Origin of the sequence: Spirosoma luteum DSM 19990 (assembly GCF_000374065.1) — a bacterium.
Lineage (GTDB): Bacteria > Bacteroidota > Bacteroidia > Cytophagales > Spirosomataceae > Spirosoma > Spirosoma luteum.
The window spans coordinates 1-56,818 of the sequence record NZ_KB893265.1; the positions used below are offsets into that span (position 1 = coordinate 1).

55 protein-coding genes are annotated in these 56,818 nt (G+C 51.6%); 30 read left to right on the plus strand and 25 right to left on the minus strand.

What is annotated here, in order from left to right:
- The first annotated feature begins 69 nt into the window (after window positions 1-69).
- Entirely contained in the window at window positions 70-501 is a 432-nt protein-coding gene (gene tnpA, locus B156_RS0117085) for an IS200/IS605 family transposase (protein WP_018620982.1), read from the plus strand.
- Between the two features lie 134 nt (window positions 502-635).
- On the opposite strand, the gene pyrE is transcribed toward tnpA, so the two are convergent.
- The 10 genes from pyrE to B156_RS0117135 all read right to left on the minus strand — a co-directional run bounded on the left by pyrE (window position 636) and on the right by B156_RS0117135 (window position 8,425).
- Window positions 636-1,289, minus strand: a complete 654-nt coding sequence (gene pyrE / locus B156_RS0117090) for an orotate phosphoribosyltransferase (RefSeq protein WP_018620983.1) — start codon at window positions 1,287-1,289, stop codon at window positions 636-638.
- Between the two features lie 19 nt (window positions 1,290-1,308).
- Window positions 1,309-2,610, minus strand: a complete 1,302-nt coding sequence (locus B156_RS0117095) for a hemolysin family protein (RefSeq protein ID WP_018620984.1) — start codon at window positions 2,608-2,610, stop codon at window positions 1,309-1,311.
- 103 nt (window positions 2,611-2,713) lie between these two features.
- Entirely contained in the window at window positions 2,714-2,938 is a 225-nt protein-coding gene (locus B156_RS0117100) for a hypothetical protein (protein WP_018620985.1), read from the minus strand.
- A 73-nt stretch (window positions 2,939-3,011) separates the two neighbouring features.
- Window positions 3,012-5,678, minus strand: coding sequence for a cytochrome c biogenesis protein CcsA (gene ccsA / locus B156_RS0117105; protein WP_018620986.1), 2,667 nt, complete (start codon window positions 5,676-5,678; stop codon window positions 3,012-3,014).
- Complete coding sequence (locus tag B156_RS32620) at window positions 5,675-5,941, minus strand: ParE family toxin-like protein (protein ID WP_018620987.1); 267 nt, start codon at window positions 5,939-5,941, stop codon at window positions 5,675-5,677. The genes ccsA (B156_RS0117105) and B156_RS32620 overlap by 4 nt, the downstream gene beginning before the upstream one ends.
- Window positions 5,938-6,135, minus strand: a complete 198-nt coding sequence (locus B156_RS0117115; protein ID WP_018620988.1) for a hypothetical protein — start codon at window positions 6,133-6,135, stop codon at window positions 5,938-5,940. Before B156_RS0117115 ends, B156_RS32620 begins: the two co-directional genes overlap by 4 nt.
- Window positions 6,132-6,572, minus strand: coding sequence for a cytochrome c maturation protein CcmE domain-containing protein (locus B156_RS0117120; RefSeq protein ID WP_018620989.1), 441 nt, complete (start codon window positions 6,570-6,572; stop codon window positions 6,132-6,134). Before B156_RS0117120 ends, B156_RS0117115 begins: the two co-directional genes overlap by 4 nt.
- Before the next feature lie 87 nt (window positions 6,573-6,659).
- Entirely contained in the window at window positions 6,660-6,920 is a 261-nt protein-coding gene (locus B156_RS0117125) for a CcmD family protein (protein WP_018620990.1), read from the minus strand.
- A 67-nt stretch (window positions 6,921-6,987) separates the two neighbouring features.
- Window positions 6,988-7,647, minus strand: coding sequence for a cytochrome c biogenesis protein CcsA (ccsA, locus tag B156_RS0117130; protein WP_018620991.1), 660 nt, complete (start codon window positions 7,645-7,647; stop codon window positions 6,988-6,990).
- Between the two features lie 103 nt (window positions 7,648-7,750).
- Window positions 7,751-8,425: a heme exporter protein CcmB gene (locus B156_RS0117135; protein ID WP_026260882.1), complete on the minus strand. Its 675-nt coding sequence runs from the start codon at window positions 8,423-8,425 to the stop codon at window positions 7,751-7,753.
- Between the two features lie 77 nt (window positions 8,426-8,502).
- Here B156_RS0117135 and B156_RS0117140 point away from each other — a divergent pair, with 77 nt between their 5' ends.
- From B156_RS0117140 to feoB, 3 genes are all read left to right on the plus strand, one after another.
- Window positions 8,503-9,267 (plus strand): sulfite exporter TauE/SafE family protein, encoded by a 765-nt coding sequence (locus B156_RS0117140; protein ID WP_018620993.1) that lies wholly within the window; start codon window positions 8,503-8,505, stop codon window positions 9,265-9,267.
- A 296-nt stretch (window positions 9,268-9,563) separates the two neighbouring features.
- Window positions 9,564-9,791, plus strand: a complete 228-nt coding sequence (locus tag B156_RS0117150) for a FeoA family protein (protein WP_018620995.1) — start codon at window positions 9,564-9,566, stop codon at window positions 9,789-9,791.
- A gap of 65 nt (window positions 9,792-9,856) precedes the next feature.
- Window positions 9,857-11,977: a ferrous iron transport protein B gene (feoB, locus tag B156_RS0117155; protein ID WP_018620996.1), complete on the plus strand. Its 2,121-nt coding sequence runs from the start codon at window positions 9,857-9,859 to the stop codon at window positions 11,975-11,977.
- 79 nt (window positions 11,978-12,056) lie between these two features.
- Here feoB and B156_RS31805 read toward each other — a convergent pair whose 3' ends face one another.
- Both B156_RS31805 and B156_RS0117165 read right to left on the minus strand, forming a co-directional pair.
- Entirely contained in the window at window positions 12,057-12,218 is a 162-nt protein-coding gene (locus B156_RS31805) for a hypothetical protein (RefSeq protein WP_018620997.1), read from the minus strand.
- Between the two features lie 146 nt (window positions 12,219-12,364).
- Window positions 12,365-13,882: a bifunctional ADP-dependent NAD(P)H-hydrate dehydratase/NAD(P)H-hydrate epimerase gene (locus B156_RS0117165; RefSeq protein WP_018620998.1), complete on the minus strand. Its 1,518-nt coding sequence runs from the start codon at window positions 13,880-13,882 to the stop codon at window positions 12,365-12,367.
- 115 nt (window positions 13,883-13,997) lie between these two features.
- Between B156_RS0117165 and rplS the strand changes: the two genes are divergently transcribed.
- The 3 genes from rplS (at window position 13,998) to B156_RS0117180 (ending at window position 16,220) form a co-directional block, all read left to right on the plus strand.
- Window positions 13,998-14,378 (plus strand): 50S ribosomal protein L19, encoded by a 381-nt coding sequence (gene rplS, locus B156_RS0117170; RefSeq protein WP_018620999.1) that lies wholly within the window; start codon window positions 13,998-14,000, stop codon window positions 14,376-14,378.
- 62 nt (window positions 14,379-14,440) lie between these two features.
- On the plus strand, window positions 14,441-15,223 hold the full coding sequence (dapF, locus tag B156_RS0117175; protein ID WP_018621000.1) for a diaminopimelate epimerase: 783 nt from the start codon (window positions 14,441-14,443) through the stop codon (window positions 15,221-15,223).
- 64 nt (window positions 15,224-15,287) lie between these two features.
- Complete coding sequence (locus tag B156_RS0117180; protein ID WP_018621001.1) at window positions 15,288-16,220, plus strand: bestrophin family protein; 933 nt, start codon at window positions 15,288-15,290, stop codon at window positions 16,218-16,220.
- On the opposite strand, the gene B156_RS0117185 is transcribed toward B156_RS0117180, so the two are convergent.
- Together B156_RS0117185 and B156_RS0117190 are read right to left on the minus strand one after the other, a co-directional pair.
- On the minus strand, window positions 16,217-16,525 hold the full coding sequence (locus B156_RS0117185; protein WP_018621002.1) for a rhodanese-like domain-containing protein: 309 nt from the start codon (window positions 16,523-16,525) through the stop codon (window positions 16,217-16,219). The genes B156_RS0117180 and B156_RS0117185 overlap by 4 nt on opposite strands.
- A gap of 41 nt (window positions 16,526-16,566) precedes the next feature.
- Window positions 16,567-16,923: a hypothetical protein gene (locus B156_RS0117190; protein ID WP_018621003.1), complete on the minus strand. Its 357-nt coding sequence runs from the start codon at window positions 16,921-16,923 to the stop codon at window positions 16,567-16,569.
- A 147-nt stretch (window positions 16,924-17,070) separates the two neighbouring features.
- Here B156_RS0117190 and htpG point away from each other — a divergent pair, with 147 nt between their 5' ends.
- Window positions 17,071-18,906, plus strand: a complete 1,836-nt coding sequence (htpG, locus tag B156_RS0117195) for a molecular chaperone HtpG (RefSeq protein ID WP_018621004.1) — start codon at window positions 17,071-17,073, stop codon at window positions 18,904-18,906.
- A gap of 78 nt (window positions 18,907-18,984) precedes the next feature.
- Here the strand turns inward: htpG and B156_RS0117200 are convergent, their stop codons facing one another.
- A complete protein-coding gene (locus B156_RS0117200) occupies window positions 18,985-19,617 on the minus strand; it encodes a DUF4126 domain-containing protein (protein WP_169518263.1) in 633 nt (210 codons plus the stop codon).
- A gap of 115 nt (window positions 19,618-19,732) precedes the next feature.
- A complete protein-coding gene (locus tag B156_RS0117205) occupies window positions 19,733-21,226 on the minus strand; it encodes an ATP-dependent DNA helicase (protein ID WP_018621006.1) in 1,494 nt (497 codons plus the stop codon).
- Between the two features lie 159 nt (window positions 21,227-21,385).
- Here B156_RS0117205 and B156_RS0117210 point away from each other — a divergent pair, with 159 nt between their 5' ends.
- The 4 genes from B156_RS0117210 to coaD all read left to right on the plus strand — a co-directional run bounded on the left by B156_RS0117210 (window position 21,386) and on the right by coaD (window position 23,979).
- Window positions 21,386-21,823, plus strand: a complete 438-nt coding sequence (locus tag B156_RS0117210) for a CBS domain-containing protein (RefSeq protein WP_018621007.1) — start codon at window positions 21,386-21,388, stop codon at window positions 21,821-21,823.
- Window positions 21,824-21,958: 135 nt separating this feature from the next.
- Window positions 21,959-22,462, plus strand: a complete 504-nt coding sequence (locus B156_RS0117215) for an NUDIX domain-containing protein (RefSeq protein WP_018621008.1) — start codon at window positions 21,959-21,961, stop codon at window positions 22,460-22,462.
- Between the two features lie 82 nt (window positions 22,463-22,544).
- Window positions 22,545-23,435: a DUF3822 family protein gene (locus tag B156_RS0117220; RefSeq protein ID WP_245563763.1), complete on the plus strand. Its 891-nt coding sequence runs from the start codon at window positions 22,545-22,547 to the stop codon at window positions 23,433-23,435.
- 67 nt (window positions 23,436-23,502) lie between these two features.
- Window positions 23,503-23,979 carry a pantetheine-phosphate adenylyltransferase gene (gene coaD / locus B156_RS0117225; protein ID WP_018621010.1) on the plus strand — a complete coding sequence of 159 codons (477 nt, stop codon included), beginning with the start codon at window positions 23,503-23,505 and terminating at the stop codon, window positions 23,977-23,979.
- Window positions 23,980-24,018: 39 nt separating this feature from the next.
- Here the strand turns inward: coaD and B156_RS0117230 are convergent, their stop codons facing one another.
- The gene (locus B156_RS0117230; RefSeq protein WP_018621011.1) at window positions 24,019-24,729 is read right to left on the minus strand and encodes an NUDIX hydrolase; all 711 of its coding nucleotides are present in this window, start codon (window positions 24,727-24,729) and stop codon (window positions 24,019-24,021) included.
- A gap of 119 nt (window positions 24,730-24,848) precedes the next feature.
- Between B156_RS0117230 and B156_RS0117235 the strand changes: the two genes are divergently transcribed.
- Window positions 24,849-26,138, plus strand: coding sequence for a hemolysin family protein (locus B156_RS0117235; RefSeq protein WP_084757783.1), 1,290 nt, complete (start codon window positions 24,849-24,851; stop codon window positions 26,136-26,138).
- Window positions 26,139-26,202: 64 nt separating this feature from the next.
- The gene (locus tag B156_RS0117240; protein WP_018621013.1) at window positions 26,203-26,535 is read left to right on the plus strand and encodes a hypothetical protein; all 333 of its coding nucleotides are present in this window, start codon (window positions 26,203-26,205) and stop codon (window positions 26,533-26,535) included.
- 16 nt (window positions 26,536-26,551) lie between these two features.
- On the opposite strand, the gene B156_RS0117245 is transcribed toward B156_RS0117240, so the two are convergent.
- The gene (locus B156_RS0117245) at window positions 26,552-28,303 is read right to left on the minus strand and encodes an ABC transporter ATP-binding protein (protein ID WP_026260884.1); all 1,752 of its coding nucleotides are present in this window, start codon (window positions 28,301-28,303) and stop codon (window positions 26,552-26,554) included.
- Window positions 28,304-28,530: 227 nt separating this feature from the next.
- Between B156_RS0117245 and B156_RS0117250 the strand changes: the two genes are divergently transcribed.
- The gene (locus B156_RS0117250) at window positions 28,531-29,790 is read left to right on the plus strand and encodes a DUF2264 domain-containing protein (protein WP_018621015.1); all 1,260 of its coding nucleotides are present in this window, start codon (window positions 28,531-28,533) and stop codon (window positions 29,788-29,790) included.
- Window positions 29,791-29,813: 23 nt separating this feature from the next.
- On the opposite strand, the gene B156_RS0117255 is transcribed toward B156_RS0117250, so the two are convergent.
- Window positions 29,814-30,263: an RES family NAD+ phosphorylase gene (locus B156_RS0117255; RefSeq protein WP_018621016.1), complete on the minus strand. Its 450-nt coding sequence runs from the start codon at window positions 30,261-30,263 to the stop codon at window positions 29,814-29,816.
- 84 nt (window positions 30,264-30,347) lie between these two features.
- Window positions 30,348-30,788, minus strand: coding sequence for a type II RES/Xre toxin-antitoxin system antitoxin (gene parS / locus B156_RS0117260; protein ID WP_018621017.1), 441 nt, complete (start codon window positions 30,786-30,788; stop codon window positions 30,348-30,350).
- Window positions 30,789-30,973: 185 nt separating this feature from the next.
- Here parS and fumC point away from each other — a divergent pair, with 185 nt between their 5' ends.
- From fumC to B156_RS0117290, 5 genes are all read left to right on the plus strand, one after another.
- A complete protein-coding gene (gene fumC, locus B156_RS0117265; RefSeq protein WP_018621018.1) occupies window positions 30,974-32,374 on the plus strand; it encodes a class II fumarate hydratase in 1,401 nt (466 codons plus the stop codon).
- A 329-nt stretch (window positions 32,375-32,703) separates the two neighbouring features.
- The gene (locus B156_RS0117275; RefSeq protein WP_018621020.1) at window positions 32,704-33,135 is read left to right on the plus strand and encodes a MarR family winged helix-turn-helix transcriptional regulator; all 432 of its coding nucleotides are present in this window, start codon (window positions 32,704-32,706) and stop codon (window positions 33,133-33,135) included.
- 2 nt (window positions 33,136-33,137) lie between these two features.
- Window positions 33,138-34,484: a TolC family protein gene (locus B156_RS0117280; protein WP_018621021.1), complete on the plus strand. Its 1,347-nt coding sequence runs from the start codon at window positions 33,138-33,140 to the stop codon at window positions 34,482-34,484.
- 27 nt (window positions 34,485-34,511) lie between these two features.
- Window positions 34,512-35,621 (plus strand): HlyD family secretion protein, encoded by a 1,110-nt coding sequence (locus B156_RS0117285; RefSeq protein ID WP_018621022.1) that lies wholly within the window; start codon window positions 34,512-34,514, stop codon window positions 35,619-35,621.
- A 96-nt stretch (window positions 35,622-35,717) separates the two neighbouring features.
- Window positions 35,718-37,277, plus strand: coding sequence for a DHA2 family efflux MFS transporter permease subunit (locus B156_RS0117290; RefSeq protein ID WP_018621023.1), 1,560 nt, complete (start codon window positions 35,718-35,720; stop codon window positions 37,275-37,277).
- A gap of 149 nt (window positions 37,278-37,426) precedes the next feature.
- On the opposite strand, the gene B156_RS0117295 is transcribed toward B156_RS0117290, so the two are convergent.
- Window positions 37,427-38,188, minus strand: coding sequence for an NUDIX hydrolase (locus B156_RS0117295; RefSeq protein ID WP_018621024.1), 762 nt, complete (start codon window positions 38,186-38,188; stop codon window positions 37,427-37,429).
- Between the two features lie 158 nt (window positions 38,189-38,346).
- Between B156_RS0117295 and B156_RS0117300 the strand changes: the two genes are divergently transcribed.
- The 10 genes from B156_RS0117300 (at window position 38,347) to B156_RS0117345 (ending at window position 49,685) form a co-directional block, all read left to right on the plus strand.
- Complete coding sequence (locus B156_RS0117300; RefSeq protein WP_026260885.1) at window positions 38,347-39,225, plus strand: alpha/beta hydrolase; 879 nt, start codon at window positions 38,347-38,349, stop codon at window positions 39,223-39,225.
- Between the two features lie 3 nt (window positions 39,226-39,228).
- Window positions 39,229-40,110: an alpha/beta hydrolase gene (locus tag B156_RS0117305; protein ID WP_018621026.1), complete on the plus strand. Its 882-nt coding sequence runs from the start codon at window positions 39,229-39,231 to the stop codon at window positions 40,108-40,110.
- A gap of 4 nt (window positions 40,111-40,114) precedes the next feature.
- A complete protein-coding gene (locus tag B156_RS0117310; protein WP_018621027.1) occupies window positions 40,115-41,722 on the plus strand; it encodes a carboxylesterase/lipase family protein in 1,608 nt (535 codons plus the stop codon).
- A 200-nt stretch (window positions 41,723-41,922) separates the two neighbouring features.
- Window positions 41,923-43,551, plus strand: a complete 1,629-nt coding sequence (locus B156_RS0117315; protein WP_018621028.1) for a carboxylesterase/lipase family protein — start codon at window positions 41,923-41,925, stop codon at window positions 43,549-43,551.
- Window positions 43,552-43,643: 92 nt separating this feature from the next.
- Window positions 43,644-44,939, plus strand: coding sequence for a CitMHS family transporter (locus B156_RS0117320; RefSeq protein ID WP_018621029.1), 1,296 nt, complete (start codon window positions 43,644-43,646; stop codon window positions 44,937-44,939).
- Entirely contained in the window at window positions 44,936-46,273 is a 1,338-nt protein-coding gene (locus B156_RS0117325; RefSeq protein WP_018621030.1) for an acyclic terpene utilization AtuA family protein, read from the plus strand. Before B156_RS0117320 ends, B156_RS0117325 begins: the two co-directional genes overlap by 4 nt.
- Window positions 46,270-46,581 carry an AtuA-related protein gene (locus tag B156_RS0117330; RefSeq protein WP_018621031.1) on the plus strand — a complete coding sequence of 104 codons (312 nt, stop codon included), beginning with the start codon at window positions 46,270-46,272 and terminating at the stop codon, window positions 46,579-46,581. Before B156_RS0117325 ends, B156_RS0117330 begins: the two co-directional genes overlap by 4 nt.
- Before the next feature lie 84 nt (window positions 46,582-46,665).
- Window positions 46,666-47,586, plus strand: a complete 921-nt coding sequence (locus tag B156_RS0117335; RefSeq protein ID WP_018621032.1) for a restriction endonuclease — start codon at window positions 46,666-46,668, stop codon at window positions 47,584-47,586.
- Between the two features lie 32 nt (window positions 47,587-47,618).
- Window positions 47,619-48,491, plus strand: a complete 873-nt coding sequence (locus B156_RS0117340) for an FtsZ/tubulin family protein (protein ID WP_018621033.1) — start codon at window positions 47,619-47,621, stop codon at window positions 48,489-48,491.
- Between the two features lie 117 nt (window positions 48,492-48,608).
- A complete protein-coding gene (locus B156_RS0117345) occupies window positions 48,609-49,685 on the plus strand; it encodes a TolB-like translocation protein (RefSeq protein ID WP_245563764.1) in 1,077 nt (358 codons plus the stop codon).
- A 48-nt stretch (window positions 49,686-49,733) separates the two neighbouring features.
- Here B156_RS0117345 and B156_RS0117350 read toward each other — a convergent pair whose 3' ends face one another.
- The 4 genes from B156_RS0117350 to B156_RS0117365 form a co-directional block, all read right to left on the minus strand.
- Window positions 49,734-50,642, minus strand: a complete 909-nt coding sequence (locus B156_RS0117350) for an NmrA family NAD(P)-binding protein (protein ID WP_018621035.1) — start codon at window positions 50,640-50,642, stop codon at window positions 49,734-49,736.
- Between the two features lie 172 nt (window positions 50,643-50,814).
- On the minus strand, window positions 50,815-52,068 hold the full coding sequence (locus tag B156_RS0117355; protein ID WP_018621036.1) for a DUF819 family protein: 1,254 nt from the start codon (window positions 52,066-52,068) through the stop codon (window positions 50,815-50,817).
- A gap of 186 nt (window positions 52,069-52,254) precedes the next feature.
- Window positions 52,255-55,017, minus strand: coding sequence for a CHAT domain-containing protein (locus B156_RS0117360; RefSeq protein ID WP_245563765.1), 2,763 nt, complete (start codon window positions 55,015-55,017; stop codon window positions 52,255-52,257).
- Window positions 55,018-55,035: 18 nt separating this feature from the next.
- Window positions 55,036-56,814, minus strand: coding sequence for a S8 family serine peptidase (locus B156_RS0117365; RefSeq protein WP_018621038.1), 1,779 nt, complete (start codon window positions 56,812-56,814; stop codon window positions 55,036-55,038).
- Between the last annotated feature and the right edge of the window lie 4 nt (window positions 56,815-56,818).

Sequence of the window (56,818 nt, forward strand, 5' to 3'; positions counted from 1 at the left end):
AGACGCTAGTGCAAGCTATGCCCTTTAGGGCAAGGCTTTAGCTTCTACAAATGTGGGCTAAATTTGGGGATGCAAACTCTACGAAAAGGTAGTCATAGTGTTCACCAACTACAGGCTCATATCGTGTGGAGCACCAAGTATCGGTACGAAGTGTTGCGGGGCGATATTNAAGTACGTTGCCGGGAATTAATTCGTCAGACTTGCGATACACTGGATGTTCAGATTTTAAAGGGTGTTGTGAGTAAAGATCATATTCACCTTCACGTAAGTTATCCGCCCAAGTTGAGTATCAGTGACATGTTGAAACGGTTGAAGGGCCGCAGTGCTAAAGTCTTACTGGAAGAGTATTCAGAACTTAAGAAGCGGTATTGGGGCGGCCATTTATGGGGTATCGGATACGGTGTTTGGAGTACAGGTAACATAACTGATGAGATGATTCAGCAATATTTAGACCATCATAAAGAGGGCCCTAACAGTGACCAGAATTTCATTCTGGAATAAGAATACACTTGAGTGTAGGGTTTCAATAGGCTTCAGCCTACCCCTCAACGGGCTTTAGCCATCTTGTCAACCTATGGGTTTTTAACCCATAGTATTTGAGTTGTCAACTCGCCAACTCACTAACTGAAGGCTGCCTATTTTCCCCAATCGGCCGGGTTTTCCCGCCAGGAGGCCAGGGATTGCATGGCACTGGCCGAAATATAATTGAGTGACTGCGCTTCGGTCAACAGCGTTTCGTAGTTGCTCAGGCAGGCCAGGGGTACGTTTTTGGCCGCAAAATTGGCATCGGCCACGGGAAAGCCGTACGTGAAGATAGCCGCCATGCCAATCACTTCGGCACCAGATGCCCGCAACGCATCCACCACTTTGAGTGAACTGCCGCCCGTTGAAATCAAGTCTTCAATGACTACTACCTTTTGTGGGCCAAGTGGGCCGCTCTCGGGCAGATGCCCTTCAATCTGTTTCCCCATGCCGTGGGCCTTGGGTTCGGGCCGGACGTAGCAGTAGGGGAGACCCAGGGCATCGGCCACCAGGGCACCCTGCGGAATTCCCGCCGTAGCGACTCCAGCGATAACCTCAACCCCCGGAAACTGAAATTGAATCAGTTCGGCCAGGGCGTTTTTAATAAAACTGCGTACGTTGGGATACGCCAGGGTGACCCGGTTATCGCAGTAGATGGGCGACTTCCAGCCCGAACTCCAGATAAAAGGCTCTTCTGGCCGGAGTTGAACCGCTTTTACGGCTAGTAAATGCTGAGCTACTGCCTGTTGAATAGTTGTTGCGTCCACAGAAATTCAGGTTATATGCTTAGTCTTTTTCGGGGTTGAGCTGGACTTTTACCGTGTCGATGCGCGTACCGTCCATGGAAACAACCGTAAACGTAAAAGGAGATACGTCAACGACTTCGCCCACTTTTGGTACATCCTCGTGCATGGCCAGAATCAGCCCGCCCAGGGTATCGTAGCGGGCCGATGTCCGACTGCCTTCGGGTATTTGCCAGCCGTATGTTTTGTTCAGGTCGTCAATCTCGTGGCGGGCACTCAGCAACCAGGTGTTTTCGTCGATTTGCTGTTCGGTCCAGTCTTCGTTGGTATCGTACTCATCCTGGATCTCCCCAAAAATCTGCTCGACCATATCTTCCACGCTCACAATACCGGCCGTTCCGCCAAACTCATCGACAACCAGAGCCAGGCTTTTACGTTCGGCCAGAAACCGCAGAAACAGGTCCTGAGCGGGCATCGTTTGGGGAATGGTAATAATAGGCGTAATGATTTCCTCGACGGTAGCCGGTTTCCGGAACAGGGCCAGGGCATGACAGTATCCGATTACGTTGTCAATGGTATCGCGGTAGACTAAGATTTTGGAGTGCCCGCTGTCCTGAAAAGCCTGCCGTAATTCTTCCACCGAATCCTCCACATCAATGGCCGTAATGTCGGTACGGGGAACCAAGCAGTCACGCACCCGCACATCCCGAAACTCAATGGCATTGTTGAAAATCTGCGTGTCTACTTCGACATCTTTCTCAGTATCGGCTTTCTGATTTAGTTGCTGGAGGTAGTGGTTTAGATCTGTCAGGCCAAAAACGGGCCGGATTTCCGGATTCTTTTTGCCCAATACGTACCGGATAAAAAAACGGGATGTACCTACCAGGAGCCGGACAACAGGCGCAATTGCTTTATAAATAACCCAGATTGGGATGGCCAGTGCTTCCAGAAACCGGTCCGGGTGAATAAGGGCCAGACTTTTGGGGACGTAGTCGGCCAGGGGCAGAAAAATCAGGGTCAGAATGAGGGTTTCAATGGAAATGACGACGAATTCATTCGCAGCCCAGTCGGGCGGAAGCAGGGCAAGCAGTAGTGGATTCAGCCCCATTACACCCAGCACGGTATACAGCACCAGAAAGAGTGTGTTGCCCGTAAGGGTGGTGCCCACGAAGAGAATGGGGTTTTTCAGGAATCCAGACACCAGTTTCTCCCCAAGCGGCCCCTGCTTGCTATGGAGTTCAAAATAAAGCCGGTTAACAGACACATAAGCCATCTCGACCGCCGAGAAAAAACCGGCCAGCACAAGGGCAATCAAAGCACCAAACAAAAGGACGTAGGATTCCAAACAGGTTTATGGTTTGTCGTTTATAATTCACGGTTTGAAGTCTACGGCTGGCTGACGCATAAATTCATAATGCGTCAGCCAGCCGTAGACTTCAAACCGTGAACTATTTCTTCTTCTTTCTTCTCTCTACCGGTTGCTTAGCCGTGGGTGATATGGCTTTTTCCTGCTCGATGCGTTTAGTACGAACGTACTGGAACGCCAGCAAAAAGCCCAGAAACAGCATCAACAGCCAGTAACTATCACCAAAGGTAGTACGCTGGTACTCGGCTATCCAGATGACTAGAAAGCCAGCGGCAAGCGCCAGCAGTATTATTTCACGGAGTTTCATACGTCAGTTAAGGAGTCAGTCAATCAGTTGGTCAGCCGATGAATTGGTCAATCGGGATTAACTAACCGACGGATTAACTGGCTAACTGCTTCCCTTTTTTTCCTTCCCGGTAGCGCCGTACAGTAGCAATAAGAAAGCCAATGACAACCACGATTGTGCCAATCCACAGGATGTTGATAAGCGGTTTTTCGAACGCTTTCATCACGATATAATCGCGCTGGGTCCGGTTCACGGCGAAGGTGAACTTACCCGTTTGCGGGTCAATTTCGTTGAGTTGAATGCGTACGCCCAGCTCGTCACTCATTTCGGCCGGGTGGGCCACCATACGATTTTTAATGACGAAAGCCGGGTTAAGCACATGCTCACCGTTCTTGTCGAGCACCCGTACTACCGCCCGAACGGCTGCGTCGTTGGGGCCTACGTCAATGCCGTCTACCTTATCGGTTCGTACTACATTGTCCAGAATGGCTACGTAATCGTTCAGGAAAAATGTGTCTTTAACGGCAACCGAGAATGTTTCGGTTTTCTCCCATTTACTCTCCTCCATCGGATCGGGAGCCGTGGCTATATACGTATAAATGTCCCGCCCGATGGTATGGCGGCTATCCGGCGACAGAATCACACCCATGCGGGGATTAACCTGAATACGGGGGTACAGCGTGAAAATCTGACCACTTGGCTCGCGGTATTCAACGGCGTAGTGGACGTTTTCGGGATACAACGCCAGCGTATCGCCTTTTTTGTGGTAAAGTTTACCGTTCTGCTCAATATCGCGCTGGGCAATACCATGGAAGTCGCCCTCAATCGGCATCACATCCTGACGCGGCACATAGCCTGGCACATCGCGCACTTCCACCCACTGCCCCCGGTACGTGACCTGGTACTGATCCATACGCTCCTGCTGGTTGAGCCACAGCAGCACATTCTCCTTATTCTCTTTATTACCGTTCTTGGTGAAGTCATCCGAATTGGAAATCATCAGGCCGCTGTTGTTCATGGAAATGATGCGCGAGTAGCCGGACGAATACAGAATACCAATTAGCATGAGCGCCAGACCCAGGTGCGCAATAGCTCCCCCCGACATACGGTAGTTTCCCTGGATAATGCCCAGTAAAATGGTGCCGTTGGTTGTGAGTGCAAAAACCGACGCAACCAGCAAGGCCATGTAAACCGGGTTCTTGACGGAGCCAAACGTAATCAGACCCGCGCTGATGAGCAGCGTCAGGATGGCGGGCGTAATCAGGGCATCCCACTTTTTGTTTTCCAGCTTTCGCCACCACATAAACTGGCCGATGCCGGTGAGCAGCGCGATGACCACGAAAAACCAGATCTGGAATTTTGAGTAGTGCGCTGCCTGGTCGGCGGGCAGCGCCATGTTGGATACTTTGCCAAACGCTTCCAGAATCTTGTTGTAAACCGGTATGGAGGTGGTGGCGATAACCTGAAAAGCAGCCAGACAAACAACTATGGCACCAATAAAAAGCCAGAACTCTTTGGTATAAACAGAAGCTTCCTGCTCGTCGCTGGGAATCGTTTTCCATTTGACAGTAGCCAGTACTATAGCCAGGACCACAAACACCAGCAGATAAACCAGCAACTGGCCGGATAACCCTAAGTCCGTAAAGGAGTGTACCGACGCGTTGCCCAGAATACCGCTCCGGGTCAGGAATGTAGCGTACAGAATCAGTAGAAACGTGCTGATAGTTAAGATAATAGCCGATTTAAGGCCCGTTGAACTACGTTTGGCAATCAGCATGGTGTGTAGCGCGGCTACCATAACCAGCCAGGGAACGTACACCGCATTCTCGACGGGGTCCCAGTTCCAGTAGCCGCCAAAGTTGAGCGTTTCGTAGGCCCAGTAGCCACCCATCATGATACCGATTCCCAGAATCATGGCACCGAATAAGGTCCAGGGTAGTGCAGGGCGAATCCATTCGAGGGGCTGATTGCGCCAAAGGCCGGCGACGCAGTAGGCAAAAGGCACCATCGTCAGAGCAAATCCGAGAAACAGCGTAGGCGGGTGAATCACCATCCAGTAATTCTGCAATAAGGGATTCAGCCCGTTTCCGTCTTTAGGGATAAAATTCGGGTCAGAGGCAAAGATGGGTGCTTCGGGCATCGCATTCCGCAACAGCAGGAAGGGCGAAGAACCCAGTTTGAACGTCTCGCCAAAGACGACACCCAGAATCATGGAAGCCAGAAACGCCTGCACCAGGGCGAAGATGGTCATAACGGGAGCTTCCCATTTCGAGCCGCTACTCTGCATCAAAATGGCACCCAACACGGCATTCCAGAATAGCCAGAGCAGGAACGAACCTTCCTGACTTTCCCAGAAACAGGCAATCATGTACTGAACCGGTAAGGCCAGCGACGAGTGACTCCAGGCGTAATGGTACTCGAAATAGTGGTTGAAAATGATATAGAACAGACACGACGCTACCCCAACAACAGCCGCTCCGTGCAGGTAAAAGGACCAGCGGGCCAGCGTCCGCCAATCGTCTTTGCTTTCGGTCAGTGATGCCTGGTTAACCTTGTTGGGCGGAGTTTTACGTTTGGCTGTTTTACCATTAAAAGTTGATTCTCCGGCATAGGCCAGCTGCAATTCTTCTACGGGCTTGGCCTGCGTGCTTTTTCCCTTTCCCAGGGCCGACAGAAAGTAGGCAACCGTTGCGACGAGTGCCGTAACGAAGGAAAGAATAACAAAAAAATGGCCGAGTTGACCAACTGTGGTATGTATCATTGACTAACTATTCTATCGTATTCTGAGTGATGACCGATCCAAAACCAATATAATTCCGTCTCCTCACGTATTGCCAGTACTCGAAAATGGTCACCAACTCGTGCTGACCACAAACTGTCTTTTCCGCTAATTTCTTTAAAGTGCAGTGATGGATGGAATAAATCTGCCTTGAGCAGTTTAAAATTCTTGTCAGCTAGTTCCTGAATGTTGGTTGGTAATAAATAATACCGTTTCCAAAATTTATCAGTTGTCCGGTGATTCATAAAGGTCTTGTCCGACCTAAACGAATTTCTTCCTTAGCTTCATTGATTAACTTATCCAGGCGACCTGCTTTTGCATCATCCTCCATCTGCTTATCCCAACGCTCATTGAAAAACTCATGGAGACGAGTTACTAATCCGTCTAACTCATTTGGTGGCAACTCTTTTGCCGCTTGCTCAATTTCCTGTAGGCTCATAACTTTGCGGTTTTTGCCGTGTGCTCGGTTGTTTCCAGCTTGCCATCCTGGTACTTAGATGGGCACTTGAGCAGAATTTTGTTGCACTGAAAATGGTCACCTTCCATAGCGCCAATCACCACAATCTGCTCCGAACGTTCAAAATCCTGCGGCTTGGGACTGTTATACACTACTTTCTGCGCCCGGTTATCGTTGTCGATCAGCGTAAACTCGAAGTGGTTTGGGTCAATGGCCGGATTATACAGCATGTCGGCTATTTTTCCCTGCGCGTCTTTGTTCACCTTCCCAACGACGTGAATCATTTTGTCGTCGCCATTCTGCGCCATTTGCTGGGCTTTCGTAAAGGTCGTGTACACACTGGCATCACCCGCCGTACTGGCAATGACGCCAATAGCAACGGCGATAACGATAATACCGATTATATGAGAGAGTTTCATGTTGGTAATTTTAGGGGTTTATAGGTTTAGGTAGTTGGTTTACGGTATGGAGTCGCCTTCTGCATCAGGCCACCGAAAATCGGGTACCTAAAACCGTAAACTATTTTCGCTTTTCTTCTCATTGACTTCTTTTTCCAACTTGCCAATCTGACGGTCAAGTCGGATCAGATAAACGACGATGCCTGCGAAAATCGCTGCGATAACGGCTACGACCACCCATATCTTGCCATCGGCCCGAAGCTGGTCAGCCATTTCAACGCCACTGGTTACTGGTTGCTGCGCCATTACCTGTTGACTCAACAGAAGGAGAGCCAGCAGGGACGATTTGAAAAAGGGAGTTCGTTGCATTGGAAACGTAAATAGCTAAAAAAGTAACGTAAAAATAGCGGGAATCATTCCGGGAAACGGATGGACTTTACTCATCCATCGCGACTTTCACCCGACGCAGTCTAACCCGTAACTGCGTAATCCAGACACCAATGAGCGTAAGGCCAATAACGCCCGGATACAGCACCATGCGTAAGTTGTTGTCCATATCGTACTTGCCGAATGCCGGGTTGCCCCCGTTGCCCGGGTGCAGGGAATCGGTCATGCGGGGAAGAATGAATATGAGCGGAATGAAGACCGCAAAGACGAAAATATTGTAAACCGCTGATATGCGGGCGCGTCGCTGCTCATCGTCAAATGAGCCGCGCAGAATAAGGTAGGCCATGTACATGAGCATTCCCACGGCGACACTGTTCAGCTTGGGGTCGTTGGGCCACGGGTCACCCCAGGTGAAATTGGCCCAGATTGCCCCCGTCAGGCATCCCAGCACACCAAACAGAATAGCCGTGTTGGCAAATTCAACCGCTATCAGATCATCATCCATCCGGCCCTTACGCAGGTAGCGAACGGAGTAGATAACCGACGTAACCAGCAGGATAATCATGGCAAACCAGAGCGGCACGTGAAATGACACATTGCGGATACTCTCGTTCAAAATCGGCTGGCGCGGTACAGGCCCCAGTAAGCCCCAGAAAATAACATACGTCATAATGACGACCGCAAGGACTTTCCACCAGATATTTTTCATCAGTTTGATGTTCGTTGTTTGATGTTTGTAGTTGGCTGTCGCAGGAGTAGCTGACGCGACAGCCAACTACAAACATCAAACAACGAACATCAAACTAAGTGTTTCAACTCCGCCATAAAAACGGAAATAATAACAGGGACAGTACCAATACAATAACATCAATAGCCAGTACAGTTCCAACTTCTTTCCAGCTAACACTCCGGTCGAGACCGTCGAGCGCATTCTTCGATATCTTTAACAACTCCAGCAATAGTGGCAGTATGGTTGGAAAACTCAGTACGGCCATCAGCGTCGATGGGTTTTCAGCCTTGCTGGCAATCCCGGAAACCAGGGTCAGCGAAACCGAGAAACCTATGGCACCCAGCACTAACGCTACCAGATACAAAGGCACATCTTTAACCGGATTACCCAATACAAACGCGTAAACGCCGAAACCCAGAAAAGCCAGAGCCAGCATCAGAACGGTATTGTACAGAATTTTCGACAGGACAATCTGCTGCGGGCTGGCCAGGGTGTAGTAGTACAACTGCCGCCCGGCACGCTCCTGAACGAAGCTCTTGGCAATGGCATTAATGGCCGTAAACAACAGGATAATCCAGAAAAGCGCATTCCAGACGATGGGGGTCAACTGGCCACGCCGGGCGCTGAAACTCAGGTAACAAACAAATACCGCGCTCACAATGTACAGCAGCATACCGTTGAGGGCGTAGCGCTGCCGCCACTCCAGCAGGAATTCTTTCCGCATCAATGCGCCCATCTGCCGTACCGATTCTGTCATGTTATTTTCCTGCTGCTGCAAATTTACGGTGCGCTGCCGACGCGAAAAAGAAATAGTTTTGTGTTCTGATACGCTTCATGGACTACCATTCTGTTTTTATTCTCTGCGGATTTTCCTTCCTGGCGGGTTTTATCGATGCCATTATTGGCGGGGGGGGATTGATTCAAACACCAGCTATTCTGTTCACCCTGCCGCAATACCCCGTTCCGACCCTTATCGGAACCACCAAAATTCCGTCGCTGGGCGGCAGTTTGATGGGTGCCTTTCAGTACAGCCGGCGCGTGGCGGTAGTAGGGAAGTTCATTGGCCCTATGATGGCCATTGCCTTTGTAGCCTCCTGGCTGGGTGCCTGGACGCTGACACGGATACCTAATAGCTTTATGAAGCCATTCGCACTGGTCATTCTAATTACTGTGTTCATCTATACACTCACCCAAAAACGATTCGGACAGGCAACGGAACGAATTGTAACGGCACAACAGCAGCGGGTGCGTATGTGGCTGATGGGGGCTTTGATTGGTTTCTACGACGGCTTCTTCGGGCCGGGAACGGGAAGTTTTCTGGTGCTGGGTTTTATCAGCCTGATTGGCTTCGACTTCCTGAAAGCAAGTGCCCACGCCAAACTGGTCAATGCCGCTACGAATCTATCCTGCACGCTGTTTTTTGCCAACAAGGGTTATATACTGTATGCGGTTGCTTTTCCAATGGCAATGGCCAATCTGTCGGGGGCGTTTTTGGGAGCGCGGCTGGCTATTCTGAAAGGCAACAGCTTTATCCGGGTCTTTTTTCTGCTCGTTATTGCCGCTACTATTCTGCGGTTTGCCTGGGATTTACTCAAATAACGGGTAATGAATCACTGGTTTTCGGAACTATCGACCAGGAGCACCCCGCTCAGGATACCTAACGGGGCGGAAGTATGATTGGGTTTGCTACCTAAGGGCCCAATAGTCAGGGTCATTGCAGGCGTATACGAATGTTCCCGGCTGATGAATAGGAACAGAATGGGTAAAGACCAGGCCATACCAGAAGGCTGATATTTTTGCGAATCGTTCTTGCATAGAAAAACTTTCCGTTGTAATCTTGCGTTAATTAAATTGAATCTAAATAAAAACAGCCGCGTAAAACCGGCACCAGGGCCATGAGCAAACGGAGCGTAGCTGACCTGAAAATTGGAGAACGAGCCACCATACAGTCGTTCAACAATCAGTTGATGTCGTTAAAATTGCTCGAAATGGGCTGCTTGCCCGGTGCCGAAGTATGTCTACACAGTAAGGCCCCACTCGGCGACCCCATTTGCCTGAAAGTAGGTGGCTACTGTCTGGCCATGCGCAAGTCCGAAGCGTCTACCATGCTTATCGAAAATTAAGAGTACAGTGTTAAGAACGAAGAATAGCTATTCTTAACGCTGCACTCTTCACTCTTAATGTCGAGTTGAAGTCCCCCATCATTGCCCTTATCGGCAACCCGAACGCCGGTAAATCATCGCTGTTCAATCAACTGACCGGCCTGCGTCAGAAAACGGGTAACTTTCCCGGTGTCACGGTAGATAAGAAATCCGGTACATGGCCCCTCGATACCCATACGTCTGCTACCGTTGTTGACCTTCCCGGCGTTTATTCCATTTACCCCAAGTCGCTGGATGAGCAGGTCGTAACCGATATTCTGGCCAATCCCGCCCACCCCGACTACCCTACTGTTGCCATCGTTGTTGTTGATGCCTCCAATCTGCATCGGAACCTGCTCCTGTTTACGCAGGTCGCTGATTTGGGCGTGCCTGCGGTGCTGGCATTAAACATGCTCGACGTAGCTCATAAACAGGGAAAAGAGGTCAATGCCGTACGACTGGCTATGCGGTTGGGTATCCCCATCGTTCGTATCAACGCCCGAACCGGCGAGGGACTGGATAAGCTCAAACAAGCTGTACTGGGGCAAATGAACGAGCCGGTATTACCGACTGGTCTGTTTTTTGACCCCGCCGATGGGGCTGCCGAACTGATTACGGAAACAAGAAAAGACTACGCCCTCAATAGTAACTATCTCGCTTTACAATACCTGATTCAGCACGACGGTTTCTCCTTCCTGAACCATTCCCAGCGTGTTGGGCTTGATACCCTCATTGACCGGCACGGATTTAGCGAACAGACCTTTCAGGCCGACGAAACCATTACCCGTTACAAACGCATTGCTCCCATCGTGGCGGAGGCCGTTACGGAACAACATGCCGCCGACGCGCCAACCTGGAGCCAGCGACTGGATCGTTTTCTGCTCCATCCGGTATGGGGATATGCTATTTTTACCTTTGTGCTGCTGTTAATTTTTCAGGCCATTTTTGCCTGGGCACAACCGTTTATGGACGGCATCGACACGGGCGTAGCCTGGCTCAATGGACAGTTGAAAGCAAGCCTGCCTGCCGGACCACTCACGGATTTGCTAACCGATGGGGTGATGGCTGGTATTGGGGGCGTGCTGGTATTTATCCCGCAGATCGCTTTTTTGTTTTTGCTGATAGCCCTGCTCGAAGAGTCGGGGTATATGGCACGGGTGATGGTGATTATGGACCGGATCATGCGGAAGTTCGGCCTGAACGGCCGGAGCGTCGTACCCCTTATTTCGGGCGTAGCCTGCGCGGTACCGGCCATCATGGCTACCCGGAGCATTGGCACCCGGCGCGACCGGCTCATCACGATTCTGGTAACGCCCCTCATGAGCTGTGCGGCCCGGTTACCGATCTACACCATCTTGATTGCGCTGGTCGTGCCAGACCGCCGTATTCTCGGATTATTCAATTTACAAGGACTGGCCCTGATGAGCTTGTACCTGCTGGGTTTAGTCAGTGCGGTAGCGTCGGCGGCCGTATTGAAGCTTTTTCTCCGTACCAAGGAGACCAGTTTTTTCATCATGGAACTGCCCACCTTCAAACTACCCCGCTGGAACCACGTTGCCCTGACGGTGTGGGAGAGTGTGCGTTCGTTTGTCTGGGAAGCGGGCCGGGTTATTCTGGCCATCTCCATTGTCCTTTGGGTACTGGCGAGCTACGGCCCCGGCGATTCGATAGAACGGGCAGAGACTCGTGCGCGTGAACAAAGTATCACCCTTACGGGCGATGCCCTCCAGAACCGTATCGCTTCCGAACGACTCGAAGCCTCGTATGCCGGTCAGTTTGGTCATTTTATCGAACCCGCCATCCGACCGCTGGGGTACGACTGGAAAATTGGCATTGCCCTGCTCAGCTCGTTCGCGGCCCGCGAAGTATTCGTCGGAACAATGTCAACCATATACAGCATTGGTGGGGGAGACGGAGAAGATGATGGCGGTGTTACCATTCGTGAACGGCTCCGGCAGGAGCGAAACCCGGCCACTGGCGGGCCGATGTACACCCCAGCGCTGGCCTGGTCATTGCTGGTCTTTTACGTGTTCGCTATGATGTGCATGAGTACCCTTGCCGCTACGCAGCGCGAAACAAAGAGCTGGAAGTGGCCCGCCGTCCAGTTAGGGTATATGATGGCGCTGGCCTACCTCGCGGCTTTTGCCACGTACCAACTGATGAAATAAAGAGAGAACAATGGAAAAAACGCTGGACGAGGGAAGTTTTACAACAGAACTTCCCTCGTCCAGCGTTTTTTCTTTTTGTTTACCACAACAAACCCTGCGATACCAGCGGGTAAACATGGTAGATAATATACACCAGCAAAGCGGCTGCCAGGCTGCCTAAAGCGGTTGTATAATCGAAGCTAAACCGACTGCTGCGCGAAGGGTTTTCAGGCTGCCAGTCTCGATGGGTTCCGTATTTCATGGTGTGTCGATATGAGCTTTATATCGACACAAATTTCGGCAACCGTCAGCTGGAAAAACAGGGGAGAAACCCCAGTTTTCGTTGCTGCGTAGAAATACGTTATCCCGTCAAAATCAATGGAGTGAAACAGAAAGCTACACCCGGTTTTACTCCCATCGAAGGGCTTCGATGATGTCCGAGGCAATCATGCCGGTTTGACCGCGTTGTTCGGCTACCCGATCCCCCGCCAGCCCGTGTGCGAACACGCCCAGCACGGCTGCTTCAATGGGGTCATAGCCCTGGGCTAGCAGGGCCGTAAGTACACCGGTTAGTACATCACCCGTTCCGCCCGTGCTCAGACCCGGATTGCCCGTTGAGTTGAAATGAACGTCGCCACCAGGCGTCGCAACGGCGGTGTGCGCTCCTTTTAGTACAACGACGACTTTATAGGTCTGGGCAAACTGCCGCAGCATATCCAGTTTCTGATAGTCGTTGTCCCACTTCTTGGTCAGTCGCTCAAACTCTTTGGGGTGCGGAGTCAAAATGCTGTCAGGAGGTAGTTTCTTCAGCAAGTCCCGGTTTTCGGCCAGTAAGTTCAGCGCGTCGGCATCAATAACGATTGGTTTTTTCAGCCCTTTCAGCAGTTGCTTCAGCATGGCCAGTGTTTCGGGTGCTTTGCCAATGCCGGGGCCAATACCCACGGTAGCGTAACTGGCCGGGTCAGGACTTTCCACTTTCTCCGTACCCTTTTCCGGGTTGCCGGTTAGCACGTGCTGATGACTATCGGGTAGGCACATGGCTTCCGGCACCGCTGTTTGCAGGATAGGGTACCCACACTGGGGAACCTGCACCGTCAGCAATCCCACCCCCGACCGTAGGCAGGCTCTGGCGGCCAGCACAGCGGCCCCTATTTTACCGTAGCTACCCACCAATAGCAACGCATGGCCAAACGTTCCTTTGTTGGCGTAACGGTTTCTTTTCTTGAGTAGCAGCCGGGCATCCTGCGCCTGCGTAAAATAATAAGGAGTAGGCGCCTTGTCGATAAACCGTTTGTTCAGGCGGATGTCAACAAACTGCCAGTCACCTACATAGCGCCCATTATCCGGAAGCATGAAGGCCAGTTTGGGCAACTGGAAGGTAACCGTATAATCGGGCTCGATAATGACATCGTTCGGTGCATTGGGCTTATCCGTGTACAACCCACTGGCAATATCGACTGAAACAACCGTGGCTGGTGAGCGGTTTATCTGCTCGATTACCTGTTGAACGATGCCATCCGCCGGGCGCGACAAACCCGAACCCAGAATAGCATCGATGACTACCTCGTTATGGCGAAGAGCCGGAATATCCTGTCCTGATTCGATATACCGGATCGTTTCGGTGATGAGCTTAAGCCGCCGGTGGTTGTGCATGAAGTCATCGGATTCGCGGGGGGCATAGCGCACGACGCATATCTCAATAGCGTACTCCCGCTCCAGCAGCAGGCGGGCAATGGCCAGTCCATCCCCCCCGTTGTTGCCCAGTCCGCAAAAAACTTTGATAGGAGTCGTAATGGGAAAGCGCTCTGCCAGCCAGTCTACAAACGTAAGGGCTGCCCGCTCCATTAAATTGATGGGTGCGATAGGTTCTTTTTCGATGGTTGCCTGATCAAGGGCACGTATCTGATCAACGTCAAGTATTTTCATAGGCCTGGTGGCAGGTTAAGCGAGGTAATTTTACAAAAGTATTTTCTTGCGCCGAGAAATTTACTATCTTTGCGGCTCATTTCGCAAATAGTTATCTGGCGATTTATATACGGTCATGAGCGAGTTAATAAAATTAGTAGAGGCAGACAACGCGCAGCGTCGCACAGAGTTGCCCACATTCCGGGCGGGTGATACGGTGAACGTTCACGTCAAAATCCGCGAAGGAAACAAAGAGCGTATCCAGGTCTTCACGGGCACGGTTATTCAGCGCCGGAACCCAAGCAGCGGTGGTGAAACGTTCACTGTTCGCAAAATATCGAATGGCATTGGTGTCGAGCGTATCTTCCCACTGCTGTCGCCCAATGTGGATAAAGTTGAGGTAGTTCGTATGGGCAAAGTCCGTCGGGCCCGTCTGTTTTACTTGCGTGGTCGTCAGGGCAAGGCTGCTCGTGTTAAAGAGCGCAAGCCAAAAGCGAAGGCAGTAGCAGCAGCGTAGTTTCCTGCCTGCCGGAAAAAAATAAAAGCTACCCACGAGGGTGGCTTTTTTTATTAGACTGTATGGACTTTTTCAAATATCAGGGTACAGGAAACGATTTTGTCATGATTGATGATCGAAGCGGAGCGTTCCCCGTCGATAATCAAACACTCATTGCCAAAATCTGTCATCGTCGGTTTGGTATCGGCGCTGACGGACTCATTCTGCTCCAGAACGATGACGGCTATGATTTTCGGATGGTGTACTTCAATGCCGACGGCGCAGAGGGCAGCATGTGTGGTAATGGCGGACGGTGTATAGTCCGGTTTGCCCATGACCTGGGGTTATTCACCGACAAAACCCGATTCCGGGCCGTTGACGGCGAACATCTGGCCGAAGTGCGCGGGGATGAAATCTTTCTAAAAATGAGCGACGTATCGGGTATCGAAGACCGACGTGGCGTAACGTTTCTGCATACCGGCTCTCCGCACGTTGTTCAGTTTGTTATTGATTTAGACGATGCCGATGTGGTGAATGTAGTGGCTGATGGCCGAGCGCTCAGGTATGACAGTCGGTTTGCGCCCGGTGGTACGAACGTTAATTACGTGCAGGTAGTTGATAGAAACACGCTGTATGTCAGAACGTACGAGCGGGGTGTGGAAGATGAAACCTACTCCTGTGGTACCGGTGTAACGGCGGTTGCGCTGGCGGCCCATGCCCGGCATACTATGGCTGGCCCGATTGCGATTAAAACCCTGGGGGGTAATCTGCGGGTGTCTTTTAATCCATTGCCAAACGGTGCTTTCGATAGCATCTACCTGATTGGACCGGCTCAGCGGGTTTTTGCCGGTGAAATAGCTGTTTAGCCGCATGTCTATACTAAATAGTGCCTGCGGGCAGCCAAGTAATTGTTGAATCCACTATAATGTTATGATTGTTTACAAAAAGAAGGACTGGTTCTCGTCTATCTGGCATTTTCATACCGGCCCCACGGCGCAGCGGTTGGTCCGTCGACTGATTATCGTTCTTATCTACGTACTGGTCGTTACGGTGGTTGAGCTGAATTATGTAGACCTGCGGCTGAAAGACACACCTGCCTCCTTTTTGGGGGCTATGGGGATTTTGTTGAGCTTACTCCTTATTTTTCGCACCAATACCGCTTATGACCGCTTCTATGAAGGCCGTCGTACCTGGGGTGTTCTGGTGAATAACTGCCGAAATCTGGCTATTTATTACAACGCCGTTTTCCCGGCGGACGATGTTGAAAACCGACTCTTTTTTGCCCGAGCGATTGCCAATTTTCCTTTTGCCCTGCGCAACCATCTGCGCGATGTGAAGACGATGGACGACCTGGAAGAAACGGAGGGAATTGCTGAAATGCAAAGTCTTGAAGAGTTTGACCATAAGCCTGCCGGGGTGTCGAGCCAGCTTAGAATGCGTACCGAAACTCTCCATAGAAATGGTTACCTGTCTAACTCGCAGCACATCAACATGAATGGGTATCTGACATCCCTGATGGACGTTTGTGGTGTCTGCGAACGGATCAAAAGCACACCAATTCCGTTTTCGTACCAGTTATTCATCCGGCTGTTTATTTTGCTTTACGTGGCTGTGTTGCCCTTCACCATTATTGATGTGTACGGCTATCTGACCATCCCCGCCGTGGTAGTAACATCGTATATTCTGGTTGGGCTGGAAATGATTGGCGAGGAGATTGAAGAACCATTCGGGCTCGAACGAAACGATTTGCCACTCAGTCAGCTATCGCAGTTGATCCGGGTCAACGTGCACGATATCTTGCAAATTTCCCTGCCACACGTCGAAAAGCAAGCTGCCAAGCCGGGTTTCACGGTCGTCAGTTAGTCCACCGCTTCCACCAGGCCGCCGTGCAGGTGGTAAATAGTCTTGTCCTGCAACGCTGGCTGGCGCAGAAAATCTTTGGCGGCTACCCGACTCCGAACGCCGTTGGTGCAGATCACAATCAGCGTCTGGTAGGGGAGAAGTTCAGCGTTGCGGGCGCGTATATCGGGCAGGGGTATGTTTACCCCCCCCAGGTTAAACTCGTCAAATTCCCACTCATCGCGCACATCTACCACGGCGGTGTCGGGCTGCTGGCGTAATCGCGCTACATCGGGTAATGCTATATCGATATAAGAGTTTTTAGGCATATACAACGCTAACAACCGTGGGACATAGCCTGTTCAATGGCTCAACGTTTGGTAATTTCGAGTACCTCCAATTCACCCACCTGAGATTTTTTGCCCCAGCCGCACTCCAGCGTGGTCTGCTGCCCGGTGTTCACAAACCGAATCGTAATCGCACGTCCGTTGCTGGTAGGTTGGCGGGGTATATCTGTCAGTGCTTTTTGGAGCAGCGGTAGTGTAGCTGGTGTTGGCCGGTAGAGCAGGCTATCAGATAACAACTGAATATGTTCGGCACAGCCATCGTAAGCCAGACCATTTTCATAAATAAGGGCGGCCTCCGTTCGTACCGGGCCCTCGTTTTGGGTCGATTCCTGCTGGCAACCCGGCAGAATGAGTAGGGAAAAAAACAACAGAAAGCGCATAGTAAAAGGTATCTTAGGTTACGATCCGAAAACAGTACGAAAGGTTGTAAAGAAAAGCAGCCTGTCAATCTGTCAGAGAAAGATGCACTGGAACAGGATTTGACGGGTTCGTTCCAAACAAATTACCAAAACCTTACTGATTCAGCAATGACAACCGAAACACCTCAGACGGAAAAGGGACAAATCTCAATTCATACCGAGAATATTTTCCCGATTATAAAAAAATTCCTCTACTCCGACCACGAGATATTCCTGCGTGAGTTAGTGTCCAACGCCGTTGATGCTACCCAAAAGTTACGTCAGTTAGCGTCATTTGGTGAATTTGGGCACGAACTGGGCGAATTGAAAGTAACCATTTCACTGGACGAGGAAGCTAAGACGATTACCGTTTCGGACAATGGGATTGGTATGACCGCCGACGAAGTGAAGAAGTATATCAACCAGATTGCTTTTTCCGGGGCTTCGGACTTTCTGGAAAAATACAAAGACAAAACGGACGACAAAGGGCAGATTATCGGTCATTTTGGCCTGGGTTTCTACTCGGCCTTTATGGTGGCCTCCACTGTTGAGATCGTTACCAAATCATACCGCGAGGCCAGTGAGTCGGTTCGCTGGGTGTGCGATGGCTCAACTGAGTTTGAGCTGACCACTGCCGAACGTTCGGAGCGGGGTACGGACATCATCCTGCACATTGCGCCCGATTCCGAGGAGTTTCTGAATAAAGACCGTATTCAGCATATCCTGGATAAATACGCCCGGTTCCTGCCGACGACGGTTGAATTCGACGGGAAGGTGGTGAACAATACTACGCCCATATGGACGAAGTCACCATCCGAACTGACCGACGAAGACTACAAGACGTTTTACCGGGAACTGTACCCAATGAGCGAGGAGCCGCTGTTCTGGATTCACCTCAATGTCGACTATCCGTTCAACCTGACCGGGATTCTGTATTTCCCCCGCATTAAAAACGAACTGCGGTTTCAGCGCGAGAAAATCCAGTTATACAGCCGTCAGGTGTTCATCACTGATGAGGTGAAGGACGTAGTACCCGACTTCCTGATGATGCTGCACGGCGTAATCGACTCGCCCGATATTCCGCTCAACGTGTCGCGGAGTTTCCTGCAGGCCGACTCGAACGTGAAGAAAATAAACGGGTACATCACCCGTAAAGTAGCCGATAAACTCAACGACCTGTTCAACGCCGACCGTAAAGCGTTTGAGGAGAAGTTTGACGACATCGGCCTATTTATCAAATACGGTATTCTGAGCGACGATAAATTCTGGGAGAAGGCTAAAAACTTCGTGCTGCTCAAAAATACAGCGGGCGAGTATGCTACCCTGGATGAGTACCGCGAGAAAGTTCAGGCTAACCAGACCGACAAGAATGAAACGGTGGTGATGCTGTACACCAGCGACCGCAAACAGCAGGATGCCTACGTGGAATCGGCCGTTCGGCGCGGGTACGATGTGTTGCTGATGGACAATGTTATCGATGCTCACTTCATCAATGCCCTGGAGCAGAAGCTGGAGAAAGTACATTTCCAGCGCGTCGATGCCGATACCCTCGACAAAATCATTGACAAGGGGCTGAACAACGAGAGTGTTCTGTCGGAAGATGACAAAACCAAACTGAAAGAAGTGTTCGATCAGGTACTGGACAACAAAATGCTAAACGTCAGCATCGAAGCCCAGCCTACGGACGAACTGCCCGTTACCATTACCCAGCCGGAGTTTATGCGCCGGATGAAAGATATGTCGGCTCTGTCGGGCGAACAGTCGATGTACGGTAATTTCCCGATGATGCACAATGTAGTGGTGAACGCTAACCACCCACTGATTGGTCGTATCCTGGCCGAAACGGACGGTGATGCCCAGAAGGCTATGGTAAAACAGGTGTATGACCTGGCTCTATTGTCGCAGAATATGCTGACGGGAGCTGACCTGACCGCCTTTGTGCGCCGGACGGTAGCGCAGTTGTAGCGGTAGGGAATGTATAGTAGTACCTTACAGAGGCTTCCCGGATGATGAAATCAATCATGATCCGGGAAGCCGCTCTTTTTACGAACGGCCGTTGTTGCTGCGGGGTATCTGAGTAATAGGGCTACCAGCCTGTTTTGGTGCCCGGCTGAACCATATTTTTCGTTTGGCCGCCAGTTGACTCATGATAAACAACAAGAGAAGACCGATAACGACGGCCGTAATCAGTGGCAGCAAAATACTGAAAATGGACAGCACGATAGACGCGATGTTTTCACCGGAGGCTACCACGGGGTTAGCAAGTCCACCCGTAGTGGCGGAGGAGCCGAGTCGGAGCAGGCTGGTACCCGCCTGAACGATTCCCGCCGAACTTCCGCCCAGTATCAAACCCAGACCCCAGTGCAACACCGGGTTATCGATGTGCAGGAAAGACGTACTGAGTATCGTACCGGCAATGATGGAGGTTGGCGTAGCGATAGTATCGAGAACGTTATCGAGCCAGGGAATGTAGTAAGCCCCAACTTCTGCAACGGTAGCTACCAGAAGTCCAAACAGGGCGGGCCAGGTACCCAGCCATTCGAAACCAGCCATCGTACCGATGAAGCCAAATTTTGTGGCAGCACTGGCAATGAGCAACGGCACAAAGATGCGAAATCCGCAACAGGCAGCTAATCCAACGCCAATGCAGGCGCTCATGATCCATTCGAGAGACATAGTAGTTTACAGTTTTTGGTTTATGGTTGCAGTTCATCGCTGGGACTGACGCAAGTTGGCTTTTGGTGCGTCAGTAAACCATAAACTTTAAACCCGAAACTGTAAACCGAACACCTTAGTTAAAAAATTGTGCATTAAAGTTCATTAGGAAGGCTTCGTCGGTGGCGCGGGTCAGGGCGGTGTACAGCCAGCGCACAAACTCATCGTTCACCTGTCCGTCGGGCAAAAAACCTTGGTCGACGAACACGGCACTCCACTGGCCACCCTGCGCCTTATGGCAGGTGAGAGCATAGGCAAACTTGACCTGCAGCGCGTTTAAGTACGGGTCGCGCTTGATAGCTTCGGAACGCTCTTTCTTGCTCTTGATGTAGAAATAATCCTTCATCACACTCTCATACAGGGCTTTGTACTGGTCGGCAGCCAGCGAGGGGACGGACGTATGCAGGGTATCGAGCATAATTTTAGCGTCGAAATCAGGCTGATCTTCATAGTCTACCAACCGCAGGGTGACGGTAGCAAACCGGAAGCCGTGCATTTCTTCTTTATTACGGATTTTTTGTACCTCCACAAACTCGCCATTGGCCAGAAAACCCGCTGGTGATTCTTCGTCCAGAATGGTATAATTATTCCGGGCAATCATCAGCATATCGCCCGCGTCGAGTTCTTCTTCACACTGGTCAATCATCCGCCGGACAAACTGATTGTACTGAACCGCCGTTTTATTGGACCGGCAGATAATGGCCGTATTCTCCCGGCCATACTTATCATACGCATACCGGATGCCATCCTCCAGTTTGGTCAGCGGCATTTTGTAGATGTCATTGAACGACCGGACGTTGAGTTGAATAGCTGGTGCATCGGCTGAAGCAGCCGTGGACTTATCGCTCAGCAGCGCATCGAATCCAACGGCTTTGGGCGTGGGTGATGTGTCGTTGTCCAGCAGCATCCTGAGGCCGGTGGCGTTGTACAGAATGCCGGACTCTTCATCCTGCCTCATTACTTCGGTCAGTTCCTGCTCGTACACTGTCATGTCGAACGCACTGGCCAGGAAACCCCGGTCCAGGGCGGGGCTCAACTCCCGGCCAACGGGGGGTAACTGAGCCGTGTCGCCCACGAGCATCAGCTTATTGCCGGGGTTCTCGAAAACGAAATCAACCAGGTCGGTTAGTAATCCTTTGCCCCCAAAATCCGCTTCGTCTGAAATCATGGAAGCCTCGTCCACAATGAAGAGGGTGTCCTCGTGATAGTTTTTCTGCCGTTGAAACGCCAGCGTTCCCGACCCCGGATCGGATACCTGCCGGTATATTTTCCGGTGGATTGTCTGGGCTGATTTTTTGGCGTAGCTGGTCATCACTTTAGCCGCCCGGCCAGTAGGTGCCAGCAGGACGGATTTATACCCAAATCGGGGTAATACCTTAATCAGTGTGCCAACGAGTGTTGTTTTGCCGGTACCGGCGTAGCCCCGTAGCAGGAAGCAGTCCCGGTAGTGTTCAAAATCTTCGTGAGTGATGAAGGTACCAATCTGTTCAAAGAATTGTAACTGGCCGGGGGTGGGTTTAAAGGGGAAACGTTTAGCCAGCAATTGGGCGGCTGTTTGGGTTTCGTTCATGGGTCTAAGTTACAAAAAAAGGCAGAAAGGAAAAAGTAGGAACACCCCCCTGAAGCGCGGGAAAAGGCGATTTTTGAGTTTTTTTTACCCTTTGCGATCTTTCCCTTTCACCCTTTCCTCTTTTTTAGTATTTTCACCCACAACTAAATCCTTCCGGCAATGAATATCCGACATATACTCCAGGGCAAAAAGATCAATGCGCTGTTTTCCGTTTCCTCCGACGAAACCGTACTGAATGCCCTCCGGCTCATGGCCGACAAAAACATCGGGGCTGTACTGGTTATCGACGGAGGAGTGCTCACGGGAATTTTCTCGGAGCGGGATTACGCCCGGAAAGTGATCCTGAAAGACCGCCACTCCGATGGTACGCTCATCGCCGACGTTATGACGGCCAATGTAATTACTATCGAGCCTGATCAACGTATTGAGGAATGTATGCAGATTATGTCGGACAAACATATACGGCACCTGCCCGTTATGGATCAGGGAGAATTGATCGGTATCATCTCGATTAATGACGTGGTATCGGCTATCATTGTCGACCAGAAAACCCGGATTGATTCACTCGAAAGCTACATTTCAGGAAGCCCGTATTAAAGGATGAATTATAACTGATGAATGAGTCGATGGAGTGATCGTAGATTCATAGCCTAAACGACCCGTGTAAGTCAATTCATCACGTATAATTTATCATTCAGTTCCTACCTTTGCGTCCCCAAATTAGTATTGACCATGACGCAGGTAATGGATGTAGATAAGCCCCGTGAGGAGGTGCTGAAATTATATGGTAACCGGCTTCGGCTCCGGGTGTGTGGATTGTACCGGGAAGGTAACCGTTTGCTGATGGTCAAACACCGGGGTATCGGGCCAACCGATACGTTCTGGTGCCCACCGGGTGGTGGTCCGCAATTCAATGAAACGGCTCCCAGTGCCCTGATCCGGGAATTTATGGAAGAAACCGGCCTGGAAGTGGCAATTGGTGATATGCTGTTCGTTAACGAGTTTATACAACCTCCCCTTCATGCCATGGAGCTATTCTTCCACGTCCGGGCAACGGGCGGCTCGTTGAGGCTCGGTTTCGACCCTGAAATGAGTGCGGATGGACAGATTATAGACGAGGTGCGGTTGATGAGTTTTGACGAAATAAAGGCTTACTCACCCACCGAGGTCCACGCCCTGTTTCAGTATTGCCAGTCGATGGATGATGTGTTCCGGCTCCGTGGCTATTTGCTATAAGGATGCATCGGCTAAGGCTACCTCTTTTTAACACTCTCTTAAACGATACATGTAATTCTTTACTTTTTAAGTCTGCCCATTTGTGCCAACCACTGTGACCCTTGCTCCCAAGACAACCATACGTACTTTCTCGTTCGACCCGGAAAAAACCGCGCAGTCGGTTTTATGCCTGGAAGTAGGACAGGACCGGTTTCAGTTACTGGTGCGGGATAAACGTGGACAGGCTTCGTGCCTTGAAGACTACCGATTTTCATCGCTATCGACCGAGCAGTCCTTGTCGGGCGTTCTGCCCGACGTGTTTCGCAACCATGAGATATTATTGGCAGGACCCTGGCAGGAAGTTCGTATTGGTATCAATTCGGCCTCATTCACGTTAATACCCGAACCGCTTTTTCGTAAAGAATATGCGGCCAGTTATCTGGCCCTGATGCGTGGAAGTATTTTGCCCACCCGTGAGTTTGCCCAGGTGTACGCGCACAAAGCAGATAACTTTTTGTCCGTTTTTAACCTGGAGCATGCCCTGTTCGATTATTTTTCGGAAATGTATGCGCTCCAGCCGCTTGTCTTTGTTCACCAGACCAGCGCTCTTATCCAGGCTACAGCCGATCTGGATCGCCGGTCGCTGACGGCTGATAGTGTTTATCTCTATTTTGAGGATGAATTCGTTACAATGCTGTGTTGGAAAGAACATCAGTTGCGCTACTGCAATCGGTTCGGTTATAAAAATGTGCAGGATTTAGCGTACTATATCCTTTATGTGCTAGATGAACAAAGCCTGGCTGCCGCTGCCGTTCCCATTTCTTTGTTTGGTGAAATAACCCCGTTTTCGGAAGCCTATTCTGAATTAAGCCGTTTTCTGCCCAACCTGTCATTTGGCCCGGTGCCTGCTGGTTTAACGTTGGCACCGGAATTCAGCGACCTGCCCGATCACCGGTATTTGAGTTTGTACGGATTGGGGCTAATGAGTGAATGAGTGAAAGAGCGACTAGCTGGCGTACCCTATTCGCTCTTTCACTCATTTGCTCTTTCACTCATTTATTATGAAAAGAATTGCTTTGTTTCCCGGCTCGTTTGATCCCTTTACGAAAGGGCATGAAGACATCGTACTGCGGGGCCTGCGGTTGTTTGATGAAGTCGTGATCGGCATTGGGCGAAATACCCGTAAAGAGCGGTATTTCCCGCTGGAGCAGATGACGCAGTTGATTCAAAGTGCTTTTCGCCATCAATCGGCCGTTCGCATTATTACCTACGAAGATTTAACGGCTAATGTAGCGCGGGCAATCAACGCGAAGTTTATTCTTCGGGGGCTGCGCAACACCACCGATTTTGAATATGAGAATGGCATCTCGCAGGTTAACCGGTACATCTACGAAGATTTAGACACCGTGTTTTTGATTACCTCCCCCCAACTGGCCCCCATCAGTTCCAGTATTATTCGTGACCTGCATCGCTATGGGCAACAGGTAGACGAGTTCCTGCCCTATACATTACAGGAACCCGTGAGTCGGGCAAAGTGAAAACGATAGAATAGTGTCGGCTAAACGGCGGGATACTGTCTAGCTCCTGACAACCATTGCCTGTAGTTGATCAATGACGTACCGAATTGAACTGAATGAATTGGTTAGGGCCAGTTTTGTTTCCCGCCGGTTAAACCAGCTTAGTTTCTCAATATCTTCGTCAAGCTGGGGAGCCATACGGCTCTCGTCCAGTACGCCCATCTGATACCATTTGGTCCGTTTTAAAATCCGGTTACCGTTGAGGGTGTACGTATGCCAGGTAGTACAGATTCGCTGATGGACGGATACTTTAACGCCGGTCTCCTCCCGAACTTCGCGGGCGGCTCCCATTCTGGAGGATTCGCCGGGGTCTAATTTTCCTTTCGGTAAATCCCAGACGCCCCGCCGGAACATCAGCAGCATTTTATCGCCTTTAAGCACTACACCACCAGCCGCTTTAATGACTTTAAATGGTTTTTTGATGGCTTCTTCGCAGGCTTCTTTGTCCAGGCAGCCCAGGGTTACGGAAAGCATGTAACTGGCATCGGCTTTTTGAAGCAGCGCCAGTAATTTGCTGACGGTAGTAGGAGTCGCGTTCAGGACCAGCAGGTGACCATGGAGCACATCGTCCCGGAGCAACTCCAAACGGGCATCTACCACTTCGTCGTACTCCGTAACCGGCGGGCCACCTTCCAAGGCAGGATCCGTTAATTGAGCAGCGGCTCTCGGACCTACGAGCCGGATGGGGCGGTCATTTACAAAAACAATCATCAGAACAATAAGCAGTTCAAACCGTAAAAGTAATGAAACTGCTACTCTGTCGCACACAAGAATCGGTTGGAAAGCAGTTCAGTTTCTATATTTTTGCAACAGGCCAACTTTCTCCCTTTGTGGAACTACTCATTATTTTACTGCTGACGATTTTGAATGGGGTGTTCTCAATGTCAGAAATTGCCTTAGTCTCCTCCCGCAAGTCGAAGTTAGAAACAGCCGCCCGGAATGGTGATCGTCGGGCACAGGTGGCTCTCGACCTGTCTAATTCACCCAATCGGTTTCTATCGACGGTGCAGATCGGTATTACGCTGATTGGTATTTTGCTGGGTATTTTTTCGGGCGATAAACTCACCACGGATGTGCAGGCGTTTGTTGCCCAAATAGAAATCATACGGCCATATGCTCATTCCGTAGCGGTGGTACTGGTGTTGCTGCTGCTTACGTACATGTCGCTCGTGTTTGGTGAGTTGGTGCCCAAACGCATTGGGCTATCCAATCCCGAAGGGATTTCCAAAACGATGGCTGCGCCGATGATTTTTCTCTCCAAGGTAACCTCGCCGTTTATTGCACTGCTTACCCTTTCCAGTGATTTGTTGCTCAAGCTGTTGAATATCAAGCCTAATGCCAGTTCGGTTACAGAAGAGGAGATCAAAAGCCTTATTCAGGAGGGGACCTCGGGCGGAGCTATTGAAGAGATTGAACAGGAGATTGTTCAGAACGTCTTTCAGCTCGGCGACCGAAAGATTACCTCTCTGATGACCAACCGGCAGGAGATTATCTACCTCGATCTGGAGGATGAAACGGCCGAGAATAAAGCGAAGGTGTTGGACTACAAACACTCCGTTTATCCGCTTTGCAACGGAGGGGTAGATGAAGTTGTTGGCCTGATTTATACAAAAGATTTTCTGGGGCGTGACTTCGATGTGGAGTTAACGCGCCTGCAGGATATGAAGCGTGATGTTCTGTTTATTCCCGAAAACAACCGGGCCTATCAGGTGCTGGAGCGGTTTCGGGAACGGCGGCAGTACGTCGGTATGATTGTAGACGAGTACGGCGGGGTGCTGGGCATTATCACCATCAACGATATTCTGGATGTACTGGTGGGTGACATTAATGACGATACCCACTCCGATTACGAGATTCGGGAGCGCGAAGACGGTAGTTTTCTGATCGATGCCCAACTGCCCTTCGAGGATTTTTTGTCTTATTTCTCCATCACGATCAACGCTGCCACGAAGCGCGAATTAACTGGTTTCGACACCCTCGGCGGTTTTGCCCTCCATATCCTGAAAGACATACCTCAAACCGGCGAAACCTTCATCTGGCATGCTTACCAGTTCGAAATTATCGACATGGATAAAAGCCGGATCGACAAGATTATGGTGACGAAATTAACCGAAGAATAAGCCTGTCGCCAAACAGCCATACCTGTTTACTGGTTATAGTGGAGCACTAAACACAACGACAGCCATGCGCTACCTCATGCCCGACCCCAGCGAAACGACCGGCGGTGATACCCATAGCCGATCTGTCGAAACGGTTCCAACCGGTATGGAAACAGACCCTCATGCTGATGAGGAAGTGATTAGCCAGCAAAATGACGGAGAATATCCTGAACCGGTGCAGCCGACGGGGGAATCCGTTAAGATAGCACCCGATGATCTGGCCGATTCCATTGCCTACGCGCTGGATGGTAGTGGCCCTGGCCCAACGAATGCCACACCTGCGGTGTCGGGTCACTCAGTTACTGCGGAAGGAATGACCAGTTCAGGGCTTGAAGGGGAGGAAAGAGCAGTGGATTAGCGCGCTGTAAAAGAAACTATACCACTTCTTTATATTGCATCCGGTACAGATTGGCGTAAAACCCTTCGTGCTGGAGTAGCTCCTCGTGGCTGCCCTGCTCCACAATGCGCCCCTTATCGACCACAATAATGTTGTTCGCTTTCTGAATGGTCGATAACCGGTGGGCAATCACGATAGCGGTACGTCCTTTCATCAGTTTACCAATGGCATCCTGAATCATCTCCTCCGTTTCGGTATCGACGGACGACGTGGCTTCGTCGAGCACGATGATTTTAGGGTTCTGTACCATGGCCCGTACGAACGAAATCAATTGCCGCTGCCCCACCGACAGGGTAGAGCCGCGCTCCATGACGTTGTACTCGTACCCGCCCGGCAGGCGTTCGATGAATTCGTGAACCCCAACCAGTTTGGCTGCTTCCACGATTTGCTCCCGCGTGATTCCCTTATCGCCGAGGGTAATGTTGTTTTCTATGGTATCGGAAAATAGAAACACATCCTGTAACACAACGCCAATATTCCGGCGCAGATGACCCAGTTCGTAGTCATGAACATCGACATCATCAATCCAGATATCGCCTTTATTGATGTCGTAGAAACGGCTTAGCAGGTTGATGATGGATGATTTGCCCGCACCGGTAGCCCCCACAAACGCGATGGTTTCGCCCGCATTGGCCCGGAACGAAATGTCGCGTAATACCCAGTCTTCATTGTTGTAGGCAAACCAGACATCCTTGAATTCTACCTTTCCCTGAATAGTTTCGGGGGCGAGCTGGCCATCGTTGCGTGTGAACTCATCACTGTCCAGCAATTTCAGAATCCGGTCGGTACTGACGATGCCCATTTGCAGGGTGTTGAACCGATCGGCCAGCATTCGGATAGGCCGAAAAAACAGGTTGATAAACATCACAAAGGCGGTGACTGTACCAAACGTAACATCGGAATGAATAATCCGGGTCGATCCGTACCAGACAACCATCCCTACTGCCACCGCCGAAATAATATCGGCCACCGGGTAATAAATAGAGTAGTAAAGGATAGACCGGATGTTGGCCGCCCGGTGTTCGTCATTGATGCCCCGAAACTTTTCGGCCTCTATTTTTTCGCTGCCGAAAATCTGAACGATGTTCATCCCCGTGATATGCTCCTGCACGAACGAATTGAGGTTGGCAACGGCCGTGCGCACATTGTTGAACGATTTCTTGATTTTCTCCTTGAAAACGTAGGTACTGAACAGCATGAGCGGAATGGTCGACAGGCTGATAGCCGCCAGTCGCCAGTCGGTGTAGAACATGACCCCGATAATAAGAACCAGTTGCAGGATGTCGCCCGCAATGGCCGCCATTCCCTGACTAAATACATCGGCCAGCGTTTCAACGTCCGATATAGCGCGGGTAACCAGTCGGCCAATGGGGGTATTGTCGAAAAACTTGAGCCGGAGAAGCAGTATTTTCTGGTACAACTGCACCCGAATGTCGCGGATAACGAATTGCCCCAGCCAGCCCGACAGGTAGGTGTTCAGAAACTGAACGACGGCCTGAACAATCAGTACGGCAATCATCAGTACCAGCATCAGCGTTAGCTGCTCGTAATTACCCATCGCAATGACATTATCGATGGTGTACCGAATCATCAGCGGTGCCAGGGGGGCTAAACAGGCCGAGACCAGAATGGTACCAACCAGCAGGTAAAAACGAGTTTGATAGGGCTTCACAAACGTGTAGAGACGTCGCAAAATAGCCCAGTCAAAAATTTGTCCGGTGGCAGGCACTCCGGCCGATGCATCGACGGCCGGCTTTCCGACTGCGGCCGACGGGTCGGCTTTTTTCTGATCTTGGCTCACTGGTAAACGGAAGGGGCAAGTGTTGGATTGGTAACAGTGTTTTTGCCCTGAACGGTTCAGCTAACCGGCACTTGTGTCGCGATTGCTATCGTATTTATCAGTAAAATTCAGGGGTAGTCGCTTTCTTCAAAAGTACCTGCATAACCATTGATTCTATGAAACGACGGACCTTTGCCCGGCTTGCGGCTACCTTACCCATTGGTTTGCATACTGTTGGCGGGGCGATAGACTACAACAAAGCTTCACCTGGCGTGGTCAATGCAACCGGAAAGGAAGACCGGGCATACTGGGTGCAAACACTACTGAAAGTGGCCGATCCGGTGTTATCGGCCCTGGCAAAAAATCAGTTAAAAGCTACGATGCCCGTTGAGTCGGCACCGGGGCAGCAGCCTGGGCGATTGGTTGTATCGCATCTGGAAGCCCTCGGTCGCACGATGGCAGGCCTTGCGCCCTGGCTGGAATTAAATGCCGATGATGATGTACATGAAGGCAGTTTACGGCAGCGCTACCTCGACCTGTCCCGGCAGGCCATTGCCAATGGGGTAAATCCTAAAGCGCCCGATTACTTAAACTTTACCAGAGGTGGTCAGCCGCTGGTCGATGCGGCATTTCTGGCGCACGGTCTTCTTCGTTCCCCCAAGCTCTGGCATGCGCTAAGTACCGTTGAGCAGACCAGCGTAATCAATGCGTTTCAGGCCAGTCGGGCTATCAAGCCCGGTTATAATAACTGGCTTTTATTCAGCGCCATGGTGGAAGCGGCTTTGCTGAAATACGCCGGCTCCGGCGATGAGTTGCGGATGGATTACGCCATTCGCCAGCATCAGGCCTGGTATAAGGGGGATGGCGCTTACGGCGACGGACCCGATTTTCACTGGGACTATTATAATAGTTACGTCATTCAGCCCATGCTGCTCGATGTCGTGAAAACGCTGGATGAGGCCGGTAAAGCCGAAAAAGGATTGTACGAAACGCTGCTGGCTCGTGCGCAGCGGTATGCCATGATACAAGAGCGGTTCATTGGTCCCGATGGGTCTTTTTCGGCTTTCGGACGCTCACTAGCCTACCGATGTGGGGCGTTTCAATTACTGGCTCAGATTGCCCTGCAACAGCAATTACCCCCGGAATTACCGGCTGGACAGGTACGCTCCGCCCTGACTGCCGTTATTCACCGGACAATGGATGTTCCCGGTACGTTCGACGCTAAAGGATGGCTGCAAATTGGCCTGTGCGGACACCAGCCTTCTATTGGCGAGACATACATATCAACGGGTAGTCTATATTTGTGCTCGGTCGCATTTCTGCCATTGGGTCTGCCGGTATCAGCCCCGTTCTGGGCAGAACCGGAAGCCGACTGGACAGCTAAAAAAATCTGGTCGGGGCAGGATGTGAAAACCGACCATGCGCTGAAAGGGTAGGGGTGTTTTTAATGAAAGCAGGCTTATTTCAACCGGGGATCGAATGGATGCGGCTCAACGCTAATCAGTTTCAGCGTGGTATGTTCGGGATGAAGCGGATTGAGCAGGTAATTAAACTCGGTGGGTGAGTGGGCTGACGGAACGCGCATGATCCAGCATTTTCCTTCCTGAATCCACTGTTGAGTTAAATCGGCTAAAGCTGGTAGGTAGGGAAGTTCACGCCAAGAAACAGGCAGCATGTCCGATTCGACTATATTGATTGTTGCGGTTGCTGGTATGCCCATGGTAACCAGAACGAGTCCGGTAGGTGTTTTTTGCCAGTGGCTCAACACTTCCAGCATGGCTAAGGATACCACTTCGGAAGTATATAAAATCTGAGTTCCTTCCCTATGCCAGCGACCCGCTTCGTATAAGCCGCCTAGCCCACGTAAGTCAGTGGCATAGGCTATTTTAGCTATTCGGTAGAGATTCATGAAGCAAAAGTATTGTCGACTACCCCGTCTGATTCTACCGACAAAAAGTATAAAAGTGGCGTAACTATTAATGTGTCGTAAATACTATAGATAAATACCGTGCAGAATCGCGTTTAAAACACGCATTATCTGTTTGCGACCCAGAATCGTATCCAGCAAGTCAATAGGACGCTGATGCTGCAACGATACAATTTGTGCACTGAGCCATTCCTGAAAATCCTGCTGATTTTCAAATACCTCTATACCTTTCTCGTACACTTCTGACAGCGCAATCACTTTCTCTGTCTCGTCTCTGGTCAGCTTCTCTCTAGCCCGGATACGCCGTTGGTACGTACTTTCAGAAATTGCCAGAATTTGGCTCATTACTTTATTGGTAAAACCAAATTTAGTCTGAAGGTGTATGAGCGGCTCTATTGGCAGACCTGATTCGACAACAGCCATTAAGTCCAGTTCATGGCGCACAGGATGCCTTATCAATGATTCGCCACCCAAAGCATTGGCAATTTGACCTATTGATACCTGCATGGTAATTTGATAGTTTAAATACTGTCAAATGATAACAACCTGACAAAGATAACAATTCCTTGCAACCCTGTTCGACTGTGCTTTACCTTTGCGGCTCTAGAGAGTGAAAGAGCAAATGAGTGAAGGAGTGGTTATCCACTAGGCCACATTCGCTCTTTCACTCATTCACCCTTTCGCTCTTTAAAATGGAATACCGTATCGAAAAAGACACCATGGGCCAGGTTCAGGTACCGGCCAATGTGTATTGGGGAGCCCAGACTCAACGCTCCATCGAAAACTTCAAGATTGCTCAGGACATCAATAAAATGCCCCGAGAGATTATCCGGGCATTTGCCTATCTTAAAAAAGCAGCTGCGCTGACCAACCTCGACGCGGGCGTGTTGGCACAGGAGAAAAGTGATCTCATCGGCCAGGCCTGCGACGAAATTCTGGCCGGAAAACTCGACGACCAGTTTCCGCTGGTGGTCTGGCAAACGGGTTCGGGTACGCAGTCGAACATGAACGTCAATGAGGTAGTGGCTTACCGGGGCCATGTGCTCCAGGGCGGTCAGTTGACCGACGAGAAGAAATTCCTGCACCCCAACGACGATGTGAACAAGTCGCAGTCGAGCAACGATACGTTTCCAACGGCCATGCACATTGCGGCCTATAAAATCCTGCTGGACGTAACGATTCCGGGCATTACCAAACTACGCGATACGCTGGCGGCCAAGTCGAAGCAGTTCATGCACGTCGTCAAAATTGGGCGAACGCACTTCATGGATGCTACGCCCCTGACGGTCGGGCAGGAGTTTTCGGGCTACGTTTCGCAACTGGACCACGGCCTGCGGGCTATCAATAATTCACTGGCGCACCTGAGCGAACTGGCCCTGGGTGGTACCGCGGTAGGGACGGGCATCAATACCCCCCCCAATTATTCGGAGAGCGTAGCCAAACACATTGCTACCGTAACGGGTCTGCCATTCATTACCGCCGAGAACAAGTTTGAAGCCCTGGCCGCCCACGATGCCATTGTAGAAGCCCACGGTGCGCTGAAAACAGTAGCCGCCAGTCTGATGAAGATTGGGAATGACATCCGGATGCTGTCGAGTGGCCCCCGCGCAGGCATTGGCGAACTACACATTCCGGATAACGAGCCTGGTTCCTCCATCATGCCGGGCAAAGTGAACCCCACCCAGTGCGAGGCCATGACCATGGTAGCCGCACAGGTGATGGGCAACGACGTAGCCATCAACATTGGGGGCATGAGCGGTCATTTTGAGCTGAACGTGTTCAAGCCGGTCATGATTTTCAACTTCCTGCACTCGGCTCGCCTGATTGGTGATGTGTGTGTGTCGTTCAACGACAAGTGCGCGGAAGGCATCGAACCCATCGAAGCCAATATCAAAAAGCATGTGGATTCGTCGCTGATGCTGGTAACGGCTCTTAACACTAAAATCGGGTACTATAAAGCCGCCGAAATTGCCCAGACCGCCCACAAAAACGGCTCTACACTGAAAGAAACGGCCCTGAAGCTCGGCTACCTGACCGAAGAAGAATTCAATGAATGGGTAAAGCCCGAAGATATGGTGGGTGAGATAAAGTAAAGCCAACAACTGTTACTGTCAGTAGTGAGAGAAGGCCCTTTGCATTCGGTGCAAAGGGCCTTCTTTTTTTCTTGGCGCTGGTTTTTATAAAGCATTCGTGGTTAAAATTCTATTAAAAAAGGATAACCGTTATTGACCGGAATCAACTAAAAACTCTCCGGATGGGCACAAATTGCTATTGTACTATTTCAATAAGTAGATTTTCTTGTATTAAATAAAGTCAGCCTGCCCAGCTTGACAGGAAGGGATGTTTTACGCTGAATTTTATGTCGTTTAAACGAAATTTGTTTAAACGAATATTGGTTTTACCTTTGCTGTGCGATAAAAACATGGAACAGCCACTCATTAATGAATATCATCGGTTAATTAAAAATATCCATCGGACGGATGGGTATATCTTTAACTATTTTGGACAAAAGCTAGCCCCGTTCGATTTGTCGGTGCAGCAGTACATACTGTTGCGTCGCCTGTCCGAAGCGTATCCGGGTAGCCTTACTGCCGGAGAGTTGAAGGAGAAAATGACCGATGTGAACTCCGACATAACCCGACTGACCGACCGACTGGTAGCCAAGAATCTACTGGTCCGGGAAGTAGACCCGCAGAATCGTCGGAAGGTCAATCTGAGGTTAACAGAAGAGTCCTATACGTTCGTAGAAAGGGTATCGGTTGATTTCAAAAACTTTGAATCCATTGTCAGTCACCTGACGGACGATGAAGTAAGCACCTTGAATACACTCCTTGAAAAAATCATAAATCAGTGAACATGAAAAAGTATGTGATAGGAGCCAGTGTTTGGCTGTTAAGCCTGGGATTGGGGCTGGCGCAGTCCGTTCCGACTCAGCCCGGACTGGCCACCCTGCCGCTGAACCAGGCCATTCAACTGGCTTTACAGAATAATAAGGGAATTAAACTGGCCGACTCCCGCACGCAGGCCGCTGAATCGCGTTTGCAGGAAACAAAAGACCGGAGCCTGCCGCAGGCCAATGCGTCGCTGGCTTACTCGCGTTATAGCCTGACAGGGCCGTTTTCGATGGGGCAGGGTAGTGATGGAAAAGCACTCCTCTCAATTCCGGCGGGGGCGTTTAACGCCACCATCGGAGGGGCTACCATTAGTAAAGAGGTATTCGGTGGTTTTGCCGAAAAGTCGGCGGAGTTATCAGCTGATTTACTGGCTAAGGCAACTCAACTGGACGCCCAACGGAACCGGTCGGAGTTGATCTACACCGTTACCGACGCGTATTATAACATTGTTAAGTTGCTTCGCTCAACCCGCGTTATTGACCAGAGCATCAGTCAGTTCGACGAAAAAGAACGGGAAGCGCAGAACTTGCTGAAAGAAGGGGTTGTGACCTCGAATGAAGTACTGAAGATTCAGTTGCAGAAAAATAACCTGAGACTGAGTCGGCTTCAGGTCGAGAAAGCTCGTCAGACAGCCCTGTACAACTTCAGCTTGCTGGTTGGTCTTCCCGATGGGCAGGAAGTGATGGTTGATACCGTGCTGGCAAATCCCGTTGCCGTTGCCGAACCCCTGAGCAGCTTCATGACGCAGGCCATTCAGGGGCGTCCCGAAGTGCGGGCGAATGCCCTGCGCGAACAATCGGCGGTGGCAATGTTGCGAAATACTAAAAGTGTGATGTATCCCCACTTGGGGGTGTCGCTGGGCTACAATTACATCAATCCATCCGCCCGGCTTATTCCCGAAGCTAATTCGTTCGTGAGTGCCTGGAGTCTGGGTGCCGGATTGTCCTATAATATCGGCTCGCTTTACAACCTGAAAGGAAAGTTGCACAGTGCCCAGAACGCCATTGACCAGGCAAACTTACAGGGGCAGCAGCAAACGGACCAGATTCGGAGTGAAGTGGTAACGGCCTATAACAATTATCAACTGGCACTGGAGCAGCAAAATGTAATTGGCACCGCTGTGGGGCAGGCACAGGAAAACTACCGCCTGACGGAATCCCGCTTCCGGAATGGCCTGGTTGGCTCAACCGATTTACTGGAAGCCAACAGCTTTCTGTTACAGGCGCAACTCAATGCAATTAACGCAACTGTCGATGCGCAACTGGCCTATCAGCGCCTGTTGAAAGCGACGGGAAATAACCTCAATTAATTTTCGAGAACGAGTACACTCATAATCATGGATAAGAAAACAGTAATTCGGGTAGGGGGCGTCATTGTGCTGGCTGTTGCGCTCTTTTTTGGCTACAGTGAGTTTCGTTACCTGCAACGGCACGAAACTACCGACGATGCGCAGATTGATGGCGATGTGAACCCGGTGATTCCAAAAGCGGGTGGGTACGTGAAAGAGATTCGCTTTAAAGACAATCAGTTCGTGAAGGCGGGTGATACCCTGGTAGTGCTGGATGATGCGGATTACCGCATTCGGGTAGCGCAGGCCGAAGCCGCTTTGCAAAGTGCGATGGCCGCTGCCGGGGTGTCCCGGTCGCAGGTGAACGTAGCCGCGGCCACCATTCAAAGTTCACAGGCCAGTGTGCAAACGGCTCGTAACCAAGTGGCAACGGCGCAGGCAAATGTAGCGGCCGCTCAAGCCCGGGCCCGCAAAGCCACGCAGGATTTTGAGCGATACGGTCGATTACTGGCCGAGAAAACCGTTCCTCAGCAACAGTTCGACGCCGTACAGGCTGAGCGCGATGCCGCTCAGGCGCAGCTACAGGCGGCCCAGGCCCAGTTGCAAACGGCGCAGTCGCAGGTGAGTGCCGCCGGTACGCAAACGGGCGTGACCAGTTCCCAACGCCGGGCCACAGAAGGGCAGATTTCCGTAGCGCAGGCTGCCATCAAACAGCGTCAGGCCGACCTGGACATGGCCGAACTGCAACTGTCCTACACCGTAGTGAAGGCGCCCATTTCGGGGGTGGTTTCCAAGCGGGCCGTGCAGATAGGTCAACTGGTTCAGCCGGGTCAGGCCCTTTGCTCGGTGGTGAGTAATTCAACCCTGTGGGTGACGGCAAACTTCAAAGAAACGCAGTTGCAACAGATGCAGCCCGGCCAGACGGTCGCTGTGGACGTGGACGCATTCGAAGACGAGAAACTGGTTGGACACGTGGGTTCATTTGCCGGAGCTACGGGGGCAAAATTCACCCTGCTGCCCCCCGATAACGCCACGGGTAACTACGTGAAAGTAGTGCAACGAATTCCGGTCCGGATTGACCTGGACAAAAATAGCCCCCTCTACGCCAAGCTTCGCCCCGGTATGAGTGCGACGGTAGCGGTGGATTTACAGAAATAAGAAGGTTTACGGTTTGTCGTTTATGGCTGGCTGACGCATTTGTTGCTGACGAGTAGCCAGCCATAAACGATAAATCAATTACCTAAAATCAACACTATGAAGAAGTTAGGTTTTGATAAATGGGTCGTTGTAATTACCGTGACAACGGCTGCCCTGCTGCAAACCATCGACTCGTCCATCGTGAACGTGACGCTGAACCAGATGATGGGAAATCTGGGGGCATCGCTGGGCGATATCAGCTGGGTCGTAACGGGATACGCAGCCGCCAGTGCTGTGATGATTACGATGTCGGGCTGGCTGACGGCTAAGCTGGGCCGTCGGAATTACTTTGCGGCATCCATCATCCTGTTCACCATCGCGTCGATATTCTGCGGTACTTCCACCAACGTGTGGGAACTGGTGTTTTTCCGGGTAGTACAGGGTATTGGTGGGGGCGGGTTGTTGACCACCGCCCAGTCCATTCTGATTCAGACGTTCCCGAAAGAAGACCTGGGTATTGCCAATGCTATTTTCGGGATGGGCGTAATTATCGGGCCTTCCATCGGCCCTACACTTGGTGGGTACATCACCGATAATCTGTCATGGAACTGGGTATTTTATATCAATATTCCCTTCGGTATTCTGGCTACGTTCCTGACGTATACATACATCAAGGAGCCTGCCGAAAAGGTAATGGCGGGTAAGATGGACTGGCTCGCGCTTATACTCCTGATCATGGGTATTGGCGGGTTGCAAATCATTCTGGAGAAAGGGCACGAGGAGGACTGGTTCGATTCAACGTTCATCATCGGTATGTCTATCGCGGCTGTTGTTGGTCTGATTGGTTTCATCTGGCGACAACTGGCTGTCAAAATGCCCATTCTGGATTTGCGCTTACTGAAGCAGCGCCGGTTTTCGGTGGGTACGCTGTTCAATTTCATCCTGGGCTTCGGGCTGTTTGCGTCGGTCTTTATCATCCCGGTTTTCTGTCAGACCATTCTGGGCTTTACGGCCAGCCAGACGGGGTTGCTGCTGATGCCCGGTTCCCTGGCTACGGGTATGATGATGCCCATTGTTGGCGGTTTGCTCAGTAAGAATTACATATCGCCCATCTGGTATGCCGCCATCGGCTTTCTGATGTTCTTCGGCTTCTGTTTCGATTTGTCGGCCATTAGTCTCGTGGCCGGGCCGGACTATTTCTTCTGGCCGCTTATTATTCGGGGCATTGGTATGGGATTGATTTTTATCCCATTGACAACCATTACGTTATCGGATCTAAAAACCATCGAGATTCCGCAGGGTTCGGCCCTTACCAATATGATTCGTCAGCTGGGCGGTACGTTTGGAACGGCCATAATGACGACGTACATCTCCACTCGTACTATGTTTCATGCTTCGCGGCTGGGCGATAACGTCTCGCTATATAACCCGCTCTCGGCCGAACGTATCCGGCAGTACACCAGTCTGTTTTTGTCGAAAGGGGATGCTCTCGTGACAGCGACCAGCAAGGCGTATAGCGTGCTGCACGGGGCCGTTATCAAACAGGCGCTGGTGATGACCTATGCCGATGCGTTCCTGATAATTGGCGCATTCTTCCTCATCTGCGTGCCGCTGCTGTTGCTATTTATCGGTAAGAAAATTGAAGCCCCGGCCCACACCGAAATGGTGATGGAGTAAGCTGGTTATCAACCTCTTTTGTCTGTTATTAAAGTGTCGGGAGAAAGCTTCCGACACTTTTTTGTTTTTGAGGCCAAATCAGGATGGACTTAGGTAAGCCACGAATAAACCTATCCCACCCTGTGTATTGTTATTCGTGAGTCAAGGTGTCAAGCAGTTTTGGCTTCAAGGGTAGGCAACCTGTTTGTCGGCTCGCTGGGCTTAAATCGGTATAGAAACGGAGCTTTGTGAGGGGTGCCCGCCCGGCGTTCGGAAAGACGCTCCAACTGCCCTGACGCCATTACTTTCTTGTAAAAATTACGTCCGTCCAACGAAAGTCCCAGGATGGTTTCGTGCAGACGTTGTAGTTCCGGAATCGTAAAGGTGTCGGGCAATAAGTGATTCAGAGGCTGGTCGTTGAAGTCTTTTCGCAGCGACAGTAGTGCAACGGCAATGATGTGGTTATGGTCAAAAAGTAGGGCTGGTACGTCGTCCAGACTCCACCAGGCGCATACTTCCGTCAGGAAATCGGGCGTCGGTATTACTTTCGAATGTTCCACCAGCGCGTAATAGCCCAGGGATATGGTCCGTTCCGACCACTTGGCACCGTCGACGGGCAGGTTAATTTTTCGCCAGGTAGCTTCCTGATCGTAGCGAACGGCTTCGCCAAAGACATGAAACTGCTGGAGGTAAAGCGCATCCAGACCCGTTCGTTCCTGCATGATGCGCTGGGCTGCTACATCGACCGATTCGGCTTTCCGAATGAAGCCGCCCGGCAGGCTCCACGCATCCGTTCCTTTCCATCGCAGCAACAGAACCTTTAGCTGATTCTGGTGGAAGCCGAAGATAACCCCATCAATGGACAGGTAATGGATGCACTGATCGAATACTTCCTGGTAGTACCGAACAGCCGGATCATTATACTCAGTCATAATACTCAGTCATAAAATGTTACAATAAAATCATGAGCGATGATGCAGGTAAAGTTGCCTTTGCGTACTTTTGACGTAAAGATACCTCAATTTGGTTTCTATACCCGAATCGTGTAGGTAGATTATCCTGCGCTTTCACTAAAAGGAACGCTGAACTCATGCATTTTTTTCGTCTATTTCTTGGTTGTAATCTGCTCGCGTTGTCACTATCGGCGGCTATGGGTGCCAGTGTTGACACGCTGGCTATTCCGAGTGCCGCCATGAATCGGTCAATGCGCGCGGCAATTGTACTGCCGGCCACATACGCAAAAGCTAAAACGAATTACCCTGTTCTGTATTTGCTGCACGGGGGTGGGGGTACCTTCAGCGACTGGCTGAAACAAACACCCGATCGGATGCTGGTGCATAAACTGGCCGATCAGTACAACCTCATCATTGTCATGCCCGAGGGCGAACGGCTGGGAGGGTATCTGGACAGCCCATTGCAGAAAGATAACCAGTTTGAAACCTACATTGCCAAAGAGGTCATTGACAAAATAGATAATACGTATCGCACCATCCGCGACCGCAAAGGGCGGCTTATTACGGGTTTGAGCATGGGTGGTCATGGAGCCTTATACCTGGCTACGCGCCACCCGGAGTTATACTGTGCTGCGGGCAGCATGAGTGGCGCCCTGGATTTGAATTCGGCCAACTGGCGCATTACGCCCGAGTTTGCCAAACAGATTGAACCCGGCTTTACCCGGATTCTGGGGCCGATGGGGTCAACTCCCGACTATTACGCGGCCAACTCCGTTGTGTACATGACCGAGAAAATGAAGGCAAACGATGTGAAATTAATCATCGACTGTGGTGTAGACGATTTTCTGATCGAGCCCAACCGGGAGGTGCATCGTCGGTTGGTGTACAATAAAACGCCCCATGACTACACCGAACGGCCCGGTGGTCACACCTGGGACTACTGGGAGAATTCCCTGCCGAATCATATGCTGTTCTTTTCCAATGTGCTGAAAGCCAACGGTACAATTGCTCAATAACTCATGCTGAAACTTACTGCCAAAACCCTGTCTTTTGTTCTTGGCTGCCTGTTATCACTTCAGGTGCTGGCGGCTAAAGTCGATACGCTGGATATCCCCAGCGCCAGTATGAACCGGACGCTGCGGACGGCTGTGGTACTGCCGGAGCGGTACAGTTCTGCCACCCAGCCTTTTCCGGTGCTCTACCTGCTCCACGGGGGCTCCGGCAATTTTCGGGACTGGCTCACCAAAACGCCCGACAAAATGCTGCTGCACCGCATGGCCGATCAGTATAACGTTATCATTGTGACGCCCGATGGCGACCCGACCAGCTATTATTTCGACAGTCCCCAGGTTAAAGCCAGCCAGTTTGAAACCTTCATTTCGCGCGAACTCATCGACAAAATTGACAACGCATACCGCACCGTTCGGGAGAAAAAAGGGCGCATCATTGCGGGCCTGAGCATGGGTGGGCACGGGGCTATGTTTATTGCCAGTCGCCATCCCGACCTGTACTCGGTAGTTGGAAGCATGAGTGGGGTCATGAACATCAACACCGCCACCTGGAAAGTCCCTGCCGACTTTGCTAAATCACGTTCGGAGAATTTTGCCAAACTGCTGGGCCCTGCCGCTCCCGGCAATGCGCCCTATCCGGGATACACGCTGGTCACGCTGGCCGATAAACTCAAAGCCAACGGCCTGCCGCTTATTTTCGATATTGGTGTAGATGACTTCCTGATTGAAGGGAACCGGGATTTGCACCGCCAACTGGTGGAGAATAAAACCCCGCACGACTATACCGAACGGCCCGGTGCCCACACCTGGGACTACTGGCAAAATTCTTTACCGTACCAGATGCTGTTTTTTAGCAAAATCCTGAAAGCAAACGGTGTAACTATTCCTTAAGTCTATGAAAAACGTGACATTAGTAGTAGGCCTCGCAGTCATTGGATTGACGGGCTTTATGGCCTTGATCCCCGTTAGCGACGAGCCGACGGTGGTTACCGTAACCGGTGGGCAAATTGCGGGTACCGTCAGTAAAGACGGTGGTGTGCGGAGTTTTAAAGGTATTCCGTTTGCGGCTCCGCCCGTTGGCGACTTACGCTGGAAAGCACCACAGCCGGTCAAACCCTGGACCGGCGTTCGGAAAGGCGATCAGTTCGGGCCAAGTCCCATGCAGGGCGCACCTGCTCCGTTTGGGCCGTGGAGTGCTGAATACCTGATTCCGAAAGAACAAATCAGTGAAGACTGCCTGTACCTGAATGTGTGGACGAAGTCAAGCCAGACTGGAGCCAAATTACCGCAGGAACGCCTGCCGCAGGAACGCCTGCCGGTACTTGTCTGGATATATGGGGGTGGTTTCAACAGCGGGGGAAGTGGTGTGCCGCTTTACGATGGCGAAGCCACGGCAAAAAAAGGCGTCGTGTTTGTCAGTGCGAACTACCGTGTAGGGCCGTTCGGCTTTCTGGCACTCCCGGAACTGACGAAGGAATCGGGCCACAACGCATCGGGGAATTATGGCCTGATGGACCAGATAGCCGCTCTGCAGTGGGTGAAGCAGAATATTGCGCAGTTTGGGGGTGACCCCAACAACGTTACCATTGCCGGCCAGTCGGCGGGTTCAATGGCCGTGAACTGCCTGGTGGCGTCACCCCTGGCTAAAAACCTGTTCAACAAAGCCATTGCCGAAAGCGGAGCCGGTTTTGCCCGTCCGTACCCGACTTTACAGCAGGCGGAGGAAGCGGGCCTGAAAACCATGCAGTCGATAGGGGCCTCATCGCTGGCGGATTTACGCGCCCTGCCCGCCGACGAAATCCTGAAGAAAGGGCAGGGGGGTCGTGGTCCCATCATTGACGGTTACGTGCTGCCGCAGTCCATCGCAGCTATTTTTGCGGCCGATAAACAGAACGACGTGGCGTTGCTGACCGGCTGGAACGAAGATGAAGGCATGGCGTTTGGCCCGGCGAAAAAGGCGGACGAGTACCGCAAACAGCTGGAGCAACAGTACGGGACCGACGCGCCGGATTTTCTGAAACATTACCCCGGCACGACGGATGCTGAAGCAGCCCGGTCGCAGCTAAACCTGTCGCGGGACATGATATTTGGGGCGCAAAACTACGCCTGGGCCAACGTCCAGAGTAAGCAGGGCAAGCCGGTGTACGTGTACCGCTTCACCCGAAAGCTACCCGCCACCGGCGAGTACGCCCGCTACGGGGCATTCCACACGGGCGAGGTGGCCTACGCTTACGACAACCTTGCCTTTGTCGACCGCAATCTCCGCCCACTGGAACCGAAAGATGCCGAACTGGCTAAAACCATGTCAACGTACTGGGTCAATTTCATGAAAACCGGTAGCCCCAATGGCAATGGGTTACCCAAATGGCCCGCCTATTCCACCAAAAATAAACAGATAATGCTATTGGGCGACAACGTTCAGGCTAAACCCCTTCCCGATGCCGCTTCGCTGGATTTTCTGTATGGGCAGATGAGCAAAAACCAACCCGCCCGAACCAATTAAGCAGCGGGTCAATGAAGATAGTAGATTGTTATTTGTCATGCTGACGAAGGAAGCATCTTCGCCGGGCTGCCGGAGCGGGAACAGCAAAATTTCCAATTACCAAAGATGCTTCCTTCGTCAGCATGACAGAAATATCTCATAAAGGAAGTGTAAGAAATTGATAGTCAATTAATTTAAACTTAAAGACTAATTCCAATTCAATGAAAACCAACTCGTTATTACTGGCACTAACCATGCTGACGCTACCGCTGGTGGCACCCGCCCAAACGACCAAAACGGCATCATCGCCCATTATGGCGGGTAAAGATATTGCGGTTGTTCCGACGGAGTCCGGCAAGGTGCGCGGGTACATCCATAATGGCACCTACACCTTCAAGGGCATTCCCTACGCCAAAGCCGACCGGTTCATGGCACCCACCAAACCGGATTCCTGGACAAACGTACGGAGTTCAATGACCTATGGCCCGGTGTGTCCCATGGACGTAACCACCTCGACCAATGATGAGATTGAGTTCCCCTTTCATCACGACTGGGGCTATACCAACGAAAACTGCCTGAGCCTGAATGTCTGGACGCCACAGCTGACGGCGGCTAAAAAAAGGCCCGTTATGGTATGGTTGCACGGGGGCGGCTTCACGGCGGGTTCATCGGTAGAACTGCCGTCGTATGATGGCGAAAACCTGACCAAAAAAGGCGATGTGGTGGTCGTGACGGTAAACCACCGCCTGAACATCCTGGGCTTTCTGGATCTGGGTGCCTATGGCGATAAGTACAAAAACTCGCCAAACGCGGGCCTGATGGACCTGGTGGCTTCCCTGCAATGGGTGAAGCAGAACATTGCACAGTTCGGGGGTGATCCCGATAACGTTACCATCTTCGGGCAGTCGGGTGGGGGTGGCAAAGTGACCAGCCTGATGAATGCGCCATCGGCCAAAGGGCTGTTTCAGAAAGCTATTGTGCAGAGTGGAAGTTACATAACCAGTTTTACGGAAAGCGAACTGGCCCGGAAAGTAAGTGCGGCCCTGCTGGAAGAATTGCACCTACAACCCAATCAGGTAGATTCGCTACAGAAAATCTCGTACGAGCGGTTGAACGCGGCTGGTAAAAAGGCGATTCGCAAAGTGGGTGAGAGTCTGAAAGGCGAAGGACGGCCCGCATTTGGTTTGGGTTGGGGACCTATTCTCGACGGTAACTTCCTGCCCAACCAGCCCAAAGAGACTGCCGCACTGGCGCTGTCGAAAGATATTCCCCTGCTGGTAGGTTCGACCAAAACGGAGTTTGGCCCGTTCAACCCGGCTAACCGCCCGGCAGATATGGAAGCGGCAAAGGCTGCGCTGGAAAAGCGGTACGGGGATAAAACCCCTGCTTATCTGGCCGCCGTTAAAAAAGCCTATCCCGAAACGACGCAACCCGCCGACTACGTGAATGTGGATATCAACTTCCGGGAGAACACGATCCGGCAGGCCAACCAAAAGTCAGGCGTTGCGGGAGCCGCGCCCGTTTATGCATACGAGTTTACCTGGGCCTCGCCCGTCAACGACGGCATATACAAGTCGATGCACTGCATGGAAATTCCATTTGTATTCGATAACATCAGCCGGTGTGAAGAAATGACGGGGGGCGGCAAAGAGGCCCAGGCCCTTGCCGACAAGATGAGCCGGGCCTGGATTGCATTTGCCCAGACCGGTAACCCAAACGTTAAAGGTCTTCCTGCCTGGCCGCAGTACACCGCCGACAACGGTGCCACCATGATTTTTGACAACGTGAGCCAGGTGAAAAACCACCACGACAAAGAGCTGATTGAAGTAGCAACGGGTAAACCATTATAAGGGACGTGACTGTGGTTTGTCGTCGCCGAATCGGTAATGACAAACCACAAATGCGTTTGGTTGAGTAACCATCAGTAATTACCCAACACAGTATGCTCTCTTTTTTCGGTTTTGCCACAATTGCCCTCTTTCTTGTCCTGATTATCACCAAACGTCTTTCCGTGATTACAGCACTGGTACTGGTGCCTTTGGTGATGGGCTTGCTGGCCGGCTTTAATCCGAAAGAACTGGGTGAAATGATTTTAACGGGCATTAAACAGGTGGCTCCCACGGGGATTCTGCTGATGTTTGCCGTGCTGTATTTTGCGACCATGCTCGATGCGGGCCTGTTCGACCCCGTGGTGTCGGCCATCATCCGCTACGTAAAAGGCGACCCGCTGAAGGTGATCATGGGAACAGCACTGCTAACGATGATTGTCCACCTGGATGGGGATGGCACGGCTACGTTTATGATTGTGATGTCGGCGTTTCTGCCCATTTACCGCCAACTGAAAATCAATAAATTAATGCTGCCCGGCATTGTGGCGCTCAGTGTGGGGCCGTTGCACCTGGTGCCCTGGTCGGGTACGTCGGCGCGGGCTATCTCGACGCTGAAAACGGATGCTACCCAACTTTTTAATCCCAATATTCCGGCCATTATTGCGGGGGTTATCTGGGTGCTGTTTGTTGCCTATTGGTTTGGGTTGAAAGAACGAAAACGATTAGGCATTGCCGAGTTGCAGTACGTCCACCACGAAAACCTGACCGACGAGCAACGACTGTTTCGTCGGCCCAGGCTGTTCTGGGTCAATGCCGTACTGACCGTGGGGCTGATTGTCACACTGATGAAAGGCTGGGTACCGGCTCCGGCTCTGTTTATGGTGGCTGCCGCCGTGGTACTCCTCCTGAATTACCCCAAACTGGCCGACCAGCAAAAGGTGTTGCGCAATCACGGCAACAATATCTTCATGGTGTCGAGTATGATTTTTGCCGCGGGCGTTTTTTCGGGTATCCTGACCGGCTCCAAAATGATTGAAGCAATGGCAACGTCCGTTATCTCGCTGATTCCGCAACAGCACGCGGGCTTGTTACCCACGTTGACAGCTATTACCAGTATGCCCGCGAGTTTACTGTTCACGCCCGATGCCTATTATTTTGGTGTGGTACCCATCCTGAGTCAGACGGCCACGCAGTTTGGCATTGACCCGCTGGAGATTGGGCGGGCGGCTTTGCTGGGGCAGATGACGGTCGGTTTCCCCGTTAGCCCGCTCACGGCGTCGACCTTTCTGCTGGTGGGGCTGGCCGAAGTAGATTTGGGTGATCACCAGAAATTTATCCTCAAATGGGCGTTCGGTACCACGCTGGTCATGACGCTGGCCGCCCTGCTAACGGGTTCCATCCATCTATGAACGAACGTATTCGTATTGGCTGTGGCGCGGGCTTCTCCGGCGACCGGCTCGAACCAGCCCTTGTTTTACTCCAGCAGGCTAATCTGGATTATCTGGTCCTGGAATGTCTGGCCGAACGAACCATCGCCCTCGCGCAGAAGCGCAAAAGACAGAATCCACCCCTGGGGTATGACCCGCTGCTGGAACGTCGAATCGAGTTGTTATTGCCCGACCTGATCGCCCGAAACGTCCGGCTGATCACGAATATGGGAGCGGCCAATCCGCTGGCTGCGGCTGAGAAAATCTGCGGGATTGCCCGGCGACTGAATCTGTCGATTACCGTAGCTGCCATCACAGGTGACGATGTATTTCATCTGCTTTCGGGCGATGAAAAAGCCCTTGAAACGGGTCAGCCGCTTACGGCTTCGGGGCCACTGGTTTCGGCCAATGCCTACCTGGGTGCCGATGCCATTCTGCCCGCTTTGGCCACGAAAGCCAACATCATTATCACCGGCCGCGTGGCCGATCCTTCGCTGTTTTTGACGCCACTGATGCACGAATTTGGCTGGTTACCGGACAATGCCGACCAGATGGGGCAGGGTACCGTTATCGGGCATTTGCTGGAGTGCGCCGGTCAGCTGACGGGTGGATACTTTGCCGACCCCGGTATGGATGTACCCGGCCGAAAAAACGTGCCCGACCTGGCGCATTTAGGTCATCCCTTTGCTGATATTCTTCCCGACGGAACCGCTACGTTCGGTAAAGTAGCCGGTACAGGCGGACTGCTGACTTTGGCCACGGCAAAAGAGCAACTGCTGTACGAAGTGATGGACCCCAGCCGCTACCTTACGCCCGATGTGGTGGCCGATTTCACCCAGGTTCGGCTGGAGGAAGTCGGGCCAAATCAGGTGCGGGTGTCGGGTGGACGGGGACAGGCTGCTCCCGGTACCCTGAAAGTGAGCGTAGGGTACGATGCGGGTTTTGTGGGAGAGGGCGAAATTTCCTACGCCGGGTCGAAGGCAGTGGGCCGGGCGCAACTGGCGGGGGCTATCATTCAGGAGCGGCTTCGGGACCGTTTTCCTGATTTACGCGTCGATTACATCGGCAGTACATCCGTCCACCGGACTAGCTTTGGGGAGTATCCCGACCCCTACGAAATCCGGTTGCGGGTGGCCGGTAAAGCCAGTACAGCCAGCATGGCGGCTTTGGTAGGTGAAGAAGTCGAAGCGCTCTATACCAACGGCCCGGCGGGGGGCGGAGGTGCCCGTAAGTACGTTCACGAACTGGTCGGCATCGTCTCCACGCTCATGGACCGCCGTACCATCACCCCGCAACTAACCCTGTTTCAGTCATGACCGTCAAACTCTACGATCTGGCCCACAGCAGGGCAGGCGACAAAGGCAACACGCTTACGTTGTCGCTAATTCCCTACAACGCCGATGATTACGAACTCCTGCGCGTCCGCGTGACCGCCGAAGCCGTCAGGCATCACCTTCGGGATATTGTGGCGGGGGAAGTGACCCGGTATGAGTTACCCAACCTGCCCGCGCTTCAATTCGTGTGCCAGCAGGCCCTGACCGGTGGTGTGACTACCTCCCTGACTATGGACACCCACGGCAAAAGTTTAAGCTACGCCTTACTGGAGATGAAAATTGAGCGGTAGAGGGGACTGGGGATGCTCTTTCCGGGTAAGTGCATGATTGCTTAATCGTACCGGCACTATCTTTGCACACCTAAAATCATACCTATGCCTGTTCCCGATTTCCAGTCCATTATGTTGCCATTTCTTAAATTCAGCAGTGATGGGAACGAACATACAACGCGCGAAGCCGTAGAATGTCTAGCTAATGAGTTTGGACTCTCCGAATCAGAACGGGAAGAATTATTGCCGTCGGGAACCCAGCGGATATTCGAAAACCGTGTTGCATGGACAAAAACCCATTTGCTTAAAGCAGGTCTAATCGAATCACCACGGCGTTCTTACTTCATATTAACCGGGCGAGGGAGAGGTGTCCTGGAAGAAAAACCGCCTAAAATTAACATAGCATTTCTGCGTCATTTCCCGGAGTACGTTGAGTTTCAATCACCGAAGCGTGACGAGAATGGACCGCAGCAGGCAAATCGACCGACTGACGACGTATCAACTCAAACCCCTGAAGAAACGCTGGATAGCACTTACCAGAGCATTCGTAAAACGCTTTCTCAGGACCTTCTGGCTAAAATTGTCTCCCAGTCCCCCGCTTTTTTTGAAAAGCTGGTTGTTGAGTTACTCGTTAAAATGGGGTACGGTGGGTCAATCAAAGATGCGGGCAAAGCCATTGGCAAAAGTGGCGATGAAGGCATTGACGGAACCATAAAGGAAGATAAACTCGGACTGGATGTAATCTATATCCAGGCTAAAAAGTGGGCACCCGGAAACGTAGTCGGTCGCCCGGAGTTGCATAAATTCGTTGGCGCACTGGCAGGGCAGGGGGCTAAGAAAGGCGTTTTTATTACCACCTCCAGTTTCACAAAAGAAGCCAGAGACTACGCGCCCCGCAACGAAACCAAGATTGTGCTCATTGATGGGGAAGAACTAACCCAACTCATGATTGATTATAACCTCGGTGTAACCGTTCAGCAGACGTACGAAATCAAACGGATGGATAACGACTACTTCGACGAATGAAACCAAAACACTTCTGACAAACAATCTGTGCCATGTACGACGACGAAGAAGTGCCGACGCTGACCATCATTGGTGTGGGTGAGATGGGGGTGGCCGTGGTTAATCAACTTCTCAGGAAACCAGTCTACAGTGCCAGCTTACTCATCTGCCATGGTAGTGCCGATGTGCTGCGGGCTTCTTCGGCACCCAATAAGGTCCTGTTTGAAACGAACCGGCCCGATAATGAAGCAAAGTGGCATCTGACGGACGCGCTCAGCGATCTGACACTACCCGGCAAGTTGGCCATCATCCTATCCGATCTTGGTAGTCCTGATGATTACCGGCAGGCGGCTCTACTCGTCCAGGTTCTCAAAGAGCAGGGAAAGTGGACAGTGTCTACGGTTGGCCTGTACCCGGATCCTGATTCTGAGCAACAGCAATGGGTTGAGCGCCGGATACTTGACCTGCAACAGCAGGCCGATAGTGTCTGGATATGTACCCAGGACCAGGAAGCCTATCGTCAGCGTGTGGAACACATGACCCGTGCGGTGAGTATTCTGGCCAGTTTCTGTGAATCAAGCATTGACTCGGCCGACTTTCCGGACGTTATAAGAATAATTGCGAAAGCCCGTATGGCGGTGGCTGTAGCGACCGCAAAAGGAGATAACCGGGCTACCGACATTGTTACTATGGTAATTAATCAGGTGCAGACGCAAACAATGGGCGGGCCCGTTATTGACCGAATCCTGCTGATTGCGAGTACCGGTAAAGAAAAGCCGCTGTTGCTGCGCGAACAGATGGCAATCTCAAACGGCATTAGTGACTTCATTGGCAGAGAGGTGAAGCTTTTTAAATTTGGTGCCATAACGGATGTCACACTGGGCGAACGGATCAATGTCGCTCTTTTGATAGGAATGCCTTTTTAGAAAGAAATCGCTGGCAAAGACGCCGGGTAAAAGTCCTGGTAGCGGGCGAAAATCAATTTGCCGGGTTTTATTTACAACGGTTTCCCATACATTCGGGTCTTACAGAAAACGATACGGATGATGAAGCGCATGTTACTGGGTGCCTGCCTGCTTGGACTATTATTCAGTTGTGATCTGGAGAAACAAAAGCTCCACGGTTACGATGAAGTGGCCTTTCCCGAAACGGTTGAGACCATGGGCGCCATCAATTCCATCGATGATGATTATAATTCCAATCTGCAAACCGTAGGTGCGGTATCGGCCCTGACCTTCTCCTCAAAACGGGGTGGTAGACGTGATTTTGACTTCGTGCGGGAATCGCTCAATTATTCGTATGACCTGCGCTCCGGTCTGTTTTCGTTCGACTATACTCCCTACGGTGGCCTGGATGTAGTGCAGGAGCTGGCTCCTGTTGGCTGGGCCGCCAGCATCGCCAATTCCAGTGCCAATGAATTGGGGCCGTATATCCAGTCGTATGACCGGGATTTAATCAAGGACGGGTTCAACCGGCACTATGGTGAATACCTGATGTTGTTTGCTTCCGACCGGACCGGTAACCTGGACATATACTTAACGCACAACTACCGCAAAAACCCAACGGGCGCATCGGCCATTCCGGGCAGCACAACGGCCATTACCAGCAAAACGTTTTCGGACCCGGTGCCGGTTGCGTGCCTGAACTCGCCCGCCGACGATGGCTATCCCACCTTCGACAGAAACTTTAAGTCGCTGTACTTTACCTCGAACCGGGGTGGCTCATTCGATGTGTTTAAGGCAACCCTGCCCGCCATTACGCCAACGGAGTGGCAGAATCAGTTGCCAGCTCTAGCCGATGTCGCCATCGAGCGCGTAGCTGAACTATCGTCATCAGCCGATGATAAATGTCCGTTCATTTTGGGTAACCGATTAGTCTTTACCTCCAACCGGCCCGGTGGTTATGGGGGTTACGATTTGTACTACAGCCAGTGGGATGGCAGTCGCTGGTCGGCACCGATCAATTTTGGCCCTGCCATCAATACCGCCAGCGATGAATACCGACCCATACTGACCGGCATAGAATCGTACACGAACCAGCTGATGATTTTTTCCTCAAACCGGCCCGGTGGCAAAGGTGGGTTCGACCTGTACCGGGTTGGGGTGCCGAAGATGAATTAGGACCAGTCGTTGTCTGTACGCACGTTCATACGTGCCAGCCGTCTTCGTTCATTGCCAGCTGGGTTTCTGCTCCGAAATCAGGTCTTTGACGGTTGTCCATTTCATACCTGCGTAACGATTGTTGTCGGTGGTGTTTACCGTTGCCCGTTCGTCCATCATATTTCTCATGTACTGCATTCCTTGCCAGGCCGGATACAGGTCAGTTTTTGCCGGTGCCATTAGTCTGGCTATTTTTATCAGTACACCCAGTAATCCAAGTCCTCCTGTTCGGAGCATACGAAATCTTTTCCCGGACAATTCACTCATCACGTCTCTGATTTTCCGCGGGCTTATTCGGTCACCAGCAATCCGCAGATAACGGGGTGTGGATGCATCAAGGGCTACATTTGCCGTAAACATAGCGGTGTCGGCTACCGTAGTGAACCCTATTTTATGGTCCGCATTACCCCAATAAAGTACCAGGTTCTTTTTGAAAAGGATCATCGGGATTTCATTGGTCAGCATATCCATGAATGCCCCGTTAAAAATGGTTGTGGCTGCAATGGGTGCCTTATTCAGGTAGGTATGAAAATCCCTTCTTAAATCCAGGTTGCGATTTTCTCCGTCGGTGAATTTTGTAAAGTCCAATGAATAATCGGACGGGATAAACCGGGGTACTCCGGCTAAAACAGCGCCGTTCAGCAGTACTTTCTGGGCCTCAATAACCACATCGTGTAAACCTGCCAGTGCCGACACTACACAGGTCGCACCGGTGCACGCAGTGGCTATTGCCTGTTCGCTGGTCATGTCCACCGCTGCGACTTCTGCCCCGATTTGCTCAAGATGACTTACTATTTCAGCGTCGCTGGTTGAGCGAACTAAAACCCGAACCTGGGCCCCTTTATCCAGTAAAACCCTTACTATTTTACCGCCAAGATTACCGGTTCCACCGGCTACAACTATAAGTTGGTTACTCATGTAGTTTATTAATGATTGTGCCAGCGTCAACGGCTATACTACGGACAATTGCTATTAACCCGACTGGTAAGCAAATTGATTCGCAGGGAAAAGCAGTTGACACGGTGAGCGAAAAAGAAAATGACCGGCAAAAGCGAAATCCAGGATTCTCTGCTTCGGTAAGAATTAGCCATCAGCGTTCCACCAGCCGCATGAGCCAGGCGGTGAGCAGTCCGCCGTACGTGCCCAGCACATGACTCAGCACGGCCAGCAACACGCCCACCGGAGCCAGGGCGGGATGAAAAATAGAGGCTACGGCCGGTGCCGTGGATACCCCGCCGATGTTGGCCTGACTGCCCACGGCCACAAAAAAGTAGGGAGCGTGGATGATGCGGGCCGTAACCAGCATGACCAGTACGTGAATCAGCATCCAGATAACCGCCACCAGAAACAGGCCGGGGTTACCACCCAGGTTGGAGAGGTCGAGTCGCATCCCGATGGTCATAATCAGGAAGTAAACGAAGAGGGTAGCCAGGTCAGTGGTGCCGAGCTTTTCAAGTTTGCGCAAGCGGGTGAAGGATAATGCAATGCCCAGCGTGGTAGAGAGCATCACTACCCACAAAAAGTTAGACGTGAACGGGGCCAGTCCGTATTCGGCCAGCGCGGTTTTGTAGGGTTGCAGTTGGGACGAAATTACGTAGGCCAGCCCATGAGCAACGGCCCCTCCACCAAAGCCGAGGGCCAGAATGGTGCTCAAATCCAGCAGATTGGCCGGGCGGTCGGGGGTTTGTTTATACTGCAGAATGCGTTGTTTGACTTCTTCGATGGACGTAGTGTCGGCCCGGAGCCAGTGGTCTATTTTTTCTTTGTGCGCTGCTCCCCAAATCAGGCAGGCCGTCCAGCTGGTGGAAACCACCGCATCAACCACCAGCACAACGGCAAATAGGGCTTCGCTACAGCCGTAAATTTCTTTCAGGGCCAACTGACTGCTGCTGCCACCTATCCAACTCCCCGAAATGGTGACCAGCCCTTTCCAGTACTCACCCGCAATGGCCTGCTCCCGGAAGCCGGGAATCAGGGCCATCACGATGAAAAAGGCAATGGGTGCCCCGATTATTATCCCCACTGTGCCGGACAAAAAGGTGATGAGTGCTTTGCTGCCCAGCCGGGCAATGGACCGTAAATCGGCGGTGGACGTGAGCAGCACCAGAGCCGCTGGCAGCAGATACGTAGTCGACACATTGTACAAACTGGACTGCGCGCCCGAAATGATACCCAGGCTGTTCAGCGTAGCCGGGAAAATGTAGCACAGCAGCAGGGATGGTATGTAGGTGTACAGCCGTTGCCAGAAGGGACGTTCGGACTGCGATGTAGTGAAAATAAGGGTCAGCACAACCAAAAACAGGCCAAGCGTGATGGCATCGTTGGTGATAAGAGGCTCACTCATGGGGTACGTGTCAGGAGAAGGTCGGATGGGTGTTTCTTCATGCCGTAAGCCGGGTAAGTCTGGCCACGAATATAAGGGTATAGCCGATACGACCCTCTGCAAAAATGAGGTACCCCAACCTTACCAGATTATTAAAACGGAGCAACGGTTTCGAGACCTAAGGGAAGGGGGAGGGTAAAGCCCGATTTAGCGGGGCCGCTGTCTGCGACGATGGAACCACCAGGCTCCCGCCAAACCTGACACTACGCCAAACCCACCCACCCATTTATCCAGAGGAAGTTGCGTTTCGATGGGTTCAGCATTGCCGACGAGCAACAAACCTGCCCAACGGTTGGGTAATTGATCGGATTGGTCAGCGTCGGCGAGGTAAGCTAGCTTAGCCTGCTGTAAGGCCACATCTTTGGGTAGGCCTTCTGATAGACTGGTGTAAAAGAGTTCGGTGAGGTCATAGGTTGCCCGATTTTCCACGTTCCAGAGCGTGGTCAGTACGCTCGGAACGCCTAAGGAGGCAAAGCCCCGCGCCAGACTAAATACGCCTTCGCCCCGCTGATTGGCCCCAATGCCCGTTTTGCAGGCCGAAAGCCCTACCAGTTCGGCAGGCAACTGCCCGGTGGTCGTTAGTTCGGACAGGCGCAGGGTAGAGTCAGCGAAGAACAGCGTGGGTTCCCGGTCGGTGCTGTCGGCATCGGCATGGGTGAACAATTGGATGATTCGGTACTGCCCCGCCTGTTCGCCAAACGCCCGCCGGGTGGCCCCATTGCCCGTCAGCAATGCCGGAGCTGAGAACTTACTGCTAATCCGGATCAATACCTCGTCTGACCCCGCCAGCGGCACCTGTCCCAGCCTAGCCGAAAATCCCACCGGCGCAATACCCAGAAACGTACCCGACTGCCCGAACCAGCCCGGTTTACGACCCGTATCGGTTGGTTCTTTGAACAGTTGGTTCAGTGAATAAGCGTAACTGAAGGCGTACTGATTCACCAGAAATTCGGGTTTAGTGGCTGAGGTGCTAAGGGCTTCGAAAGGGAGCAGTACCCCATCCGGCGAAATAATAACCCGGCCGGCCGGTAAGCGCAGCGGAGCCAGCAAGGAACGGTAAAGCTGGTTGGAAACCGTGAGGTAGTGTGTAAACTGCCGGTTGAGCGCGTCGGGGTTGGCGTTGAAGGCTAACAGTTCGGCGGCTGGCCTGGTGTAGTAGGCAGCGGGCAGGCGCAGGAGCTTGTTTCCGGAGGGCGTAACACTCAGCGCGTAAAGGGTGCTGTCGCCTATAAAATAGGTGAGGAGGGAAGCGCTGCGTTTAATAAGATGCTCTCTAACCTGGCTTAGTGAAATAGTTTGGTTATCGTACTTGTAGCGGTAGTAGGCAGGGTTGGTTTGTTCGAGGTTTTTTACAAAGGCTTCCTGTTGTTCCTGAGCCGTTCGCAGGCCATCGAGCGCGTTGGCGTAAGTGGACGTATTGGGTTTTTCGGTGGCTACTTTGGTCTGCCAGTCGGCTACGCGCTGGCGGAGTTGCTGTTCCTGTGCGAGTTGAGCCGGGGCAAGTTGCCGACTGGCACCCAGTTCATTGAGTTTGTCGTTGAGCAGTACCGCGCGGCTTTTCTCCATAAAGTGGAAGGCCGCCGGGGCATCGTTGAGCCGGAATGCCGTTTCGATGGCCTGTTCGTAGAGCCGGTGGGTTTTGCTGCGCCAAAATAGTTTGGACTGCTGCCCCGTATGTTCCCAGCGCATGAAGTCAATCATGGTATCGGCCAGAGCGTAGGTTTTAAGTGCGTTTTTGAGCCGGACGGTGTCATTATGAGTGGCTTTGGCCCAATCGAGCCAGGTATCAGCTTTATCCTGAATAATCAGGAGCAGATAATCTTTCTGGTAAATGCTCCGTATTGTCTGAGCCGGAGGGAGACCAACAAGGGTAGTTGGCCTGCTGCCGGGAAACATGGTGGCAATCCCCTGCTGGTAGAGGCTCAGGGCCTTTTTGTAATTACCCAGGCGTGAATGCGTCCGGCCGAGGTAGTTGTACAGATTGACTTTGCTGTATGCACTCTTGTCGACCTCAAGCCCTTTCTGATAGTAGGTTACTGCCAGCTGGTAATTTTTTTGCTTGTAGTAATGATAGCCAATGGTGTTCAGAAAATCGGACAGATTTTGATGCTGATTTTTTTCGGCTAGCCGATAGGCTACATTGAGTTCTTTTAGTGCGTTGTCGGGCTGACCGAGTGCGTATAGGATTGTACCCAGAAGCCGGTGTTGACTGGCCAGGGAGAACCATTCGTTGGGGTAATGCCGGAGTATTCGAATGGCTTTCTCCAGTTCGATTTTTGCTTCCCGGTGGCGGCCCATTTCGTTGAGTACCTGCCCTTTCTGCTCCCATATTTTGGCTGAAGCTATTGAGTCGCCTATGGATAAGGACAGCGTACCGCCCATGTCGGCGTGTGTGAGGGCTTTTTCAATTTCTCCGGTAACGAAGTAGGCATATATCAGATACAGGTGGCAGTTGGCCACGTATTTTTCGGCTTTTTTGGTCGTTTTGCCGAGGGTAACGCCCTGTTTCAGATGCCCGATGGCTTCCGTGTTTTGCTCATTGCTGTTGTAATAAATCCCAATTCGACAGTGCGTTCTAACCAGGTCAATTGCTCTGAGTGCGGGTGTTAACTGTTGATACAGGGGTAGCACCTGTTTTGCCGTGCCAATGGCCGCTGGGAAATCATTTTGGTAAAATTGAGCCAGACTCAACTGCAGCAACGCATCGACATACACCGAATCTGCTTTAGGATAACACCTCTGCCAGCCCGTCACCCATTTTTGCAACGCAGACTCCTGATTGGCTATCGTGTCCAGAGCCGAAATTTTTTGTAGCCTTGCCTGCCATGCCGGTTTAGGCTGGCATTGTGCCCTTAGGGGCATCGTGCCAGCGCAATATAACAGGCATAGCAAAGCAAGGAAGCGTAGCATACGCGTACGGTGAGTAGCTTATTCGTAGCAAATGAGCCGGTTGTCGGCAATCTCGTTATTCGAAAACATTTCTCCTCTGAATGTCAGGTCATCGAGTATTCGCTGCCGGTTGGCCGTAGCATTATCCTTCAGGTAATCAGCGAGTTTGGCCGAGAAAAAGGCGGCTGCAAACGAGGTCGTATTCAGGCCGGAATTTGCGTTCTTGAAAACTTTCGTAAGCGGCTCTACTACGCCCACGCTCACAAACGACTTGCCGTAGTTATTTACCGTTTTGTAAACCGGGGTAACTGTAAATTTTTTTGGAGATTTGAACAGACTAAAAACTATACCCAGTAACGTCCCGATTAATACCCAGATCGACGTTGGGCTTTTCGGTTGCAGGGCAACGTCCTTATCAGGGGACTTCCGAACGGTAGTTACCGTAATTACCGACAGCTCAGGGTCACCCGCAAAACAGGCTGGAAACAAATTCCAGACCTCCCGGGTACTGGTGTTGGCCGAAGGATCAAAGCGAGGGGGTGGGGCTGTTACATTCATTTTCAATTCCCGGCGACTGGTTTCGTCATCGGTAATCTTACGGTTTCCGGCGGCTGCAACGGTCCAGATACCGGCTTTGTGCAGTGCCCTGAATTTAGCGTACAGCAGTTTATAGGCATCGTAGTGAAACTGACCGGCAAGGCTCAAATTGACCACCCGAACCTTGAAGTTATCTCCATGGCAGGCCAGCACATAGTTCAGGCCGCACAGTAAATCGTAGAGGGTTCCCTGCCCGCCGTGGTTGAAAATCTTTACCGGTAAAACAGCGGCTGTACTTTTCTGATTGATAATAGCCGATATCGTTGTCCCATGTCGACCGCGCACTTCCTCCCCGTTAGTTATCAGGTGGTCATCGTAGGGGCTGTTTAGGATTTTCTCATTCGACAATACGGATAATCGGGTGAGCGTTGAAATATTCCTGTAAGCCCTATCGGCCACCGGGTCTGAATCCTGGCTGGCCCGCAGGTAGTTGGTTACCGGGCTGTATCCATTCTTGTTGAGAACGTTTGTTGATTCCGCACCCACTTGAGCCAGTTTAAAGGATTTCATCCGGGAGGGCTGGCTGCTGTCAGGGTATTGGTTGGTCGTAGTACCATCGTCATGGTTGAATTGCGTCTTTATTCCCGTATCCAGCACCGCTACGATGGGGTTAGTAGAGTCCCCCACTGTTCCTTGTGGCGGGTGAATAGTAAAATCGCTGTCTTCAACGAAAAAACCATCGGGTAGCGGGATATCCTCCGCAGCCTCAACCGTAACAATAGGCGGGCCGGGCCTGTTGTTGGGCGGGTCCTGTACGATCAGGTTTTCAATTTGCCCACCTGCAGCAATCCTACTCTTGTCGTCCACAAATGTGCCAAACGGTTTGTTGGACTCACCTAATAACGTATTGATCGGCTGCCACTCGATGAGTACCGTATTCGTCGGCATCCCGTACTCATCGTCGGGGTTAGGGTATTCGCAGACGCGCACTACCCGCACCGGCAGCGAAATGGGGGTGCTGCTGCCAACGGGTATGAAATCAAGAGTTGTCTGGTTATTTGGAGTCAATAATTCCGACGAAATACTCAGCCCTGTACGTACAATCAGAATTTTCTGATACGGAACGGCTATCAACTTCTTGAAGCCCGGAATCAACGCAATAGGGGAGTAAATGCCCAGCGTTGCTTTTATCTCATCCAATTTTTTAAACTGTTTATCATCGGATTCGCTGCCCTGGTGGGGAGTTGAATAAGGGTCTTTAGGGTTAGGTGTGGGTTTCATACAT

What these genes read in the sequence shown, in the direction of transcription:
- htpG (WP_018621004.1), top strand. Translation starts at nt 17,071, where the DNA reads ATGACAACCGAAACACCTCAGACGGAAAAGGGACAAATCTCAATTCAT.
- dapF (WP_018621000.1), top strand. Translation starts at nt 14,441, where the DNA reads ATGGACTTTTTCAAATATCAGGGTACAGGAAACGATTTTGTCATGATT.
- B156_RS0117165 (WP_018620998.1), bottom strand. Translation starts at nt 13,882, where the DNA reads ATGAAAATACTTGACGTTGATCAGATACGTGCCCTTGATCAGGCAACC.
- B156_RS0117300 (WP_026260885.1), top strand. Translation starts at nt 38,347, where the DNA reads ATGCATTTTTTTCGTCTATTTCTTGGTTGTAATCTGCTCGCGTTGTCA.
- rplS (WP_018620999.1), top strand. Translation starts at nt 13,998, where the DNA reads ATGAGCGAGTTAATAAAATTAGTAGAGGCAGACAACGCGCAGCGTCGC.
- B156_RS0117120 (WP_018620989.1), bottom strand. Translation starts at nt 6,572, where the DNA reads ATGAAACTCTCTCATATAATCGGTATTATCGTTATCGCCGTTGCTATT.
- B156_RS0117350 (WP_018621035.1), bottom strand. Translation starts at nt 50,642, where the DNA reads ATGAGTAACCAACTTATAGTTGTAGCCGGTGGAACCGGTAATCTTGGC.
- B156_RS0117215 (WP_018621008.1), top strand. Translation starts at nt 21,959, where the DNA reads ATGACGCAGGTAATGGATGTAGATAAGCCCCGTGAGGAGGTGCTGAAA.
- B156_RS0117310 (WP_018621027.1), top strand. Translation starts at nt 40,115, where the DNA reads ATGAAAAACGTGACATTAGTAGTAGGCCTCGCAGTCATTGGATTGACG.
- B156_RS0117250 (WP_018621015.1), top strand. Translation starts at nt 28,531, where the DNA reads ATGAAACGACGGACCTTTGCCCGGCTTGCGGCTACCTTACCCATTGGT.
- B156_RS0117100 (WP_018620985.1), bottom strand. Translation starts at nt 2,938, where the DNA reads ATGAAACTCCGTGAAATAATACTGCTGGCGCTTGCCGCTGGCTTTCTA.
- B156_RS0117185 (WP_018621002.1), bottom strand. Translation starts at nt 16,525, where the DNA reads ATGCCTAAAAACTCTTATATCGATATAGCATTACCCGATGTAGCGCGA.
- B156_RS0117180 (WP_018621001.1), top strand. Translation starts at nt 15,288, where the DNA reads ATGATTGTTTACAAAAAGAAGGACTGGTTCTCGTCTATCTGGCATTTT.
- coaD (WP_018621010.1), top strand. Translation starts at nt 23,503, where the DNA reads ATGAAAAGAATTGCTTTGTTTCCCGGCTCGTTTGATCCCTTTACGAAA.
- B156_RS0117140 (WP_018620993.1), top strand. Translation starts at nt 8,503, where the DNA reads ATGGACTACCATTCTGTTTTTATTCTCTGCGGATTTTCCTTCCTGGCG.
- B156_RS0117190 (WP_018621003.1), bottom strand. Translation starts at nt 16,923, where the DNA reads ATGCGCTTTCTGTTGTTTTTTTCCCTACTCATTCTGCCGGGTTGCCAG.
- B156_RS0117330 (WP_018621031.1), top strand. Translation starts at nt 46,270, where the DNA reads ATGACCGTCAAACTCTACGATCTGGCCCACAGCAGGGCAGGCGACAAA.
- ccsA (WP_018620986.1), bottom strand. Translation starts at nt 5,678, where the DNA reads ATGATACATACCACAGTTGGTCAACTCGGCCATTTTTTTGTTATTCTT.
- B156_RS0117355 (WP_018621036.1), bottom strand. Translation starts at nt 52,068, where the DNA reads ATGAGTGAGCCTCTTATCACCAACGATGCCATCACGCTTGGCCTGTTT.
- B156_RS0117325 (WP_018621030.1), top strand. Translation starts at nt 44,936, where the DNA reads ATGAACGAACGTATTCGTATTGGCTGTGGCGCGGGCTTCTCCGGCGAC.
- B156_RS0117345 (WP_245563764.1), top strand. Translation starts at nt 48,609, where the DNA reads ATGATGAAGCGCATGTTACTGGGTGCCTGCCTGCTTGGACTATTATTC.
- B156_RS0117320 (WP_018621029.1), top strand. Translation starts at nt 43,644, where the DNA reads ATGCTCTCTTTTTTCGGTTTTGCCACAATTGCCCTCTTTCTTGTCCTG.
- B156_RS0117285 (WP_018621022.1), top strand. Translation starts at nt 34,512, where the DNA reads ATGGATAAGAAAACAGTAATTCGGGTAGGGGGCGTCATTGTGCTGGCT.
- fumC (WP_018621018.1), top strand. Translation starts at nt 30,974, where the DNA reads ATGGAATACCGTATCGAAAAAGACACCATGGGCCAGGTTCAGGTACCG.
- B156_RS0117135 (WP_026260882.1), bottom strand. Translation starts at nt 8,425, where the DNA reads ATGACAGAATCGGTACGGCAGATGGGCGCATTGATGCGGAAAGAATTC.
- B156_RS0117315 (WP_018621028.1), top strand. Translation starts at nt 41,923, where the DNA reads ATGAAAACCAACTCGTTATTACTGGCACTAACCATGCTGACGCTACCG.
- B156_RS0117305 (WP_018621026.1), top strand. Translation starts at nt 39,229, where the DNA reads ATGCTGAAACTTACTGCCAAAACCCTGTCTTTTGTTCTTGGCTGCCTG.
- B156_RS0117240 (WP_018621013.1), top strand. Translation starts at nt 26,203, where the DNA reads ATGCGCTACCTCATGCCCGACCCCAGCGAAACGACCGGCGGTGATACC.
- B156_RS0117230 (WP_018621011.1), bottom strand. Translation starts at nt 24,729, where the DNA reads ATGATTGTTTTTGTAAATGACCGCCCCATCCGGCTCGTAGGTCCGAGA.
- B156_RS0117280 (WP_018621021.1), top strand. Translation starts at nt 33,138, where the DNA reads ATGAAAAAGTATGTGATAGGAGCCAGTGTTTGGCTGTTAAGCCTGGGA.
- B156_RS0117200 (WP_169518263.1), bottom strand. Translation starts at nt 19,617, where the DNA reads ATGTCTCTCGAATGGATCATGAGCGCCTGCATTGGCGTTGGATTAGCT.
- B156_RS31805 (WP_018620997.1), bottom strand. Translation starts at nt 12,218, where the DNA reads ATGAAATACGGAACCCATCGAGACTGGCAGCCTGAAAACCCTTCGCGC.
- B156_RS0117125 (WP_018620990.1), bottom strand. Translation starts at nt 6,920, where the DNA reads ATGCAACGAACTCCCTTTTTCAAATCGTCCCTGCTGGCTCTCCTTCTG.
- ccsA (WP_018620991.1), bottom strand. Translation starts at nt 7,647, where the DNA reads ATGAAAAATATCTGGTGGAAAGTCCTTGCGGTCGTCATTATGACGTAT.
- B156_RS0117295 (WP_018621024.1), bottom strand. Translation starts at nt 38,188, where the DNA reads ATGACTGAGTATAATGATCCGGCTGTTCGGTACTACCAGGAAGTATTC.
- B156_RS0117365 (WP_018621038.1), bottom strand. Translation starts at nt 56,814, where the DNA reads ATGAAACCCACACCTAACCCTAAAGACCCTTATTCAACTCCCCACCAG.
- B156_RS0117340 (WP_018621033.1), top strand. Translation starts at nt 47,619, where the DNA reads ATGTACGACGACGAAGAAGTGCCGACGCTGACCATCATTGGTGTGGGT.
- B156_RS0117115 (WP_018620988.1), bottom strand. Translation starts at nt 6,135, where the DNA reads ATGAGCCTACAGGAAATTGAGCAAGCGGCAAAAGAGTTGCCACCAAAT.
- B156_RS32620 (WP_018620987.1), bottom strand. Translation starts at nt 5,941, where the DNA reads ATGAATCACCGGACAACTGATAAATTTTGGAAACGGTATTATTTATTA.
- B156_RS0117150 (WP_018620995.1), top strand. Translation starts at nt 9,564, where the DNA reads ATGAGCAAACGGAGCGTAGCTGACCTGAAAATTGGAGAACGAGCCACC.
- B156_RS0117275 (WP_018621020.1), top strand. Translation starts at nt 32,704, where the DNA reads ATGGAACAGCCACTCATTAATGAATATCATCGGTTAATTAAAAATATC.
- B156_RS0117205 (WP_018621006.1), bottom strand. Translation starts at nt 21,226, where the DNA reads ATGAACGAAACCCAAACAGCCGCCCAATTGCTGGCTAAACGTTTCCCC.
- parS (WP_018621017.1), bottom strand. Translation starts at nt 30,788, where the DNA reads ATGCAGGTATCAATAGGTCAAATTGCCAATGCTTTGGGTGGCGAATCA.
- B156_RS0117360 (WP_245563765.1), bottom strand. Translation starts at nt 55,017, where the DNA reads ATGCTACGCTTCCTTGCTTTGCTATGCCTGTTATATTGCGCTGGCACG.
- B156_RS0117210 (WP_018621007.1), top strand. Translation starts at nt 21,386, where the DNA reads ATGAATATCCGACATATACTCCAGGGCAAAAAGATCAATGCGCTGTTT.
- B156_RS0117290 (WP_018621023.1), top strand. Translation starts at nt 35,718, where the DNA reads ATGAAGAAGTTAGGTTTTGATAAATGGGTCGTTGTAATTACCGTGACA.
- B156_RS0117255 (WP_018621016.1), bottom strand. Translation starts at nt 30,263, where the DNA reads ATGAATCTCTACCGAATAGCTAAAATAGCCTATGCCACTGACTTACGT.
- B156_RS0117335 (WP_018621032.1), top strand. Translation starts at nt 46,666, where the DNA reads ATGCCTGTTCCCGATTTCCAGTCCATTATGTTGCCATTTCTTAAATTC.